General features: G+C 44.4%; 44 protein-coding genes, 1 other RNA gene and 1 pseudogene (1 of these 46 running past the window's edge). 16 read left to right on the top strand and 30 right to left on the bottom strand.

The annotated features are described in order from the left end of the window. A protein-coding gene (locus tag RTP55_RS02810) for an SIMPL domain-containing protein (protein WP_312384051.1) crosses the window boundary here: on the bottom strand, window positions 1–190 show its beginning. Its footprint begins 620 nt before the window's first position; only the first 190 of its 810 coding nucleotides appear in the window; the start codon lies at window positions 188–190; its stop codon lies off the left edge, out of view. 313 nt (window positions 191–503) lie between these two features. Here RTP55_RS02810 and ffs point away from each other — a divergent pair. Together ffs and RTP55_RS02800 are read left to right on the top strand one after the other, a co-directional pair. Continuing rightward, window positions 504–600, top strand: an RNA gene (ffs, locus tag RTP55_RS02805) — signal recognition particle sRNA small type. 712 nt (window positions 601–1,312) lie between these two features. After that, window positions 1,313–2,782, top strand: a pseudogene (locus RTP55_RS02800) (DEAD/DEAH box helicase); the annotation flags it as partial. 807 nt (window positions 2,783–3,589) lie between these two features. Here RTP55_RS02800 and RTP55_RS02795 read toward each other — a convergent pair. Continuing rightward, window positions 3,590–4,606: an alpha/beta hydrolase gene (locus tag RTP55_RS02795; RefSeq protein WP_312384050.1), complete on the bottom strand. Its 1,017-nt coding sequence runs from the start codon at window positions 4,604–4,606 to the stop codon at window positions 3,590–3,592. 475 nt (window positions 4,607–5,081) lie between these two features. Here RTP55_RS02795 and RTP55_RS02790 point away from each other — a divergent pair, with 475 nt between their 5' ends. After that, window positions 5,082–6,248, top strand: coding sequence for an MFS transporter (locus RTP55_RS02790; RefSeq protein ID WP_312384276.1), 1,167 nt, complete (start codon window positions 5,082–5,084; stop codon window positions 6,246–6,248). Between the two features lie 90 nt (window positions 6,249–6,338). Here the strand turns inward: RTP55_RS02790 and RTP55_RS02785 are convergent, their stop codons facing one another. The 6 genes from RTP55_RS02785 to RTP55_RS02760 form a co-directional block, all read right to left on the bottom strand. After that, window positions 6,339–7,832, bottom strand: coding sequence for an alanine/glycine:cation symporter family protein (locus RTP55_RS02785; protein ID WP_312384049.1), 1,494 nt, complete (start codon window positions 7,830–7,832; stop codon window positions 6,339–6,341). Between the two features lie 215 nt (window positions 7,833–8,047). Further along, complete coding sequence (locus RTP55_RS02780) at window positions 8,048–8,746, bottom strand: VIT1/CCC1 transporter family protein (protein ID WP_050325135.1); 699 nt, start codon at window positions 8,744–8,746, stop codon at window positions 8,048–8,050. A 170-nt stretch (window positions 8,747–8,916) separates the two neighbouring features. Continuing rightward, window positions 8,917–10,461, bottom strand: coding sequence for a DUF3482 domain-containing protein (locus RTP55_RS02775; protein WP_312384048.1), 1,545 nt, complete (start codon window positions 10,459–10,461; stop codon window positions 8,917–8,919). A 32-nt stretch (window positions 10,462–10,493) separates the two neighbouring features. Next, on the bottom strand, window positions 10,494–11,051 hold the full coding sequence (locus RTP55_RS02770) for a hypothetical protein (RefSeq protein ID WP_312384047.1): 558 nt from the start codon (window positions 11,049–11,051) through the stop codon (window positions 10,494–10,496). 2 nt (window positions 11,052–11,053) lie between these two features. Further along, entirely contained in the window at window positions 11,054–12,403 is a 1,350-nt protein-coding gene (locus tag RTP55_RS02765; protein ID WP_312384045.1) for a DUF2868 domain-containing protein, read from the bottom strand. Between the two features lies 1 nt (window position 12,404). Beyond that, window positions 12,405–13,310, bottom strand: a complete 906-nt coding sequence (locus RTP55_RS02760) for an ATP-binding protein (protein WP_312384044.1) — start codon at window positions 13,308–13,310, stop codon at window positions 12,405–12,407. A gap of 229 nt (window positions 13,311–13,539) precedes the next feature. On the opposite strand from RTP55_RS02760, the gene RTP55_RS02755 reads away from it, so the two are divergent. Further along, window positions 13,540–15,939, top strand: a complete 2,400-nt coding sequence (locus RTP55_RS02755; RefSeq protein WP_312384042.1) for a hypothetical protein — start codon at window positions 13,540–13,542, stop codon at window positions 15,937–15,939. Window positions 15,940–16,060: 121 nt separating this feature from the next. Here RTP55_RS02755 and RTP55_RS02750 read toward each other — a convergent pair whose 3' ends face one another. From RTP55_RS02750 to RTP55_RS02725, 6 genes are all read right to left on the bottom strand, one after another. Beyond that, the gene (locus RTP55_RS02750; RefSeq protein ID WP_312384040.1) at window positions 16,061–16,405 is read right to left on the bottom strand and encodes a YbeD family protein; all 345 of its coding nucleotides are present in this window, start codon (window positions 16,403–16,405) and stop codon (window positions 16,061–16,063) included. Window positions 16,406–16,633: 228 nt separating this feature from the next. After that, on the bottom strand, window positions 16,634–18,538 hold the full coding sequence (gene rpoD, locus RTP55_RS02745) for an RNA polymerase sigma factor RpoD (RefSeq protein ID WP_312384038.1): 1,905 nt from the start codon (window positions 18,536–18,538) through the stop codon (window positions 16,634–16,636). Window positions 18,539–18,809: 271 nt separating this feature from the next. Beyond that, the gene (locus RTP55_RS02740) at window positions 18,810–19,070 is read right to left on the bottom strand and encodes a 2Fe-2S iron-sulfur cluster-binding protein (RefSeq protein ID WP_312384036.1); all 261 of its coding nucleotides are present in this window, start codon (window positions 19,068–19,070) and stop codon (window positions 18,810–18,812) included. A gap of 40 nt (window positions 19,071–19,110) precedes the next feature. Continuing rightward, window positions 19,111–20,244 (bottom strand): class Ia ribonucleoside-diphosphate reductase subunit beta, encoded by a 1,134-nt coding sequence (nrdB, locus tag RTP55_RS02735; RefSeq protein WP_060994288.1) that lies wholly within the window; start codon window positions 20,242–20,244, stop codon window positions 19,111–19,113. A 318-nt stretch (window positions 20,245–20,562) separates the two neighbouring features. Further along, complete coding sequence (locus RTP55_RS02730) at window positions 20,563–21,156, bottom strand: Dps family protein (protein WP_409418194.1); 594 nt, start codon at window positions 21,154–21,156, stop codon at window positions 20,563–20,565. Window positions 21,157–21,429: 273 nt separating this feature from the next. Next, on the bottom strand, window positions 21,430–22,116 hold the full coding sequence (locus RTP55_RS02725; RefSeq protein ID WP_203172591.1) for a YcxB family protein: 687 nt from the start codon (window positions 22,114–22,116) through the stop codon (window positions 21,430–21,432). A 293-nt stretch (window positions 22,117–22,409) separates the two neighbouring features. Here RTP55_RS02725 and serS point away from each other — a divergent pair, with 293 nt between their 5' ends. Next, window positions 22,410–23,675, top strand: coding sequence for a serine--tRNA ligase (gene serS, locus RTP55_RS02720; protein ID WP_312384031.1), 1,266 nt, complete (start codon window positions 22,410–22,412; stop codon window positions 23,673–23,675). Between the two features lie 178 nt (window positions 23,676–23,853). On the opposite strand, the gene RTP55_RS02715 is transcribed toward serS, so the two are convergent. The 4 genes from RTP55_RS02715 to prpB all read right to left on the bottom strand — a co-directional run bounded on the left by RTP55_RS02715 (window position 23,854) and on the right by prpB (window position 30,273). After that, entirely contained in the window at window positions 23,854–25,344 is a 1,491-nt protein-coding gene (locus RTP55_RS02715) for an AAA family ATPase (RefSeq protein WP_312384030.1), read from the bottom strand. Window positions 25,345–25,425: 81 nt separating this feature from the next. Next, window positions 25,426–28,032 carry a Fe/S-dependent 2-methylisocitrate dehydratase AcnD gene (gene acnD, locus RTP55_RS02710; RefSeq protein ID WP_312384029.1) on the bottom strand — a complete coding sequence of 869 codons (2,607 nt, stop codon included), beginning with the start codon at window positions 28,030–28,032 and terminating at the stop codon, window positions 25,426–25,428. A gap of 98 nt (window positions 28,033–28,130) precedes the next feature. Further along, window positions 28,131–29,303 carry a bifunctional 2-methylcitrate synthase/citrate synthase gene (gene prpC, locus RTP55_RS02705; RefSeq protein ID WP_203172036.1) on the bottom strand — a complete coding sequence of 391 codons (1,173 nt, stop codon included), beginning with the start codon at window positions 29,301–29,303 and terminating at the stop codon, window positions 28,131–28,133. 76 nt (window positions 29,304–29,379) lie between these two features. Next, entirely contained in the window at window positions 29,380–30,273 is an 894-nt protein-coding gene (prpB, locus tag RTP55_RS02700; protein WP_007115716.1) for a methylisocitrate lyase, read from the bottom strand. A gap of 373 nt (window positions 30,274–30,646) precedes the next feature. Here prpB and RTP55_RS02695 point away from each other — a divergent pair, with 373 nt between their 5' ends. Then, on the top strand, window positions 30,647–31,003 hold the full coding sequence (locus tag RTP55_RS02695) for a hypothetical protein (RefSeq protein ID WP_312384024.1): 357 nt from the start codon (window positions 30,647–30,649) through the stop codon (window positions 31,001–31,003). A gap of 125 nt (window positions 31,004–31,128) precedes the next feature. Here RTP55_RS02695 and RTP55_RS02690 read toward each other — a convergent pair whose 3' ends face one another. The 3 genes from RTP55_RS02690 to metK form a co-directional block, all read right to left on the bottom strand. Continuing rightward, window positions 31,129–31,713 carry a hypothetical protein gene (locus RTP55_RS02690; protein WP_007115718.1) on the bottom strand — a complete coding sequence of 195 codons (585 nt, stop codon included), beginning with the start codon at window positions 31,711–31,713 and terminating at the stop codon, window positions 31,129–31,131. An 84-nt stretch (window positions 31,714–31,797) separates the two neighbouring features. After that, a complete protein-coding gene (locus tag RTP55_RS02685; protein ID WP_007115719.1) occupies window positions 31,798–32,112 on the bottom strand; it encodes a DUF3144 domain-containing protein in 315 nt (104 codons plus the stop codon). Window positions 32,113–32,200: 88 nt separating this feature from the next. Continuing rightward, window positions 32,201–33,367: a methionine adenosyltransferase gene (gene metK, locus RTP55_RS02680; RefSeq protein WP_007115720.1), complete on the bottom strand. Its 1,167-nt coding sequence runs from the start codon at window positions 33,365–33,367 to the stop codon at window positions 32,201–32,203. Between the two features lie 441 nt (window positions 33,368–33,808). On the opposite strand from metK, the gene uvrB reads away from it, so the two are divergent. From uvrB to nfsA, 8 genes are all read left to right on the top strand, one after another. Next, a complete protein-coding gene (uvrB, locus tag RTP55_RS02675) occupies window positions 33,809–35,926 on the top strand; it encodes an excinuclease ABC subunit UvrB (RefSeq protein ID WP_312384021.1) in 2,118 nt (705 codons plus the stop codon). Between the two features lie 8 nt (window positions 35,927–35,934). Then, window positions 35,935–38,157 carry an nSTAND3 domain-containing NTPase gene (locus RTP55_RS02670; RefSeq protein WP_065252826.1) on the top strand — a complete coding sequence of 741 codons (2,223 nt, stop codon included), beginning with the start codon at window positions 35,935–35,937 and terminating at the stop codon, window positions 38,155–38,157. Between the two features lie 74 nt (window positions 38,158–38,231). Continuing rightward, a complete protein-coding gene (pepN, locus tag RTP55_RS02665) occupies window positions 38,232–40,931 on the top strand; it encodes an aminopeptidase N (protein ID WP_409418406.1) in 2,700 nt (899 codons plus the stop codon). A gap of 55 nt (window positions 40,932–40,986) precedes the next feature. Further along, window positions 40,987–42,264, top strand: a complete 1,278-nt coding sequence (locus tag RTP55_RS02660; RefSeq protein ID WP_312384017.1) for a YbfB/YjiJ family MFS transporter — start codon at window positions 40,987–40,989, stop codon at window positions 42,262–42,264. Between the two features lie 21 nt (window positions 42,265–42,285). Beyond that, window positions 42,286–43,056 (top strand): nitroreductase family protein, encoded by a 771-nt coding sequence (locus RTP55_RS02655; protein WP_312384016.1) that lies wholly within the window; start codon window positions 42,286–42,288, stop codon window positions 43,054–43,056. Window positions 43,057–43,095: 39 nt separating this feature from the next. Beyond that, complete coding sequence (locus RTP55_RS02650) at window positions 43,096–44,451, top strand: solute carrier family 23 protein (RefSeq protein WP_312115044.1); 1,356 nt, start codon at window positions 43,096–43,098, stop codon at window positions 44,449–44,451. A gap of 108 nt (window positions 44,452–44,559) precedes the next feature. Continuing rightward, a complete protein-coding gene (locus RTP55_RS02645; protein ID WP_312384014.1) occupies window positions 44,560–45,423 on the top strand; it encodes an HpcH/HpaI aldolase/citrate lyase family protein in 864 nt (287 codons plus the stop codon). 70 nt (window positions 45,424–45,493) lie between these two features. Next, entirely contained in the window at window positions 45,494–46,270 is a 777-nt protein-coding gene (gene nfsA, locus RTP55_RS02640) for an oxygen-insensitive NADPH nitroreductase (RefSeq protein WP_312384012.1), read from the top strand. 133 nt (window positions 46,271–46,403) lie between these two features. On the opposite strand, the gene purB is transcribed toward nfsA, so the two are convergent. The 7 genes from purB to RTP55_RS02605 form a co-directional block, all read right to left on the bottom strand. Beyond that, window positions 46,404–47,786, bottom strand: coding sequence for an adenylosuccinate lyase (gene purB / locus RTP55_RS02635; RefSeq protein ID WP_312384010.1), 1,383 nt, complete (start codon window positions 47,784–47,786; stop codon window positions 46,404–46,406). A gap of 80 nt (window positions 47,787–47,866) precedes the next feature. After that, window positions 47,867–48,925, bottom strand: a complete 1,059-nt coding sequence (locus RTP55_RS02630; RefSeq protein WP_312384008.1) for a multidrug resistance efflux transporter family protein — start codon at window positions 48,923–48,925, stop codon at window positions 47,867–47,869. A 59-nt stretch (window positions 48,926–48,984) separates the two neighbouring features. Beyond that, complete coding sequence (queE, locus tag RTP55_RS02625; protein ID WP_312384006.1) at window positions 48,985–49,707, bottom strand: 7-carboxy-7-deazaguanine synthase QueE; 723 nt, start codon at window positions 49,705–49,707, stop codon at window positions 48,985–48,987. 72 nt (window positions 49,708–49,779) lie between these two features. Then, window positions 49,780–50,184, bottom strand: coding sequence for a carboxymuconolactone decarboxylase family protein (locus RTP55_RS02620; protein WP_312384004.1), 405 nt, complete (start codon window positions 50,182–50,184; stop codon window positions 49,780–49,782). Window positions 50,185–50,302: 118 nt separating this feature from the next. Then, window positions 50,303–51,124: a 2,3,4,5-tetrahydropyridine-2,6-dicarboxylate N-succinyltransferase gene (gene dapD / locus RTP55_RS02615; protein WP_065252815.1), complete on the bottom strand. Its 822-nt coding sequence runs from the start codon at window positions 51,122–51,124 to the stop codon at window positions 50,303–50,305. Window positions 51,125–51,295: 171 nt separating this feature from the next. After that, window positions 51,296–51,985, bottom strand: a complete 690-nt coding sequence (locus RTP55_RS02610; RefSeq protein ID WP_312384001.1) for an LrgB family protein — start codon at window positions 51,983–51,985, stop codon at window positions 51,296–51,298. 28 nt (window positions 51,986–52,013) lie between these two features. Then, the gene (locus tag RTP55_RS02605) at window positions 52,014–52,475 is read right to left on the bottom strand and encodes a CidA/LrgA family protein (RefSeq protein ID WP_312383999.1); all 462 of its coding nucleotides are present in this window, start codon (window positions 52,473–52,475) and stop codon (window positions 52,014–52,016) included. 132 nt (window positions 52,476–52,607) lie between these two features. Here RTP55_RS02605 and RTP55_RS02600 point away from each other — a divergent pair, with 132 nt between their 5' ends. Continuing rightward, complete coding sequence (locus RTP55_RS02600) at window positions 52,608–53,507, top strand: LysR family transcriptional regulator (RefSeq protein ID WP_312383997.1); 900 nt, start codon at window positions 52,608–52,610, stop codon at window positions 53,505–53,507. A 212-nt stretch (window positions 53,508–53,719) separates the two neighbouring features. Further along, the gene (gene cysK, locus RTP55_RS02595; RefSeq protein WP_312383994.1) at window positions 53,720–54,736 is read left to right on the top strand and encodes a cysteine synthase A; all 1,017 of its coding nucleotides are present in this window, start codon (window positions 53,720–53,722) and stop codon (window positions 54,734–54,736) included. Between the two features lie 194 nt (window positions 54,737–54,930). Here cysK and RTP55_RS02590 read toward each other — a convergent pair whose 3' ends face one another. Both RTP55_RS02590 and RTP55_RS02585 read right to left on the bottom strand, forming a co-directional pair. After that, window positions 54,931–56,301: an MATE family efflux transporter gene (locus tag RTP55_RS02590; protein WP_312383993.1), complete on the bottom strand. Its 1,371-nt coding sequence runs from the start codon at window positions 56,299–56,301 to the stop codon at window positions 54,931–54,933. Between the two features lie 209 nt (window positions 56,302–56,510). After that, window positions 56,511–57,551 (bottom strand): hypothetical protein, encoded by a 1,041-nt coding sequence (locus RTP55_RS02585; protein WP_312383992.1) that lies wholly within the window; start codon window positions 57,549–57,551, stop codon window positions 56,511–56,513. Window positions 57,552–57,671 lie beyond the last annotated feature (120 nt).

The following is a 57,671-nucleotide window of genomic DNA, read 5'->3' as shown; positions in this document are numbered from 1 at the left end:
AGTTTAAAGTATTGGTCATTGATGAGTTCGCAGGGGATGGGTTTACAGGGTAGGTAGCGGCTGAAACACTGGTAAAAGGTAATAGCGTCGCCATAGCAAGCAAGCTGGCTGCAATACCTTTGGTGATTGTATGATTGCCATGCGCTTTATGATTGGGATGGTTGGTAGTCGCGGTGCTTAAATGTGTCATAGTGTTTCCTATTGTTTTTTTCCTAGTTTTTTCTAGTACTTCTTTATATGGGTTGGCATGAATCTGTTGCTGATTAAAATACTGTATTAGCTTATTCAATATGTTGCTGAATGGGCATTATAAAATATTTTGTAACATTTGCAGTGGAAGAATTGTAGAAAAAGGGTAAGAAGTTCGACAAAAATTTACCCGAATGTTGCTTGGTGATGGGTTAGCGTGCGTAAAAGTGAAATAAATACAAAAATTTGGTGTATATGATAAAAAGAGTTTGCATTTGGTCGCCAAATTCTCTAGAATACCGCTTCGGTAACCCCATTGGTAGCTTCGCAACTAGCTGCTGTGAACCCCGCCAGGACCGGAAGGTAGCAACGGTAGCAGCCAGCCAGTGTGCCGAAGATGTGCTAGTGGGGTTATCACTTTTTTAAGTAGGTGTTTTTGATGCCTATTTCACTTGGTAAGTTTTTTAATTGCGAAAGAAAACTGACCAATAATGACTCATATACGCTACCTAAACGCTAAGAGCAACGTCAATTTTCCAATTAATCTAGCTTATCCATCTGCCTAATATCAAGCGCGCCATTGTAAGCGCTGATAATCTTCCGATGATAACCTAATATTTAGCATTGTATTTTTTTAAGCATTCTTGTGAATGCCGCGATACGAACTTTTTGATGGTTTTACTGTTTCAAAAGTTTTGATAAGTCTGACAGTAGGTTTTGTCACTATTTTTATAGTGAAAATAAGTCTTACAGACACGATTACAATGCTTTAAAGCGATTAACACGATATTTGTGATTAATGATAGCTGATAATTTTGCCTATTCATTTTGCTTATCCATTTTGAAAGTGCATTCAGCTTGAGGGCTTTTGCTTGTTGCGTGTTTTCAATCAAGGTTACCACCGACACTTTGATTAACTTATTTTTTAAGGACTTACATGACTGATTTTAATTTACCCACAGATTTTGCTGATAACTCAATCGATAATTTTTTTAGCAATAGCAATAGCAATAGCAATAGCAATAGCAATAGCAATAGCCAAGCCAACAGCAATGAGCCTACTGACAATACCCCAGTTAATGATACAGAAGCAACTGCGACAACGGATGTTGTAGCGACTGATATTGTAGCAACGGATGCGCCAACGTCTGATGATGCTAACCCTAGCGAAAATGGGTTTGCCGCATTGGGTCTTTCAGGCTCATTATTAAAAAGTATTGTCGCAACGGGTTATACCACACCAACACCTATCCAAGCGCGCGCGATTCCTGCGGCATTAGCGGGTCGTGATTTGCTATTATCCGCACAAACAGGTAGTGGTAAAACTGCCGCGTTTGTATTACCAATTTTGCATCAACTAAGCGAACTACAAGCCAAAGAAAAAGCGGCAGAAAAAACCGCAAGTGGCAAACGTGGTCGCCAACAGCCAAAAGTCGTACAAGCGTTGATTTTGACACCGACGCGTGAGCTGGCTAACCAAGTACAAGACAGCATCCGCAAATATGGCTCAGCCATGAAAGATTTATACAGTGTGCCACTTGTGGGTGGTGCGGCATACAGTGGTCAAATCCGTGCGCTGAAAAAAGGCGTACAAATCATCGTGGCGACGCCGGGTCGTTTGCTAGATCATATCAATGCGCAGCGTGTGAACCTATCTGATTTGACTATGTTGGTACTTGATGAAGCAGACCGTATGCTAGACATGGGTTTTGCCGATGATATCAATGCGATTTTGGAAGCCACACCCCCGCATCGCCAAACCATCATGTCATCTGCGACATGGGATGGTCCAGTCGGTAAAATCGCTGAAAGCTTTACCAAAGACCCAGAGCGTATCAACATCAAAGTTGAAACCGCACACATCGATGAAAAAGTGTACTTCTGTGACAACTTTGACCACAAAAATAAATTATTAGAGCAGCTGATCTGTGACCCAGAGCGTGGTCAAGCGATTATCTTTACCGCGACCAAACGCAGCAGTGAAGAAGTCGCTGAGCGCCTACAACAATGGGAACACAAAGCCTGTTATCTGCATGGTGACTTGCCACAAAGCAAGCGTAATCGTATCGTTTCAGATTTACGGAGTGGCAAATTTGACATCGTGGTAGCAACAGACGTGGCAGCACGTGGTCTTGATTTACCTAATATTACCCATGTATTTAACTATGATTTACCGCGCCAAGTGGAAGACTATGTGCATCGTATCGGTCGCTCAGGTCGTGCTGGTCGTACTGGTATTGCTATCAACCTATGTAGCCGCGATGACCGTCGTCAATTTGGCAATATTGCCCGTTACCTAAAACGTGATATCAATGAAGCGCAAGTTGAAGGTTTAGAACCGCGTTTTGTGGAAAAATTTGAAGGTCGTGGTAAGCCTAATGGTCGTGATGGTCGCGGTCGTGGTCGCAGCGGCAGTGATAGCCGTGGCGGTCGCTCACAACGTTTTGCTGGTTCAAGCGATAGACCTTCGAGCGAGCGTCGTTTTGCGGACAAGCCACGTTTTGACAACCAAGAACGCTATGGCAAATCAGCGAGCAACGATAGTTCGGCACGTTTTGAAAAACGCGAGCGTTTTGACAAAGGTCACCAAGGCAACAGCGATAGTCGTTTTGGGCGTGATGATGCGAGTGCGCCGCCTCGTCACCGCGATTCAGATAACCGTCATGGCAACAGTCAGGGCGATTTTCACCGCGCCGCTAAATCATCGGATAAACCAAATTTTGACCGTGATTCACGCCAAGGCAATCGTGAGCCTCGCCAAGGTGAGTATGCAGATCGTCGCCGCGATGATAACCGTAGCTTTAACAAAGATGGCTTTAAAGGCTATCAAGGTGATAAACCACGTTACAACACTGACCGTAACAGCAGTGAGCGTCATGGCGAGCGTCCTAACCGCTTTGAAAAAAATGACCGTTTTGGTGACAAACCTTTTGCCAAAAAAACCGAACGCTCTAGCGAGTTTCGTGGCGATGACCGCGCTCGCAAGCCACGTCCAATCGTAGAAGAAACCTTTGGTCAACCGCTTAAAAAACGTAGCGACAGACCATATCCGGCAAAAGATGGTCAACGTGCGGGCGATTCACGCTCAAATGGGTTTAAATCTGAGGGTTTCAGAAAATCAGACAAACCATTTGCCGGTAAATCATCAAGATCGGAAGGATTTAAGTCATCGTCTGACCGTTATGCTTCATCAAGCAAGCCATCCGCTAAACCGGCTGGTAAACAAGATGGTTGGGATGCGCCAAAACGTAGCCGCCGCAATAGCACAGGCAAACCGCTATAAGTTATAAGCAGTAAAAAAAAGCACCTAATTGGGTGCTTTTTTATTGGCTAGATTATTTTGGCTTGTCATCAGACTGGGCAAATTTTATCCGGCTGTGTAGGTGTTTGGGGCGTTTGGTTATTGGCAGAATTCGCCAACGGATTGATACAGTTGTTGGCATTGCTCAGGGCACAGATTTTCCATATTCAAAAATGCGTGCGGCATATCCGCAAAATGGACGAGTTGGGATGGCGCGCCTGCGTCTTTTAGTACGTCATGATAGCCGATATCTTCATCACGCAGCGGACAATAACCAGCCGTTACGTGCAGTGTCTTTGGGGCTTGATACGGCGAATGATGTAGTAGGGTGGCCATATCGGTCCAAAACGGTGAGCTCAGCTCACGGTCATCATACGCTGAAAAATAATTGTCAAAATACCAGCGGATTTTGCTAGATTCTAGTAAATAACCCGTGCCATTTTCCTCAATCGAAGGCTGTGACATGGTGTAATCTAGACTGGCATAAATCAAAATTTGATGGGTGATAGCCAAGTCTGTGCTCACACGGTTGGCAAGCCAATCTTGCACCAAGCTGGCAGTAATCGCACCGCCACCGCTATCACCCGCTATGATAAGCTTGCCGTTACAGGCATAACCGACTTGCTGTAGGGTCGCTGTTAAATACGTTAAAATCGAGTGGGCATCATCAATCGCGGCAGGGTAGCGGTTTTCTGGTGCAAGGCGATATTCGGGCGCTACTACCACGCAGCCTGTCGCTTCGGCCAATTTTTTATAGAGTTTATCATACACGGTGACGCTACCTGCCATGCCACCACCGCCATGAAAATACACCATTACCGGCACGTCAGCCGTTGCTTGTTCATTTGGCAGGGGGCAGTTGCTCGGTACAAATAGCCTAAGCGGTACGTTATAACCACGAAAATTGCTTGGCGTCACCAGCACCGTATCGATGATTTTTGCCATATTGGGTGCGTCAGTGACAAATGCGGTTGTCAAATTGGCTAACGCCTCACGTGCGTTGATGGCATTGGGCTGAACGCCTTGCGCTAACAGATACGGCACAATCACTTGATGCAGCTGTGTCAAATACGCTTGCATGGCAGCGGGCATTGGCTGTTTTAAATTCTTTGGCATAATTCAATCCTATTGATTTTAAGGTTAACTTCCACAATGTGCTAAATATTACTGCAATTTCGTCATGGCTGGGTAGTTATGTTTTGAAAAATACGGATGTTTTAGCAAACAGCCATGTGTTAAAAATATGATGCTCTAGGGTGCCAAATTTGGCATTGAAGGGCATTCCAATACCCCTCAATTCACGTGATTGGCTTGAAAATTACAGCTTAAGGTTAAACTTCTTTTAACAATAAATAGCCTGCTTTAGTGCTAGTATAGGCATTTCTTTCACGGGCACTACTTTGTAAAAAGGTCACCTATGACTTCTCAACCACAACATGCCACTGGGCATTTGGATTCTTCCAATCATTCCACTGACACTGATACTAATACTCACGCACTAATATCCAGTAACCTAACTAGCCGCAATCTATCCAATAGCCAACCGCAAAATCAACCGCCTTCTCAACAACTGAATGCCAAACCACCGACAATGCCACCTTCATTGATAGTCAAAATCATGATTGGCATGATTGGCGCGTTTGCATTTTTGCAGGTCTATTCGATTCAAGCGATTTTGCCGATTATGATGCAAGCGTTCTCAGCGACCGAAACGCAAGTGGGCATGACAGTTGGGGCGACAGTGATTGCCATTGCCATCATGTCACCTTTTATGGGGATGTTGTCTGATGCCGTGGGTCGTAAAAATATCATTGTGGCATCCATTGCCTTTATGGCAATACCCACGATGATGATTGGGCTATCTGACTCACTCTCTAGTATCGTTATTTGGCGATTTATGCAAGGGTTGGCGGTACCTGGCATTACAGTGGTGACGATTGCCTATGTCGGGGAAGAGTACGCCGGCAAAGAGATGGCAAAAATGATGTCCTACTATGTCTCAGGTACCGTATTTGGGGGATTTTTAGGGCGCTTTATCTTGGGGCATTTAGAAGAGCTTATCGGCTGGGAAAAAGGCTTTGTGTTCATGGGTGTGTTGACGGTGCTAGGCGCTGGTTTGGTGGCTTGGTTATTACCGCGCTCGCGTCATTTTCATGCCAACCCAAATTTTACATCGGCGCTGCACATGCTAAGTAAACATCTGCGCAACCGTTATGTGGTGACCGCAGGACTGCTTGGCGCGTGTGTATTGTTTTCATTAGTGGGCTGTTTTACCTATGTTAATTTGCACTTGGCAGATACACCCTACAATCTATCGAGTGCTGGGCTTGCTAACATTTTTGCGGTGTATTTGATTGGGGTGGTGGTCACACCGATTGCAAGTAGTTTAATTGCCAAATATGGCGCTGCGCGTATGGTGCGCGTGGCCGTGTTGATTTCGATGATAGGCGTGCTGATGACACTGGCTGCGCCTATCTCTTTGGTGATTGTGGCGCTTGCTGTGATGTCAACGGGGGTATTTATTACCCAATCGGCGACCATCACTTATATCGCGGTCAATGTCAAAGAAGGGCGGTCGCTGGCATCAGGTTTATATTATATGGCGTATTATATCGGTGGTAGTATCGGGGCGTGGGCGTGTGGTCTGGCATATGCACAAGGCAAATGGCTATATACAGTCTATACACTGCTGGCTGTACAAGTCATCGCCTTACTGATTGCGTTTTTTGGGTTAATTAAAATCCCAATCAAAAGATAATCATTCATCACAACAATAAACCCCAATCAATGGGGCTTATTTTTTTTAACGGTTATTAAGTGAAAGCATTAAAGCAGTCACATATTAAAATTAGGGTGCAAAGCGATCATGGTTGGGATGTTCACCGAATTTTTTACGGTACTTGGCTGAAATTTCATCCCAAACTGGCGCATTGTGTACGCCATTGGCGCGCGCATCATAGATAGGATCTTTGCCTTGTTTGACCTGTGCTTCATAATCGCGCAGTGCGGCAAATGCAGGTTTTTGCAAGAATAAGATACCAATGATATTTAGCCATGCCATCAAACCAACGCCCAAGTCACCCAGTGCCCATGCCAAGTCGGCGGTTTTTAAGCAGCTATAAATTACCACAAATAAAATCACTACTTTGAGTACAGGGATTGCCCAATTTAGTTTTACGGTACGAGTGAGATAACGGATATTGGTTTCTGCAATATAGTAGTAAGCCATTATGGTAGTGAAGGCAAAGAAGAATAGCGCAACCGCCACAAACACTGCGCCAAAACCTGGCATGATGTTTTCCATCGCAGTTTGCACGTAACCTGGACCTGCGGCAACGCCTTTAACCCCTTGATACAAGAAGGCTTCTTTGTTGGCGGGGTCTTGTACATTGTACATACCAGTAATGATTAGCATGAAACCTGTCGCCGAACAAACAAATAGCGTATCAACATACACTGAAAACGCTTGTACTAAGCCTTGTTTGGCTGGGTGTGACACCTCAGCGGCTGCCGATGGGTGAGGACCTGTACCTTGACCTGCTTCATTTGAGTAAACGCCACGTTTCACACCCCATTGGATGGCAAGACCCAACACAGCACCAAACGTCGAATCCATACCAAACGCAGAGCGGAAAATTAACGCTAGCACATCAGGTAATTGACCGATATGCATGATGATAATAACAATCGCCACGATGATATAGGCAAGTGCCATAAAAGGTACAATCAACTCAGCAGAGGAGGCAATACGCTTGACACCACCAAAGATGATAAAGCCAAGTAATGCCGCAATTACCGCGGCTGAAATACTAGGTGCGACACCCAGTGAATTGTTCATCGCTTCAGCAATCGAATTGGCCTGTACACCGGGTAACAATAAACCACAAGCGGCGATTGCCGATATCGCAAATAACACGGCGTACCATTTTTGCCCTAGTGCTTTTTCAAAATAATAGGCTGGACCACCGATAAAGAAGCCTTTATCATCACGTTCTTTATAAATCTGCGCAAGCGTTGATTCAACGAATGCGGTACTGGCACCCAAGAACGCTACCATCCACATCCAGAATAATGCACCAGGACCACCAAACGTAATCGCTGTTGCGACACCGGCAATATTGCCTGTACCCACACGACCTGCGAGTGACATAGCGAGTGCTTGGAATGAAGACACACCTTGTTCGCTGCTTTTGCCATCCATCAGCAATCGAATCATGCGACCAAAATGGCGCACTTGTAAAAAACGACCACGAATTGAAAAATATAAACCAACCAATAAACATAGATAGATTAATGCGGGACTCCATACCCAATCATTAATCGCATTGACAAAATCTTGCATTACCTTATCTCCCACTACCGTAGAAAGCTAAAATCCCATAGGATTTTTGACTATTTGCCAACTGTTTAATTTATAGAAACGATAACCTATCACCCAATAATAGTTTCTATAAACTTGCTGAATTATTACAGTTTCCTTATCTTATAAGAAAAAATTGGTTTTGCAAATGGTAATCCTAAAAATTGGCGATAAATAATGCGATAAAAAGTGATTGACTAACCTGTTTTTACCCCAAACATTTCACCGATAAGGTTAGTAGTAACCAACGCGATAACGCCCCAAATGACCACCCGCACAATGGCAGGGAAAATTTTGGCACCCCCCAAATACGCCGATAACCAGCCCAAAAATGCTAATCCTATCAAGGTCACTGTGCCCAAACCGCCGACCAAATATTGTTTTGGTAACAGCCAAATACATAGCACCGGTAGCAGCGCCCCTGTGATAAAGGATAAAGCCGATGCCACGGCTGCCTGTAGTGGATTAGCGGATGCGGTATCGGTAAGTCCAATTTCATCGCGTGCGTGCGCTTCTAGGGCATTGTGAGCAGTGAGTGCTACCGCAACATCATGTGCCATAGCAGGCGTTAAACCGCGCTGAACATAAATATGCGTCAGTTCTTTTAGCTCGCGGTCTGAATTGTGCTCAAGTTCATAGGCTTCTTTTGCCAAGTCGGCTTTTTCGGTATCCGCTTGCGAAGAGACGGAGACATATTCGCCCGCTGCCATACTAATTGCGCCAGCAATCAGCGATGCCACCCCTGTCAACAGCAAGGTGTGACTGTCCACTTGCGCTGCCGCAACCCCCATTAATAGACTAGCGGTGGAAATTAAACCATCGTTGGCGCCGAGCACGGTTGCGCGTAGCCAGTTGTTGCGATTACTAAAATGCGGTTCATGATGTGCTGAATACATGGTCTTGCCCTCAAAAACAAAAAATTGACATAGATTAAAAAAGATAGATGAAAAGGTAAACATAACAAAATTAACTTAATAAATTCTTATAGTGGGCTTAGCAAATAATAACCTTAACAAGGCTAGATAGTTTTCAGCCAGATTCTTTACCATGTTTTTACCCTAATAAATCAGCGTCTTAATTGACGTGATAGTTGCCAAGCTGCCTCATCGCGCAGCTCATGCGACTGCTTGGCAGATACAGTGGCTTGTCTATCTGTGTTGAGCGATGACCATTCGGGCTTACCACGCGCTTTTTTGAGCAAACTTGGCAATCTATCAACTGACCAAGGCGCGAGCGATTGGTTCGCCATGATGCTATCAGTCGCCGCATGACCACGATGGCGTAGCGCAGTCAGTAGGTCCATCGCTCGAGTCGCCAGTAAGGTCAGGGTAGCAGGGTCTATGTGCAGCCGTTTGACGCCACTGATTTTGTCGGCAATCGCGCTGGTATTTGACAGTAAGCCACCTGCCAAACCACCGAGCGCCGTACCCAGTCCCAGTGACGTGCCAAGGGTGGCGACATCAATACCCAGTCCAATCAGCGCGCCTGCCGCCGCACCGCCTGTGGTACGAATCCCATAACTGGCTAGTACGTCTTTATCAAACGGATCGCGGCGATATTCAGTCAGCTCAAGCGGTGTGGTGGTGACGGTATTGTCATAAAATTTATACAGGTTTAATAGTTCGTCTTGCATACTGCGTTCAGCTTGGCGTACTTTTTCTTGCATTTTTTGTAAGGTAGGCAGCGGATCATCCTCCTCGTGAATGGTTTCAACAAAGGCGGCAACGTTTAATAAAAAATGCGCAATGATAATATTGGCATCATCGTACAAATTATCCCAATCGGCTTTACGACGCTCAATCAGCTGTTTGATAATTTCAGGTTGTATTAGCATGGTTTCTAAGTTTTGCCACAGTTTGATTTCATCATCAAATTCAAACGCCACTGAGTCAAACCGCGTGGAAACATGTAAGTTGCGGCGCGCGAGCATCTGCTGCCACTCATTGATATTGCTATCTTGACCCTTAGTAAAGTTAAATACGGGCATGACGGGGATGGCTGACCATGACAGCACCGTCAACTCATCTTTATATTTGCCGAGCACAGGCTCCCGCGCATCAATCACATAGACAGCCATATCACTGGCAATCAGCTGACGAATGACCTTGGCTTCTTGGCTAAACTCGTCTTGCGCAGGTGCACTTGCCAAAAATTGCTGTAACCGCTCCACACCGTCACGGCGGGCAGCGGTGTTGTCTTCTAACCAATCAAGTAGCCCTGATGCATCTTCTAGACCGGGCGTGTCATACAGTGCCACCAAGCCTTGACCCGTTTGGCTGTCATTGATCATGGCTTTTTCCACATGACGGGTAGTGGCAGGCGCATTTTTGACTTCGCCAAAGTACATATCACGCAACAGGGTGCGTAGTAGCGAAGTTTTACCGGTATTGGTATGACCCACGATCGCCAATTTTAACGCTTCATTTTCGCCAATGCTGATTTTGCGGCTTGGATAGGGGTTTTGTTCAGCTTGGGCTAACGGATGATTGGTTGGCTGCGTAGCGATATCAGTGCTTGGATGGGTCGCGCTGTCAGTAGCCGTCGCTGGCAAATAATCTTTGGTTAAATCAATTGTCAATTTTTCTTGGGTGGTTATGTCTCTGTTATCCATTATTTTGTTAACCTTTATATATTCAGCGCGAGCTATTTTTGGCAAGTTCTTTTGGCAAGTTCTAGGGCATGGGTGACATGATTGAAGGCAGTTTGTGTGAGTGGATGTGCCAGCCAATCATCAAAACTATGGGCAACATCATCTGTGTTTTCGCTACTATCTTCTGCCAGTTGGTCGTAATAATCCAAATAGCCTTCCGCAGTTAAAATCACCCAACCATCACTCACTGCGGATTTCTCTTCCATGGCTGTCAGAGATAGATAAAACCCAAGCATATCAAGCATCAGCAAAATCGCGTCACTGGTGCTGTGTGGATAGCTATCGCCCATAGCAAACATGATGTCATCGAGCGCATTTAGCGCCTGTTCGATGCTATCGGGTTGCCAAGTCTGAGTATTTATGGCGTCAAACAGGGCTTGATAGTAGGGTTTTTCACTGTCGAGTTCATTGTCAAGCCAATCGGCTGGTAGATTTTGAACGAATTGACGCAGTAGATTTTGCACAAAAGCGCTTTGCGCTGCAAGCGTAAGCTGTGCAGTAGTTTGGGCAATGCTATTAATCACATCGGCATAGCTGATTGTGGCATTCATGGTTAATTTTCTCTTACTAGGGCAATCTGGCGTTCTGCCAACGCGGTTTCCCATTGTAGTTGACGGGCTTTGATGGTTTCAATTTCGCTCGGACTCGGCAGGTAGCCTTGATTGGTATCGAGCAGTTGTACAATCATGCCGCCTTTTGCCGCGCTTGCGATATTATCGAGTTTTCTCAAGGTGCCACGGTCGGGGAGTGCGAGATTAGAGATACCGACTAGCACTTGAACAGGGTTGATTTGAAGGTAGGCAATCAGTTTTTCCAAGTCATCCCGATCATCGATACGACCAAAGTCTTGCGCCGCCATGCCGACGGTTTTAGCATACCATTGCGGGTTGGCTTGCGGGTATTCGAGCAACACGGCAAGTTTATTGGCTAGGCTGATTTGCGCAGTGGGCGCGATAGGTTTTTGCTCAGCAGGGCTGTCATCGGGGTCAATCACTTTGCGCTGCCAAAAGTCGATAATTTTTTGATAGTACGGCTGTTTGATATCAAGCTTCATACGACTTGAGCGCACCATCACCAGACAACATAGCCATGCGAGCAAACGTGGCACGATACCGTACATCAGTAGGCTGCCAATTAATAACATCGCCCAGCGAAACGAAATCATCTGTGGCGTGGTTTCAGGATTCATCTGTGCGGTGATAATATCTTGTGCTGTTGGTGTAGGAAAGCCTACCCAGTTGGGGAGCCAAGCCATCAGCTTGACCACTTCCACCACGTTGCTGTCTTGTAGTAGGGTTGATTCCCATACAAAATTATAATTTTTCACCAATAATAATAGAATTAACGACACCAACATCCCCGACAGACTGGCTAACCAAAACTGGTGGCTGATACGACTGACGTACCATTTGGTGCCAGCGTGATTGAGCTGGTCTTGATATAGCTCGACCGCTGTTTGGGTGACAATATCTTTGCCACGCACTAGGGTTGCCGGGGTGAAAAAAGCACCAAAAAAACTGGGTTTGTTGCGCGGTGAGAACAGCATCCAGCCGAGCCAAACCAACAAAATAATGGTATTAAACCCTAATAAACTGGCTAGCACATAAAAAAAGTTCACCACCTGCGCTTGCATCAAGCCAAATAACGCGACAAAGCCCAAAATAAACCACAGCACAGTCAATCCCCAAATCACGCCATTGACGCGGGTGTCAATGATAGTGAGTAGCTGCGCAAGTTTACCGTCATTATCAATACGTGAGGCGCGGCGGCGCAATTTGCTCAGCGGTTCACCCGACTCATGTTGCAGTTTTTCCGTGATAAGGATAGGGTCGGCGGCAAAAATATGCTGTTTTTCTTCCAGCCTGCGCACCAGTTCGGTCAGTTGGTCTTGAGATGTGTACATGTTAATTTTCCAACCCTTTCATGCCAATAAAATACCGACTAAACTGATACGCCACGCGCCCAGAGCGTCCACCGCGTTCACTGGCAAAGCGCAAGGCAGCGGCTTTTGCTTGCTCATCAAAGGGTAAACTTGCTTGCGCCAAATAATGCGCACAAATATCCAAATACACAGGCTGGTTCATGGGATGAAACGACAGCCACAGCCCAAAGCGGTCAGACAACGACACGGTTTCATCAATCGTCTCATACGGATTGACTTCATCGGTTTGCCCATTATAAATGCTCACATTGTCTTTCATCAGTTGCGGTAGTAGATGACGGCGGTTACTGGTCGCATAGACGAGTAGCTTGTCTTGCTCGCTATCTAGCGCGCCATCGAGCACACTTTTGAGCGTACGATAATTCTCATCTTGCCCATTGAACGCTAAGTCATCACAGTACACCACATAATGACAGCCATGATTGGGCTGGGTTGTATGAAGGTCTCGTACCGCTTGGCGAATCGGCTCTAACATCACCAAATCATCTCGTGACACTTCGATAATACGAAGACCATCCGCTTTATATTGATTGAGCAATGCCCGAATGAGCGACGATTTACCTGCGCCACGTGTGCCTGTCATGAGTACATGATTGGCAGGTAAGCCTGCTAAATATTGGCGCGTGTTTTGCATCAGTTTATTTTTTTGCCCATCAATGCCAAGCAAATCATCCAACGTCAATCGCAAATCTACGGTTAAAGGCACCAATTCACCGCTGCCCGTGCGGCTATTGGATTGCCATCGGTAGGCAAGCACGCTTGGGTCAAGTTGTATGGGCTTGGGCAGCTGCGCCTGTAAAAATTGGGTGAGTAAGTGTTCTAAATTAGTGGGTAAACTAAGATTAGCGGGTAGATTAAGTTGCGACATACAAGGGTTCTTCTAAGTGGTTTTTAAGTGACTGGTTTTTAAGTGATTAGTTTTTAAATGAGTGGTTTTTAAGCAATTTTGCGGTATTTAATCCGTATGATAGCAAAACTCCGTTAGATTACCCATTATCTTTGTAAACACGGTAGCATAACACTGGCTTTTTGTTTACAAAAAAAATCAATTCAGTTATAAAGATAGGATTTATGATAAAATTTGTTAAGGAAGATCAATGAATGCGCAACAAGCCATCGCCTTTAGTATCAAGCCTCTCACTTTTGCCATCGTCTTGCTGGGGATTCATGGCTGTGCCACACAGCCTAGCGCGAGTCAGCCGCTGTCTCAACGTGTGTTGCAAGCCAACCAAAATTTGGTGAGTCGCCAAAGCTATGCTTATGACTATCGAGTCAATGTGGTGCGCCCACCGCTGCGTGGTGCACAAGCGCTACCTGCAAGCCCTAATCGTTTAAAACTTATCCAGCAGCTTAGCACAGCACAGCACCTTGATGCTCGCCAACAAGCCTTGGTCACAGAGGGGGTCAATCACCAAACCCGTGAACAAAGCGAAGTGGGGCAAGTGATGGATATTTTAACCAAGCGCTTTGAGTTTGCCTCCACAGGTGTGGTGGATCTTCGCAGAGGGCAAATGTCAATCGTGCCTGAATTTCGCTACGTGCAGAACAATGCGGGGGCGTTTATCAAAGTGCCACTAGCGGCTGATTTCGCGCGCTCAAAAGTATATGCTGACTTATCGGGACTCTCTGAGTTTGCTACCGACCCGCAATATGATGGACGCTACATTGAATATGACTATAGCAAACTGCTAAAAGATAAAAAGATAGATAAAAGAGCCTTATTCAAGGTATTTGAACAGATGTCACTGCTAAATGCCACCCTTGCCAAAGAAAGCGATTATCAGACATTGGCTTTGACTACTGAAGATAAAGCCAAAGGTGTGAGCCAGCGCATTGGCTACCGCATTGGCTACAATCAAATGCTAGCCGAGTATTTGCTGTTCTTCCACGTCAATGAGCGCTACCTAAAATCATTCATCAATCCAGCCGATTTTGCCAAAGATGATGAGCTAAAGCAGCTTGGCAGCCTTGCCGTTAGCCCAAGGTATCTGATGAAAAAAGCCTTTGACAGCCATGAGTTGGCAAGCGTTGAGGAAAAAGCGTATGAATCTGCCATGCGCCTGTATGAAGCCATTGACAAAATGCGCGCGCAATCAGATGACAGCGCTGCTGACCCAGCCAGTGCCGATGCTGCAGAGGCAATGGATAGTTTAGAGACTCAAACAGCCACTGACGAGTCAACCACTGATGAGTCGACCAGTGATGAATTGGGTCAAACTGCAAAAGCCTTAGCAGCCTTTGACAAATACCAATCAGACAAATTGGTCAGTGCTGCTGCACTGGCAAAAATCATCGACGCCAATCCGCAAGCCTTTAAAGCGCTGCAAGCTGAGATAAGCAAAGAGGCAAATAGCAGCTTTATCTCAATGGATGATGACATCCGTATCAGCTATGGACTCAACCGCCAAAATCAATTACTCAATATGGTGGCAATGAGTGATTTGCCAGCATTTGAAAAAACCACGCCGACTACCAATCAGCCCAAGACCCAAATGCGCACAGTGGTTAATTTTTATGATTATGGCAAAGCCCGCGTCAATCCTGATATCTTCAACAAGGCAATCACTTGGCAACAAGCATCAAAAAATAACAATCTATGGGCGGCGACAAAACAATCCAAAGTCTTTGACAGTGATAAGAATTTAGAAGCTTTGTCCTATAGTTTGCTCAAACAAAACAAAGGGTTTGTCGAGACCTTTGTCACCCTCTATACCTACCAGTTTGTGTTGCAAAAAGATGAAGCAAGCCTGAGCGAAATAGATATGGCGGCGCTAAACGCCGCTGCAACCAAACTTGCAAAAATACAGGCCGATAATTATGCAGTCATGAATACTGATAGCCGTCAGCAAGAAGCGGTTACAGACGTTGAAGCCTATGTCGATGAGGAACTTGCTGAACATATCGCAGGGATTGTTGATAAAACCTATCGCAATCAACAATACTTGCAACAGATTGCCAAACTTAAAGCGCAAGGCAAATCTGACGCCCAGATTTTTAGCCAGTTGTATCAAGCTATCAGCGACAAACCGAGCGATGTAGCCAGCGATGTAGAAAGTGCAGCGGCAGTAGATATTGTAGAGGAAAGCGAAGAACAACAAGCTTGTTCGCTGCTCTTGTACACAGATAAACTTGATAAAACATCACGCACCCGTCTTGCCAAAATCTGTGAAAAAATCGACAAAGCCACCGCCCAAGAACAGGCAGCGAGCCAGCAATCTAGCTACGCTGATACTGCATCACGCGACGCGGCTGCATCCGCACCCGTCCCCATGACGGCTGCCGATATTGCCAAGCAAACGCAGGCGCATGATAAGTTTAATCAATTACTGGGCGAAATCGCTATCGAAGACATGCAGACCCAAGCCAAGCATATCAGCCTATCTGACGAGGGGGATGATGAGTTAATTGAAAAACTCAAACCTCACTTTGAGGCAAGCTATGATTTTAATTATGATGCCTACAAAGCTGCCTATCAGTTGTTACTTTTGAGCCAATAATCGGGCAAACGAAGCATCAACTGCTGATAACCCATATAAAACAGATAAAAAAAGCGGGATAACTGATGTATCCCGCTTTTTTGTACGTCAATCAATCGTGCCATTTTTAATCATGACAGGTTTATAATACGGTACGAATACTTGCCGCTTCATCCAGCATTTTATATAAGTTATTGACTTGCTCGGCTTCTGTCAAATATACATTGGCACGTACGGAGTGGAAACGACCGGTACGCGATGGATTAATAGTCAAACTTGCCAAATCAAATTCAGGAAATAAGCTACCCAAAATTAATTTTACTTCATCGAGTAGTGTCTCTTTGTGACCTTCATGACCGATGATACTTAACGGATAGTCCATCGGAAAATTCCACAATTCTGGGTGCTGGATATCCGTAGGTTTCGCCGCTCGCGTACTACATGCAGCGGCTTCCAAGTTATTAAGCGTAATTGTTTTATCGTTCATGGCATCACCTAAGGTTGTATAAATTTCTTTAGGGTCTAAATGAGGGTAAAACCGATAATTTCAAGACGTTGGGGTTTGGCGTTGAAAAAAGCCCCATCCATAAACCTATCCATAACCCCATTTATAACCCAATTCATAAAAAGCCACATTTATAGAAAAATCACATTCATAAATCCTCCCATAAAAAAACCGAGAACATTGTCTCGGCTTTTTTGGATGGATATAACATTAATCATTCTCTAGAAATGAACGTAAATGTTCCGAGCGAGAAGGGTGGCGCAGTTTACGCAGCGCTTTGGCTTCAATCTGACGAATACGCTCACGGGTGACATCAAATTGTTTACCCACTTCTTCTAAGGTATGGTCGGTAGACATATCAATACCAAAACGCATTTTAAGCACTTTGGCTTCACGTTCGGTGAGGTTGGCTAACACTTCACGGGTAGCTTCTTTTAACCCTTGTGCCGTTGCTTCATCCACTGGGCTTGAGATGCTCGAATCCTCAATAAAATCACCCAAGTGACTGTCCTCATCGTCCCCAATTGGGGTTTCCATTGAGATAGGCTCTTTGGCGATTTTGAGTACTTTACGGACTTTGACTTCGTCCATCTCTAAGCGTTCGCCCAACTCCTCAGGGGTAGGCTCGCGTCCCATTTCTTGTAATAGCTGGCGCGATACACGGTTGATTTTATTGATGGTCTCAATCATGTGTACAGGGATGCGGATGGTACGGGCTTGGTCAGCAATCGAGCGGGTGATGGCTTGGCGAATCCACCAAGTGGCATAGGTCGAGAATTTATAACCACGGCGATATTCAAATTTATCTACCGCTTTCATCAAGCCAATGTTACCTTCTTGAATCAAGTCAAGGAACTGCAAACCGCGGTTGGTATATTTTTTAGCAATCGAAATAACCAGACGTAAGTTCGCCTCGACCATTTCTTTTTTGGCGCGGCGGGCTTTGGCTTCACCCACAGACATGTTACGTGCGACCACTTTCATTTGGTCGATGTTCATGCCAAGATTTTGCTCATGCTGCTGGATACGACCTTGATACTGTAATACTTCATCAAGTACCCGCTCTAACGTGTCGGCAAAGGCAGGTTTGCCTGCGATACGGTTAGGGAGCCAGTCAAGGTTGGTTTCATTATGCGGAAAGGTTTTGCGAAACTCATCTTTTGGCATTTTACCGCGGCGAATCACCAGTTTCATGATGTGACGTTCGTTTTTACGCACGTCTTCATACACCTCGCGCATCATATCCATGATATTGTCAGAGACGCGGCTATTGAGCTTAAATAGCATAAAGCAGTTGGCAAGCTCATTCATCGCCGCTTTGACCACTTCGCTATCACGGTCATGGGTGGCTAATAAATCTTTGACCTTGGTGAACAATTGCTCTAATTCTTCAAAGCGCAGACGCACTTCTTCAGGGTCAAGACCGCTGGCTTCTTCGGTATCGGCATCTTCACTGACGTCGCCATCGGCTTCTTCGATTTCATCGGCGTTTTCGGCTTCATCGTCGAGCTCATCCTCGGCTTTTTCGTCTTTGACTTTAGGTTTGATAATCGGTAACGCGATTTCTACCTCTTCGTCATCGGCAAGCGGGATGACATCAGCGGCTTCAGGGTCAAGAAAACCGGTAATAATATCCGAGACTTTCTTTTCACCTTCAAAGGTTTGGTGGTATTCATTAATGAGCATAGCCACGGTACCTGGCCAAAAGGTCATGGCATGTTGTACATCTCGAATACCATCTTCGATACGCTTAGCAATCGCAATCTCACCTTCACGGGTGAGTAGGTCAACCGTACCCATCTCACGCATATACATACGCACAGGGTCAGTGGTGCGACCTGGCTCAGATTCTACTGAGGCAAGTACCGCGGCGGCTTCATCGACAGCAATTTCGTCATCATCCGCATCATCGCTAAGCATAATGTCGTCTTCATCAGGCGCGGTCTCAAAAATCTTGATGCCAACGTCTGTGAGCATTTGAATAATATCATCAATCTGGTCACTTTCAGTTACCGATTCGGGGAGTTGGTCATTAATCTCAGCATAGGTGAGATAACCTTGCTCTTTACCTAATTGAATCAGCGTGGCTAATTGAGAAGTTGAATGTTCGCTCATGAGGGCTCGCTTTGATATTGGTTAAAAAAATAAATAATGTAATAGCACGACAAATAAGCTAATGACTGTATTTCTTCATTTTTATCAAGGGATACACCCTGCAAATGACAGTCGAGGACTAAATAAAGATTTAGTATGATTAAAAAGCGGTAGTCAACCTATTATTATAACGGATTATATGAGGTTCGCGGGGAGAAAATTAAAGGCAAAGCGGGTAAGTTTTCGCTTTATGCGGCATTTCGCGCAGTTTTTGGCGGGTTATTTTGGTAAATCAATCGATATCAAGCTCGATTGCCCCTCTGACTTGACAACAGCAGGGTAGGATTTCGTCATCGTCTAACATCACAAGCGGCGGGTGAATATAGTCGATACGGGTGTCATGGTGGCGACGGCGGTATTTGAGCTTACAAGTACCGCAATAACCTTCAAGGCATTGATGATTGGCAGAGATTTTTGAGCGAAGCATGCCTTGTAGCAGCGTCTCAGCGTCATGCAAATAAAACTGCGTGTTGTTGGTAAAAATCCATGCCATAATCGATTATATTGCCTAAATAAAATAAGCGTATGACGAATTACAATTCAAAATCATCAAACGCATCATCACTCAGCTCTGCGTCAATTTGACCGACTAAGTAAGAGGTGATTTCTGACTCTTGGGGCGCGACTTGCACGTTGTCTGAGGACAGCCAAGCATTAATCCATGGAATTGGGTTGTTTTTAATCGCCGCAAAAATAGGGGGTAAGCCAATCGCATCCATACGTAGGTTGGTAATGTACTCAACGTATTGCACCAAGATATTTTCATTCAAGCCAATCATTGAGCCATCTTTAAACAAATATTTTGCCCAAGCTTTTTCTTGTTCAGCCGCGTCTTTGAAAATTTCAATGGCTTGCTGTTGGCAATCTTGGGCGATTTCTACCATGTCAGGGTCATCTTTGCCCGATTGCATCAAATTAATCATATGCTGGGTGCCGTTTAGATGAAGCGCTTCGTCACGGGCAATCATTTTGATGATTTTGGCATTACCTTCCATCAGTTTGCGCTCAGCAAAGGCAAATGAACAAGCAAACGACACATAAAAACGAATCGCTTCTAGCACATTGATAGCCACCAAGCATAGGTACAATTTGGTTTTAAGCAGGCGTAAATTGACCTCGACGGGCTTGCCATCGATGACATGACGACCTTCACCGTATAGGTTATATAGCTGAGACAGTTGATACAGCTCGTCATAAAACTTGGCAATCCCTGTCGCGCGCTCTAGGATAAAAGGATTGTCAACGATATCGTCGAATACTTTGCTTGGGTCATTGACCACGTTACGAATAATGTGGGTATAGCTGCGAGAATGGATGGTCTCAGAAAATGACCATGTTTCAATCCAGGTTTCTAATTCAGGAATCGATACCAGCGGCAGTAGCACGGCATTGGGGCTACGACCTTGAATCGAATCAAGCAAGGTTTGGTACTTTAGGTTGCTTAAGAAGATATGCTGTTCATGCACTGACAAGTTGCTAAAATCCAAGCGGTCTTTGGAAACGTCAATTTCTTCTGGACGCCAAAAAAACGACAATTGCTTTTCAATCAACTGCTCGAAAACAGGGAATTTTTGTTGGTCGTAACGTGCCACATTGACAGGCTGACCAAAAAACATCGGCTCAAGCAATGGGTCATTTTTGGTTTGGCAAAAGATGGAATATGACATAGCGGTGAATCTTCTTCAATCAAAGTTCAAGACAAGTGGCGTAGCAGTATCAGTTAACAAGTAAATCAGCTAACAAATGCATCAACTGGCTAGTATGCTTGGCTATTATAGATAACAACATATAGAAATTGCAATCCACCCAAGGACTTGATTTCTAAGGATAAAATTTATAACATATTGAAATATATAACTATTTGTATATCAAAAAAATAACTAATTAAATTTATTGACATTTGAAAATCTATATATTGTGTTTTTATTTTACCACGCAATAAAAAAGACGACTATTAAAGCCGTCTTTTTGGTCAGATGGGACGATTAGCCAAGATAGGCATTGTACATCCACACCAATTTTTCTTGTTCTTGCACGTACGCAGTCAATTGGTCGGCAGTGCCTTGATCGTCATCTTCATCCGCTAAGTCAATGATTTCGCGTTCTTTAGCGATGGTCATAGTCAGACCCGTTAAAATACCTTTCACACATGCCACACCGTCAGAGACGTTTTTGTCTTCTTTGATGCTTGAGATTTTTAAGAAATCGCTATAAGCATGTAGTGGTGTACCTTGTAAGGTCAAAATGCGTTCAGCAATTTCATCAATCTGGACTTGCAGCGCAGTATATAACTCTTCAAACTTCACATGGAGGGTAAAGAAATCTGAGCCACGCACGTTCCAGTGATAGCCACGCACATTGGTATAGAACACATGATAGTTGGCTAATAAGGTATTTAATTGCTCAACAATGGCGCTCATGTCTGCAGCGGCTAAGCTGATATCACGTGTTTTACTTGAGGCAGATTTGGAAGCAGTAGATTTGGAGGGAGTCACTTTTTCACCTGATTTATCGGTATTGTCTAATTGTTCTGAGTCTTGTTTGGTTGCTGATTGTTTTGTAGTGGCTTGTTTTGCCATGTTGTTATCTCCTAAAATGATGATTTTTATTTGTTTAGGACTTAATTGTAAGCCTAAACAATCTGTTATTAAAATTAATCGTTTTTATCAGTACGTTTAATTTTATCAATTAAAATGTACGGTATTACCCTAAAAATAATATCAAACATTTCGCACAGCTGTGTGCAAATTTGGTAAATAGTTTTGCTTGCCGCCATAAAAAAACTGCAGTTTTTTGGCTGCAGTTTTTGTGGTCATCGATAATTAGTTGCTGTGTTAGTCTTAATCGTTGTCTTAATTGTTTTCTGGGAAATATTTATCAGTCGGTTTGTCGGTTAAATCAAAACCTTGTTTTCCGATGTTTTGCTGTAAATGATGACGTAAGGTATCAATCGGGAATTTTTGATTAGCAAGGCGTTTGGGGACGATTTGGCTGCCTTGTTGGCTTTCCCCCGTTTTTGGATTTTTGACATCAAACATCATAAAAATATAATCAGGCGTTTCTTGCCAGTTGGTGACACTATCCCATTTGATGACTGCTTGCTGCATACCGCTGCTACGCACCAAAGGCTGATTGTAGCCGCGTGGCATGGCGGGCATGTTGGGTGCAGGCATGGACATTACTACCCCGTGCTGCTGTACGCCAAGCTTGATTTGTTGCATCTCTGGCGGCATGCTTTGGCTTGCCATTTGTTTTTCAAATTCTCGTTTGACATACCATTTTAGACCGTAGGTACGCGCCAGCAAATAAATTACCACACCCACGAGCATCAACCAAAAAACAATGGTGGAATAACCGTGCACAAAAATCAGACCTAAAATCGCTAGCACCACAATGACTGCCAAAATTGCCCAAGTTTTTGGGGTGATTTTGGTCAAAGTTTGGTTGTTGGCATCAAACAGCTGCAGCTGTGCTTGACGAAACTCGTCCTCGGTCAGATTCAAATCCACAGGTTGTAGGGTGTAAGGGTACAGCGCCATAAACAATTCACTCACTATCAAACGATAGTTACAAAACGATAAAAGAAGGCTTATCTTACCCAACCTTGACCCAAAAATAAACCTAACAACGCACTTTTTGATAAATTTTTGTTTTACCCCCAATGCGGCAAGGGGCGAACGCCGATAAGCGCATACCGATAAATTGTCAATTTGCCGTGTATTTCTAGTCGCTACCGTGAAAAATCGCTGCAATCTTGGTATCATACACGCTAATATCAACAGCCATTTTGCTGCTTTAACTCAAATTTGAACAATTTAAGGAACTTATCGCCATGATCGACCCAAAATTACTGCGTACAGAACTAGACACGGTCGCCGAAAAACTTGCCAAACGCGGCTATGAGCTTGATAAAGCATTTTGGCAGCAAGTCGAAGAACAGCGCAAATCCATTCAAGTCAAAACCGAAGAACTACAAGCCAAAAAAAATGCGGGCGCCAAACAAGTCGGCTTGATGAAACGCAATGGCGAAAATACTGACGCCTTAATGGCAGAAATGGCGACCATCAGTAGCGAGATGAAACAAGCGGAAGACGCGCTCAAAGCCTTGCAAGATAAAATTCAGGCGGCAGCTTTAACCATCCCAAACTTGCCTGATGACAGCGTGCCGGCAGGTAAGGATGAAAACGACAATGTCGAAATGCGTCGATGGGGTGAGCCGCGCCAATTTGATTTTGAGGTCAAAGACCATAGCGACTTGGGCGAAGACTTGGGGCTACTTGACTTTGAAATGGCAGCCAAACTGACTGGCTCACGGTTTAGCGTGCTAAAAGGTCAACTCGCCAAACTCAACCGCGCCTTGATTGCCTTTATGCTTACTACCCATACCGACAAATACGGCTATACTGAAATGTATGTGCCGTATATGGTCAATGCCGACAGCCTGCTTGGTACAGGGCAGCTACCAAAGTTTGAAGAAGACCTATTTAAGCTGCGCGGTGAAAAAGAGTATTACCTAATCCCTACGTCAGAGGTACCGCTTACCAACAGTGTGCGTGACAAAATCCTAGACCCCGAATCTCTGCCCATCAAAGTGACTGCCCATACCCCCTGTTTTCGTAGTGAAGCGGGCAGTGCAGGGCGTGATACCCGCGGCTTGATTCGTCAGCACCAGTTTGAAAAAGTGGAAATGGTGCAAATCGTCCATCCTGAGACTTCAATGCAAGCCTTAGAGGACATGACAGGACAAGCGGAATATATCTTGCAGCAGCTTGGTTTGCCGTATCGGGTGATTGTGCTGTGTGGCGGTGATATGGGCTTTGGCGCGGTCAAAACCTATGATATCGAGGTGTGGCTACCGTCTCAGACTACCTACCGTGAAATCTCTAGCTGCTCAAACTGTGGCGACTTCCAAGCGCGCCGTATGCAAGCGCGTGTCAAAGACGGCAAAAAAACTGAGCTGGTGCATACGTTAAATGGCTCAGGTCTTGCGGTGGGTCGTACCTTGCTTGCCATCATGGAAAATTACCAAAATGCGGATGGTACGATTACGGTGCCTGAAGTGCTGCGTCCGTATATGGGCGTTGATGTGATTGGTTAGTGCTGACAGTGAAAAATAGCCAGTTGATTGACTGGCTATTTTTTTAAGCGATTTAATTTATCGATATTCAGACTGCGTATTTATAGACAGTTTTCGACTTATTCCCGCCTTGCATATGAATGGCTTTGATTGGTATTTGTGGGGCGCATAGGGCTGTGATTAAATTACGATAATGTCCTTATTTTGGACTTTCATTTTCTTCTTGATTTGTTTGAGCGCAATTAAGTAGGTTATTCCTTAATTCAAGGGTGTAATCTTCCCAAATATCCTGCTGACTAAACTTAGATATTATTTTTACAATCTCAGTAATATCATTCGGTAATAAATTATGATTATCTTTAAAAGTATTATTTCTTTTCTGTCTTTCCAAAATAATTTTTTCAGGGCTATTATCTTCTGTTTTAATTATGGTATCAGAAATAACCTTTTCTGGACTTTCTCTATTCGGTGAATTAAATTGTATGATTTTTTCCAAAACAGTTTGTCTGTTTGCTTGTGCGAAACTTTCATTACCAGTTATTAATTTTTTTATTTTTTCCATTCTTTCGCTTTCTAAAGTACATTGGTCACCATCCAATATGAATAAACATTTCTTAAAAATATCTTCTTTAGATAAAAATAGTCCACAAGCTACAGTAAAAGCATTCTCTATTGCACCAAAAGTTAAAATTTTAGTATTTTGATGTAAATTATTTTTTATTAAAAACTCTTTCACAATGGCTTCAGCTATATTATCTTCTACATATATAATATTTTCAATTACTTCATTTCCAGTTAGCTCTAAGTACATATCAGATGTAATGTCATCAAGGCAAGCTGTATTATCTCCAAGTCTATTCGTGATATATTTTACATCAATTTTATCTTTTAGATTCACAAAATTGACGATGTCTTCTCTATGAGAAGTAAATATGACTTGTAACTTCTTTTCATTAGATATTATTGATATTCTTTCCAATAGTCTTTTAAGTGCAAGGGTATGTAAAGTTAAATCTAACTCATCTATTAAAATTAAAGAATTGTCACCTGCAGAATGTACAACTCTTAGTATTTCAATGATTTTATTTTCACCAGCACCCATAAAAATACTAGGGTAAGACATATCTGATATTTCTGCTAATTTATACTTTTTCTTATTTGTAAAAGATATTTTTGTATAATTCCTATTCATAACATAACTAATATCTTTTATTACTTTTGCTTTTAATTCTGAGTCTTTATCTTGCTCTATTTTTATTTGACTAGTTTTTGTTTCAATTTCAATTTGAGGTACGCAAATATTTATACCTAGAAAATAAATTTCTCTTCTGGGTCTATCTTCATACCTTGTCCAGCGTTCTCCTTTCTTGTACAGTCTACTTTTTTGAGTGTCATTTTCGGTGTAAAAAACTGTTAATTCACTGCCATTCCATTGACCTAAACTTGTTGGAGGAAAAAAATCTGGAAATCTATATTGCTCACCTATGTAATAACCATTTCGTGCTGTTTTTTTTTGAAAAACGCATGCTAGAGAATACAGAATAGTCGATTTGCCACAACCATTCTCTCCAAAAATCGCAGTAATTCTTTTATTTTCAGAAAAAGAAATAGATAAATTTTTTATATTTTTCAATAAAGTAATTTCAATTTTTTCTAGAAAATTTACTGAGTTTTCTTGAGTTAGTGACATATTTTTCCTAAAGAATCTACGGAGCTAGAATAACTATAGCATAAAGTTATCCTAGCTTTACTTATATAGTTTAAAAATAATTTAAGCCACTTCACCTTTTAGGAAGTCTTGCGCGAATTTTTGTAACACGCCCCCAGCATTGTAAGTATCCACTTCCGCTTGGGTATCAAGACGGCACGTCACAGGCACTTCAAGCGGCTGAGAGCCTTCTTTATTAATCACCAGCGTCAAATCACAACGTGGCGAGATGTCACCAATCACATCATACGTCTCAGTCCCATCTAGCCCTAGCGTGATACGCGTCGTCCCAGCTTTAAATTCAAGCGGCAGCACGCCCATACCGATAAGGTTGGTACGGTGAATCCGCTCAAAACCTTCCGCCACAATCGCTTCTACCCCAGCTAGGCGCACACCTTTGGCAGCCCAGTCACGGCTAGAGCCTTGACCATAATCCGCGCCTGCGATGATGATGAGTGGCTGCTTACGGTTCATGTAGGTCTCAATCGCTTCCCACATCCGCATCACTTGACCTTCAGGCTCAACGCGAGCCAGTGAGCCTTGTTTGGTACTGCCATCGTCATTTTTCACCATTTCATTAAACAGTTTTGGATTGGCAAAAGTCGCACGTTGCGCGGTTAAATGGTCGCCGCGGTGGGTGGCATAGCTGTTAAAGTCTTCTTCGGGTAAGCCCATTTTTGCCAAGTATTCGCCTGCCGCCGAGCTTGCCAAAATCGCATTGGACGGTGACAAGTGGTCGGTGGTGATATTGTCAGGCAAGATGGCAAGTGGACGCATACCTTTTAGCGTGCGTTCACCCGCTAGCGCGCCTTCCCAGTAGGGTGGACGGCGGATATAGGTTGACTGTGGGCGCCAGTTATACAGTGGGCTGTCGGCTTTTTCGCTACGGTCAAGGTTGAACATCGGGATATAGATTTGACGGAATTGCTCAGGTTTAACGTGTTTTGCCACAATCGCGTCAATCTCTTCATCCGATGGCCAAATGTCAATCAGGCGAATCTCTTTACCATTGACCACGCCAAGCACGTCTTTTTCGATGTCAAAACGAATCGTCCCTGCAATCGCATACGCGACGACTAACGGCGGGCTTGCCAAGAAGGCTTGTTTGGCATACGGATGGATACGTCCATCAAAGTTGCGGTTGCCTGACAACACCGCAGTGGCATACAAGTCACGGTCGATGATTTCTTGCTGAATCGCGGGATCTAACGCACCCGACATACCGTTACAAGTGGTACAGGCAAATGCCACGATACCAAAGCCGAGTTTTTCCAGTTCTGGCAATAGGTTAGCGTCTTGCAAGTACAGTTCAGCCACTTTTGAGCCCGGGGCGAATGATGATTTCACCCAAGGTTTACGGGTCAAACCAAGTTCGTTGGCTTTTTTGGCAAGTAATGCCGCTGCCACCACATTACGAGGATTTGAGGTATTGGTACACGAGGTAATAGCCGCGATAATCACCGCACCATCAGGCATTAAGCCATCCTCTGACTCAGGCACGGCTTCACCTTCGGCATGGGCAATGCCTTTGGCAGAAAGCTCAGAAGTCGATACACGCGCATGGGGATTTGAAGGACCTGCCATGTTACGGGTCACGAGTGACAAATCAAACTCAAGTACACGCTCATAGTCGGCATTGACGAGATCAGATGACCAAAGCCCTGCAGTTTTGGCATAGTTTTCCACCAGTTCGACTTGTTTGTCTTCACGCCCTGTGAGGCGTAAATAGTCGATGGTTTGCCCATCAATATAAAATAACCCTGCGGTTGCACCATATTCTGGGGTCATGTTGGCGATGGTGGCACGGTCACCGATGGATAGGCTGTCTGCGCCTTCACCGAAGAATTCCACATAGGCACCGACCACGCGCTCTTTACGCAAAAACTCAGTGAGTGCAAGTACGATATCGGTGGCGGTGATGCCTGCTTGGCGTTTGCCTTTGAGGTGTACGCCCACGATATCAGGCAGGCGCATCATTGATGGATGACCAAGCATAACGGTTTCCGCTTCAAGACCACCAACACCCACAGAGATAACGCCCAATGCGTCAACGTGTGGCGTGTGGCTATCAGTACCCACACAAGTATCTGGGTAAGCAACACCGTTTTGCACTTGAACAACAGGTGACATTTTTTCCAAGTTGATTTGGTGCATGATGCCGTTACCGGCTGGAATCACGTCCACGTTTTCAAACGCAGTTTTGGTCCAGTTGATAAAGTGGAAACGGTCAGCGTTACGACGGTCTTCAATCGCACGGTTTTTTTCGAATGCGTCTGGGTCATAACCACCGCACTCTACGGCTAATGAGTGGTCAACGATAAGCTGAGTTTGAACCACTGGGTTGACTTTTGATGGGTCGCCACCTTGTTCGGCAATCGCATCACGTAGACCGGCCAAGTCCACAAGGGCAGTTTGACCTAAGATGTCGTGACACACCACACGCGCAGGGTACCAAGGAAAGTCTAACGTACGCTCGCGGTTGATGAGCTGTTTAAGCGCAGCGGTCAATTCATTTGAATCAGTGACTTTACGCACCAATTGCTCAGCTAAAATACGCGAGGTGTAGGGAAGTTTATCATACGCGTCTGGGGTGATGTCGTTCACCGCTTGGCGGGTATCGAAGTATTCTAAATCAGAATTGGGTAAGGGTTTGCGGTATTGGCTTGTCATTTGGCTTAACCTTAAAATTAATAATCCATTAGAAAAAAAGCCCTTCAAATCAATGGGTGAGCTGACCTGAAAGGCTTTTTATACGATTAAAACGCTAATTATTGACGCTCATCCAGCGGTACAAATTTTTGGTCATCAGGTCCTGTATAATTGGCACTTGGACGGATGATTTTGCCATCGGCACGTTGCTCAAGCACATGCGCTGACCAGCCTGCGGTACGCGCAATCACAAATAATGGGGTAAACATCGCCGTTGGTACGCCAAGCTTGTGATAACTCACTGCCGAGAACCAATCCAGATTTGGGAACATTTTTTTGTTATCCCACATCACGCTTTCTAGGCGTTCTGCCACATCAAATAGGGTCATGTCGCCAGTCTCTTTGGATAAGTTACGAGCCACTTCTTTGATGACCACGTTGCGTGGGTCGCTCACGGTGTAGACAGGGTGACCAAAGCCAATGATGACTTCTTTTTTCTCAAGACGTTCAAGGATGTCTTTTTCTGCGTCGTCGGCATTGCGGTAGCGTTTTTGGATGTCATACGCCACTTCATTGGCGCCGCCATGTTTTGGACCTTTTAACGCACCGATTGCGCCGCTAATGGCGGAGTACATATCCGAGCCAGTGCCCGTAATCACACGGCTGGTAAAGGTTGATGCATTGAACTCATGCTCAGCGTACAAAATAAGCGAGATGTGCATGGCTTTGATATGCGATTCACTGGGGGCTTCACCCTGTAGTAGCTCAAGGAAGTGACCGCCAATGCTGTCTTGGTCGCTCTCAAGGCTGATGACTTTGCCATTGTGGCTGTAGTGATACCAGTACAACAGCATAGAACCCAATGAGGCGATAAGCTTGTCGGCGATATCACGGGCTTCTGAGGTAGGTTGGCTTTCACGCTCAGGCAAGGTGCAGCCCAGTGCCGATACGCCAGTACGCATCACATCCATCGGGTGAGCGTGGGCAGGCAAGGCTTCTAACACCGCCAGTACATTGACGGGCAAGTTACGCAGGGTTTTAAGTTTTTTCTTGTACGCCGCTAGCTCATGACGGTTTGGCAAATGACCGTGAATCAGTAGGTGCGCCACTTCTTCAAACTCGCTGTCTTTTGCCAAATCCAAAATATCATAACCACGATAGCTTAAGTCATTGCCTGTACGACCTACGGTACATAGGGCAGTGTTACCGGCGGGTACGCCTGATAGGGCAACGCTCTTTTTGGGTTTTGGCTTGTTGTCAGTCGCGTCTGTCACTGGGGTGTCTTTTGACATGGTAAAACTCCTTTTTAGCTTTATTAAATGTTTAGCCTTAAGCATTCAGCCTTAAGTGTTGAGCATAGTTCGCCAATTATTTTTTTGATTTAAATAATGCGTCTAATTTTTGCTCATATGAGTGGTAATTTAAGAAATCATACAGTTCCATGCGGGTTTGCATGGTGTCGACCACGGAGGTTTGTACGCCTTCATCTTTTAAGGCTTGGTAGACATTGAGGGCGGCTTTGTTCATCGCACGGAACGCGGATAATGGGTAAAGTACCATGTCAACGCCCACGTCAAATAGCTCTTTGGTGCTGTAAAGGTCGGTTTGCCCAAACTCAGTCATATTGGCAAGCACGGGAATGTTTAACACGTCGGTAAATTTGCGGTACATGGCGATATCGGTCAATGCCTCAGCAAAAATCATGTCCGCGCCTGCTTCTTGAAACGCCACCGCACGTTCAACCGCAGCATCCAAACCTTCCACTGACAGCGCATCGGTTCGTGCCATCACCACAAAATCTGGGTCAACTTTGGCATCCAGCGCAGCTTTTAGGCGGTCAACCATCTCGCTGGTTGAGACGATTTCTTTGTTGGGGCGATGACCACAGCGTTTTTGCGCCACTTGGTCTTCGATATGGACCGCGGCAACGCCTGCTTTTTCCATCTGTTTGATGGTTTGGGCAATGTTAAATGCGCCGCCCCAACCCGTGTCGATGTCAACCAATAATGGCGTGTCAACCGCATTGGTGATACGGGTGGCATCGGTCAATACATCGTTAAGGCTCGTCATACCAAGGTCAGGCAAACCGAATGAGGCGTTAGCAACACCGCCACCTGAGAGATAAATTGCTTTATGACCGACCTGACTTGCCATCATGGCAGTGTAGGCATTGATAGTGCCAACGATTTGAAGGGGACGACCTTCGGCTTTTTCAGACTCGATGGCGTCACGGAATTTGCGACCTGCAGAGATAGGTGCCATGTTGCTTCCTTTTTACATGATTGAAGGGGAAAATAGCAAAGTTAGTGTTAATCAGCCCTGCTTTAGGTTTAGGGCAGGTTATTTGCTGCTTTGCTTTAGTATACCCACCAGTATACGCACAAAAAAACTAACTGTCAGTACGACATTTTTAAAAAATAAGTTAAGTAAAAATAATAGTATTCGAGAAATGAATAGTAAACTTCTATTTTTACATAATTAGTCGCTCTAACTTTTAAAACATGAATATTTTGCCCAAAATGTCGATGGTTTGTTTACATTTATTTACAATAAACAGGCGCCTGTTGCTACATTCTTCTAAAATAAGTTTAGCAAACTAGGCATGATATACGGATTAAAATTTGAGGAATTACTTATGGCACAATCAACGTTACCGAGTCATATTAAGCAACTGGTCGATAAAAAAAACTACGTCATCGCCATTAAAACCCACGCCCAAGAGCAGGGGATTAGCTTAGACGAGGCAAAACAACAAATTGATGCGTATGAAAGCCAAGCGTTAGCGGCAAACAGTCAAACGCCGCCTACTGCACCTCTTGCGCCATCAGCAGAGACTAAAGAGCAAGGCTTTAGCACATTGACACAAGGGCTTGACAATCATCTTAAACAAGAGAATATCAAAGTGCCATTAATTCCACGTTGGGTGTGGCGAGTGAGTGTGATTATATTGGTCATGGTGCTGATAGGCGTGCTATTATCGCGTTTATTCTAAGTTTATTAGCACGCTTATCTTCTGAGTTATGCTAGGTATTGATGGGTTGAAGCAGCTTATTAGGCTGAACTCATTAGGCTGAACTTTGCATTTTTGCCTGCCTCATCTTGGGTTGTTAAATTGGGTTATTCGGTGGTGGTTTGCTGTTCGGTGATCACCATTTTTTTTTGTTTGACAGTTTTGATAAGGTTGAATTTTTTGGTTTTATCATTCCATACATTCACGTAATAGGTGACATGGCGTTTGGCGGTGTTGCTGTTTTCAATAGGCGCTTGCTCACAAGTACGAGTAATCAACAAACGGCTATTGGGGTAAAAACGCACTCGTTCATCTTCATCGCTATCATCGACTGACCAACAGCCAAAGTCATACGCGGTTTCCTCGTTAATGGGTAGCGGATATACACGTCCCGTGCGTTTATCTGCCATTGCCCCATTAATACACCCTGTGCCACAGCCCCACATTGCCACCACAAAGTTGCCCCCAAAACCTATCTCAGCTTGTTGATAGGCTTCAGTAATCCGAGTTTTAAACAACTTTGCAATGGGGTCGCTTTTATAGTTAAGTTTGGCAGGTTTGCCTATATATAGTGTGGCAGGGTAATTTTCAAAGCGATAGCCTGCCACGGTTTCGGCATGGCTGGATAAGGTGGATAGACCAAGTAATGAAAGAACAGGAAGAAGGGTAGTAAGGGCGATTTTGACGGACATAGCAATCTTTTTAGTGGGATGTTAATTTTTAATCTATCCAACTATCGCCCTAAAATCAACGAAAATTTGTTGATAAAATGGTTTTTATTGTTTGCCGATTTGCATATATTTTTGGAAGTTTTCGGCATAGTCATCGATATTATCCGACAGCATACGCTCAAAATTCTTGGTGAAATGTTCGATAATATCTTGTTTTTCTTTGGCGTAGTCACTGCCTTTGACGAATCCCGTTGCCGCTGTCCATGCGCTAAAACGCGCGACCGCATACAGCATGGAGGCATTGATTTTACCTGCGTGTATATCATCGGTGCGAAGGGTATTGGCAAGCTGGATAAACTCATCAGCGCGCTCATAAAACGCATTCATTTCTTCGGTGATTTGGTTGGTGTTTTCGCTCATAATTTTTCTCTACAATTTTCTACCATCAATTAAACGTTAAAAAGGTGCGTAAAACGCACCCTAAAAATCTTGTATTTCGTCAATAAAATTATAAACCTGCGTCTGCTCTAAGTAGTGCTGCGCGGTCAGTACGCTCCCAAGTAAAAGCGGTTTCAGTGCCTTGGCGGCCAAAGTGACCATAGCTCGCCGTTTGCTCATACATGGGTTGGAGTAGGTTAAGCATACGCGTGATACCATAGGGACGTAAATCAAAATGCTGGCGAATAAAGTCGACAATCTTGTCATCGCTGATTTTGCCCGTGCCAAACGTGTTGACAGAAATAGAGGTTGGCTCCGCTACCCCAATGGCATAACTTACTTGAATTTCACAGCGCTCCGCCAGTCCTGCCGCTACGATATTTTTGGCAACATACCGCCCTGCATAGGCTGCACTGCGGTCAACTTTTGACGGATCTTTACCTGAGAACGCACCGCCGCCGTGACGCGCCATGCCGCCATACGTGTCGACGATAATTTTACGACCCGTCAAACCTGCATCCCCCACAGGACCACCAATCACAAATAACCCGGTTGGGTTGATATGATACTTCGTGTCCTTGTGCAGCATGGCAGCTGGGATGACAGGCTTGATGATTTCTTCCATCACCGCTTCATGCAAGTCTTTTTGCGAGATACTTGGATCGTGTTGGGTTGATAGTACCAGCGCATCAATAAACGCAGGTTTATCGCCATCATAGCGTACCGTGACTTGCGCTTTGGCATCGGGACGCAGCCAAGCTAATGTGCCGTCTTTACGCAATTGCGCTTGCTTTTCCATCAAACGATGGGAAAACTGAATAGGGGCGGGCATCAACACATCCGTCTCATGGGTGGCATAACCAAACATCAAACCTTGGTCACCAGCACCTTGCTCTTCAGGGCGCGAGCGGTCAACGCCTTGAGCGATTTCGGGGGATTGTTTGCCAAGCATATTGATAACGGCACAGGTGGCGCCATCAAAGCCCAACTCTGAGCTATTGTAGCCAACGCGCAGGACGGTATCACGCACGATTTTTTCGAAATCGACATTGGCGGTGGTAGAAATTTCACCCGCCAGCACCACGCCACCTGTTTTGGTCAAGGTTTCGCACGCCACACGCGCATGAATGTCTTGCTCAAGGATGGCGTCAAGGATAGCATCAGAGATTTGGTCAGCAAGTTTGTCTGGGTGACCTTCACTGACGGATTCAGAGGTAAATAGTTGATATTCACGCATTTAATTTTCTCATTACATCAAGGGTGATAGAAAATTAATCGCTTTGCAAACCTATCTCTATTTTACATTTTAAAACGAGAACAAAGCAAAAATAGAAAGTCACGGACTGCGATACAGCACGAGCAAGTTTGCAAAATGATTAACGAAAAAATGATTAATATGACTAATAGCAAAATGACTCATACAAGTCACTGCCGCTAAAGTGGAAAAAGTCAGGGGATATTATAAGGGATTTTGCCAAATTAACCTAATGCTTTTAAATGCCTAACTGGAATAGGCTAATGGGGTAATTTTAACAAGTTTGATGATAGGTGGTTTGTTAATGGGTGGTCTTTTTTGATAAACCCAATCACTGATACAATATTTCGCGTTATTTTGCTTTAACTTCTCACCCATCAACCCCATTATTTACCCATCTGTGACTACGATAAAGACAATAAAATGCGACCACCTCAATCTTCCCGCTCCGAACGTGAACTTAGCCAACTTGCCCGCCAAATCCAAGATGACGCCCAAATTACCGGTGTCAATGCCAGTGGCACCCAAATCTCAAGTAAACCCTTTGAGATGGTGACCGAATTTGAACCCTCAGGCGACCAACCGCAAGCGATTGCCAAATTGGTTGATGGCATTGAGCGCGGCATGCACGGTCAGCTGCTCTTGGGGGTGACAGGCTCAGGTAAAACCTACACCATGGCAAAAGTAATTGCCCAATGCCAGCGTCCCACTATTATCATGGCACACAACAAAACTCTTGCTGCCCAGCTATATGGCGAGTTTAAGGCGTTCTTTCCTCACAATGCTGTGGAGTATTTTGTCAGTTATTACGACTACTATCAGCCTGAAGCCTATGTGCCTGCCAGCGATACTTTTATCGAAAAAGACAGCGCCATTAACGACCATATCGACCAAATGCGACTGTCCGCCACGCGTGCGCTACTCGAACGTCGTGATGCCATTATCATTGCATCGGTGTCTTGTATTTATGGTCTCGGTGACCCAGAAAGCTACCTAAAAATGCTTCTTCACATCGTAGTGGGTGACAAAATCGACCGCACTGCCATGCTCAAACGCTTGGTGGAGCTGCAATATACGCGTAACGAGCTTGACTTTGGGCGAGGTACTTACCGTTTGCGTGGCGAAGTGCTGGATATATACCCGGCTGAGTCTGAACAGCTTGCGGTGCGTATCAGTATGTTTGATGACGAAGTGGAAAAAATCACTTGGTTTGACCCGTTGACAGGCAAGAACGTGCGCAGTGTGCCACGCATTACCATCTATCCAAAATCTCACTACGTCACCCCACGAGACAAGTTAGAAAGAGCCAGTGGCACTATTAAAGCCGAGCTTGAACAACGCCTTGAGTATTTTCGAGCGCATGACAAACTGATTGAAGCCCAGCGTATCAAAGAACGCACCACTTATGATTTGGAAATGATTCAACAGCTTGGCTACTGTAACGGCATTGAGAACTATTCGCGCCATTTATCGGGACGTCCTGCGGGTGAAGCACCGCCGACGTTGTTTGACTATATTCCGCCCGACGCCTTGCTATTTATTGATGAAAGCCATGTAACCGTGCCACAAGTCGGCGCGATGTACAAAGGCGATAGAAGTCGTAAAGAAACTCTGGTCAATTATGGCTTTCGCCTGCCATCTGCGATGGATAACCGCCCGCTGATGTTTGAAGAATGGGAGCGTATTACCCCAAGTACAGTGTATGTGTCGGCGACCCCGGCGCAGTACGAGCTTGAGCACAGCGAGCAAATCGTAGAGCAAGTGGTGCGTCCGACAGGTCTAGTTGATCCACAGCTTGAGATTCGCCCTGTCTTGACCCAAGTTGATGATGTGCTATCAGAAATCAACATTCGTAAAGCCAAAGATGAGCGAGTGCTGATTACCACGCTCACCAAACGCATGGCAGAAGATTTGACCGGTTATCTAAAAGAGTACAACATCAAAGTCGCTTATTTGCACTCGGATATTGACACGGTGGAGCGGATGAAAATCATCCACGAACTGCGGACAGGCGTGCATGATGTGCTGGTTGGTATCAACCTGTTGCGTGAGGGGTTGGATATGCCTGAGGTGAGCTTGGTGGCGATTTTTGATGCGGATAAAGAAGGCTTTTTACGCTCGGAGCGTTCGCTCATTCAGACCATCGGTCGTGCCGCGCGCCATGTCAATGGTAAGGCGATTTTATACGCTGACAGCATTACCCCAAGTATGCAAAAGGCGATGGAAGAAACCGAGCGTCGCCGTGCCAAACAGATGGCGTATAACGAAGAACATGGCATCACGCCGACATCCGCTCGCCGTCAGATTACCGATAAAATCGACACCGGCGAGGCAGAAGCCCCGAATGATAACCAAGCGATTGCGGTCACCCATGCGTTCCCCGATGTGGATATTTCGATTTTGCGTTCGCCTGATTTGCTTGCCAAAGAGATTGCACGGTTAGAAAAAGAGATGAAAGCCTTGTCGCGTGATTTGAAGTTTGAGGAAGCGGCAAAGGTAAGGGATAAAGTCATGAGTTTAAGGGAATTTGTGTTGCAATAGGATGTTAAATGAATAACTATAATTTTGATGTTTTCTCACCTACAGAATTTGAAAATTTTTCTCGAGATTTACTTCAGAAACACTTGGGTATTTATTTTCAAACGTTTGTAGATGGCAGAGATAATGGTATTGATTTACTTTCTAACAAAACTCAAACTATCATTCAATCTAAAAGATATACAAAAAATTTTTCTCAATTAATGAGCAGTTTAAAGAGTGAAAAAATTAAAGTTGATGAGTTAAAACCAAAAAGATATATTTTAACCACATCAGTTGGATTGACTCCCAAAAACAAGGACGAGATAGCCAAATTACTTTCTCCATTTATATTATCAACTGATGACATTTATGGTAAAGATGATTTAAATAACTTACTAAATCTGTATAAAAATATTGAACTACAATATTTTAAACTTTGGATTAATAGCACTAACGTACTTAATAAGTTTATTCATTCAAAGATTTTTAATCAAACTAATTTTCAAAGAGAAGAAATAATTGAACAGTCAAAATTTTATGTAGAAAATCAAAGTTTAGAAGATAGTATTAATATTTTGAATGATAATAAATGTTTAATAATTTCAGGGTTGCCAGGGGTAGGTAAAACTACCTTAGCAAATAACATCATTTTGAGAATTTTAGACCAAATAGAATTAGATGAATTTTATTATATAAGTTCTTCAATCGATGAGGTTTATAATGTTTTTGTTCCAGATAAGAAACAATTATTTTATTTTGATGATTTTTTAGGAAGCAATTTTCTTATAGATAATCTTGAAAGGAATGAAGATAAAAGAATTATAAAACTTATAGAACGTATTCAGAGAGAGAAAAATAAGTTTATTATTTTTACTACTCGTGAATATATTCTAAAACAGGCTATTATCAAATATATGGCTTTAAAGTCCCTAAATGAAGAGTATGGTAAATACATTTTGGATTTAGCTAGCTATACAGAGGAGGTAAAAGCTAAAATACTATATAACCACTTATTCTTCAAAGAGGCTGATGAGAGTTTTTTATTGAAGTTCCTTAAATTTAGGTCTTATAGAAAAGTAGTTAATCACCGAAATTATTCTCCTAGACTTGTTGAAGCATTTGTAAAAGAAATTGCATTAAATAATTATCAAAGTATAGAAGATGAAGATGATTTTAATGACAGGATTATTTCACTATTTGATAACCCCTTCAATATTTGGGAAGAATCATTCAAAAACCATCTTAGTGAGAATGATAGAATAATTCTCACTATAATTTTTTCACTAAATTTTATTAATCCCACACCATTAAGAATAGTAAAAGAGGTTTTTTTTGATGAATTTAAATCAACAAGTATGCTTGATTTTGACAGGTCAATTGAAACTCTAGAGAAGTGCTTTATTACTACAACATTGCTCTATTCAAAAGATAATTTAGAAAATCATATTATTTTGCATAATCCTTCAATTGGGGATTTTCTAATCAATTATTTTATAAAAGACAGTCAGTATTTAATCAATGTATTAGAAAAGGCAAAATATATTGAACAATTTCTTTTTGCCAATAAATACAAGAATACGAGTATAAAAAAATTTTTTGAACCAAAGATTGTTGGCTATATTATTAGAAGTTTAGAAAATGAAGAAATACCATTTTTTCTTTCAAAAGATATTGCCCATGTATGTGAAAGATTAACTTTAATACCAATATCAAATGATGCCTTGAATGAAGTTTTGTTAGCAATTCAACCTAGATTAAATGCTTACATTCAAAAAAAGAATACATTTACGGAAAGCGATATTAATGGAATATTTACCTGTTGGGGGAATCATTCTAAATTTCAAATAGAAGATGAAGACTTTATTGAATTGTTTAAAAAAATTTTAGCTAGTAAGTATGATTTAGGCATATTAGTAGCAATGCACAAGTTGAAATGCTTGAATGGAGAGTTATTTGAAGAAATAACTAATCTCTATAAAGTTTCAGAATTAGTAAGTGATGAGATTAATTGTTTAGTTGAGAATTCGTCAAGAGATAGTATAGAAGACGATATATCCTTTTTGCGTGAAATCAATGAAATTGAGCTTTATGGCTTAAATTTTGATGAAGATATTAAAACCCTTGAAGAACGTTTATCTGATTGGGAATGGGAAAATGAAAGTTTAGAAGATATAGAATACACAAAAGAGGATAATAACCAAAAAGATGAATTTAACATAGATGAATTATTTCAACGAATGATTGAAAAATGATTAAATAACAAACTACTTATAATAAGAATTAAGTTTGAATTTCCTTTTTTTATATTTTTTAATAGAGAGCAAAAATGACCAACGTTACCGAAACCAACCAAACCGAAAACCCCCAGCTATTAAACACCGAAATGCCTGATGTACCCACCAATATACCCACACCAGACCCCAGTTTGAATAGCCACCAATTAAATAGTCACCAACCGCAAAAAATCTACCTAAAAGACTACACGCCGCCTGTCTTTAGCGTCAATCACATTGACTTAAAAATTGAGTTGTTTGATGGCGCTGATAAAAAGCATGCAACCGTGACCGCCAATCTTGACATGACAAGAAACACGGCAGGCGATTTGGTGCTCTTTGGACGAGAATTACAAATTGAATCAATTAGCTTAAACGGCAAAACCTTAAGCAAAAGCGACTACCAACTAGACCAAGAAAGCCTAACGATTGTTAACGCGCCAGACACTTGTCAGATTACCACCGTCGTCACCATCGTGCCGCAAACCAATACCAGTCTTGAAGGTTTATACCAAGCAGGGGAAGGGGCGGACAAAATGTTCTGTACCCAGTGTGAGCCAGAAGGGTTTCGTAAAATTACCTTTTATCCAGACCGTCCCGATGTGCTTGCCACCTTCACCACACGCATTGAAGCCGATAAAGCTTACCCAACGCTGCTTGCCAATGGTAATTTAATCGACCAAGGCGAGCTTGCGGGCGACCGTCATTTTGCGGTGTGGCAAGACCCCACCAAAAAACCGAGTTATCTATTCGCTTGCGTGATTGCAGATTTGGACGTATTGACCGATCAGTATGTCACCAGTGAAGGGCGTGAGGTGCTGCTTGAGTTATACGCCAAGCATGAAAACATCGAGCAGTGCCATGTCGGCATGCAAGCGTTAAAAGACTCAATGAAATGGGATGAAGACAATTACGGACGGGCGTATGATCTTGACCGCTATATGATTGTGGCGGTTAGCCAGTTTAATATGGGCGCGATGGAAAACAAAGGATTAAATATCTTTAACACCGCTTGCGTCCTATCTAGCCCAGAGACCACCACCGATCGCCGCAACTTTAATGTCAAAGCGGTAATTGCCCATGAATACTTCCATAACTGGACGGGCAACCGTATCACCTGCCGTGACTGGTTTCAGCTGTGCCTAAAAGAAGGCTTTACCGTATTTCGTGACCAGTCTTTTTCCGAAAGTCTGCATTCCCCTGCGGTACAGCGGATTGATGATGTGGCAACATTGCGAGCGGCGCAGTTTCCTGAAGATGCCAGCCCATTGGCGCATCCACCACGCCCTGACCATTTTGTCGAGATTAATAATTTCTACACCGCCACAGTGTACGAGAAAGGCGCAGAAATCGTGCGCATGATTGCCAATACGCTTGGCAAAGAAAAATTCCGTCAAGGCACGGATGAATATTTCCGCCGTTACGATGGGCAAGCGGTGACGGTTGAAGACTTGTTATCTGCACTGAGCGTTGCAGATCCAAGTATTGAAAAATTTATTGATTGGTATACCCAGCCAGGTACGCCGACGTTATCAGGGCATTTTGAAAAAACAGCTGACAAGCTTATCTTGACGCTAAGCCAACACACGCGCCCAGTGGCAGGCTATCCTGCACCAAAACCTTTGCCGATTCCTATCAAAATGGCGATTTTTAACCGTGCCACTGGACAACTGGTAAAAGAAGATTTGGTGTTACTGCGCGATGACAGTCAAACGTTTAACTTTGACGGTTTGTTTACCACAGCGGATTTTGACCCTGTGGTGTCATTGCTTCGTGATTTTTCCGCGCCTGTTCAGCTTAATTTTGAGTATAGCAATGATGATTTGGCGTTTTTGATGCAGTATGAGACTAATGGCTTTAACCGTTGGCAAGCGGCACAGTTGTTGGTCAATCGTATTTTATTGCAAAATGCCGATACCGATGCCTATATCACGGCATTAAAAGCAAGTCTGCCAGCGCTATCAGAAACCGATCCCATGCTAGCGGCGCGGTTACTAGATATGCCAAGCGAGCGAGAGCTGGGCAGTGCGATTCAGACCGACTATGACCCTAGCCAAGTTCGTGCCCGTCATCAAGCGGTTAAAAAAGCCGTGGCGGTAGAGCTTAAAGACATTTGGCAAAGTGCGTATGCCAAACTGCCGATTACCACGTATGAAGATACAGCCGAAGCCATGGGCGTGCGAGCATGGCGAAATGTGGGGCTGGATATGGCGTTATTGGCGGGCGTGAGTGATGCCAAACATTGGGCAATTATCCAGTACCAACAAGCGTCTTGTATGACTGAGCGTTTAGGCGCGTTAAATGCGGCGGTGGCGCATGGTTTGCCCCAAAAAGCTGAATGGCTTGCCGATTTTTATCAACGCTTTCATCATGATGCATTGGTGATGGATTTATGGTTTGGTGTCCAAGCCAATGACAGCCAGGCGAGTGTTGCCGATATTTTTGCGTTAACCTCACACCAAGACTTTGATATCAATACCCCAAACCGGGTGCGGGCGGTGCTCGGCGGATTGCTCGCGCAGCCCACCAAAATTTGGACACAGCAGGGCGTTGAGCAGTATTTGAGTATGATGCAAGATTTGGATAAACGTAACCCACTGTTGGCGTCACGTTTGATTCAAGGTTTATCAAATTGGAATGCCTTGGTAGCAGACAAAAAGTCAATGGTTAACGACGCTTTGATATTAAGCCAAGCTAATATGTCATCCAAAAATGTGAAGGAAACCTTGCAAAGTATGCTCAATAATCTTTAAAATGCAAGCTTAAACGCTGACAAGCCGTGTCAATAAAATCAAGGGGTAATGCAAAATGTCACAATCTGACCGACAACAGATTATATTTTGCTTTATCCTAGCGAGTACCGCGCTTGCGGTGGCGATGGGAATCGGGCGATTTGCTTTTACACCGATTTTGCCTTTGATGATACAAGAAGGCACGGTGCATCTTGCGCAAACGGCGTGGTTATCAAGTAGCAACTATATTGGCTATTTGGTCGGGGCGCTGTCACTGCTTAAAAGTAAGCGACATCCGCTTTTTGTCATATTAGGTCTCAGCTTGGTGACACTCACCACTTGGCTGGCTTCGCTAAGCAGCTTTGGCTGGTTACTGGTGTTACGTTTTTTGGCGGGTGTGGCAAGCGCTTGGGTGCTGGTATCTATCAGTGCGTTTGCAATCAATTGGTTAAAATCAAGACAGGTAGTCACTAGCGGCTTGATTTATACGGGTGTCGGTATCGGTATCACCCTCACAGGATTGATTTGTAGCTATTTTATTTTTCAATCAGCGACGGCGACTATCGCGGCCCAGTCATCATTCAGTCCATTATCGAGTCGATTATGGCAGTATCTAGGCGTGATTGCGCTGCTCGCCACCTTGGTTGTCACCTTTTTGCTGGCGAAAATCAACTCGCAGTTTGCCTCAACAGCTGCTGCCTCAATAGCCGTTGCCAAAGCCCACACTACCAAAGCCAGCCATACCAAAGCCACAAATACCAATCCTACCGCTAGCATAACACCGGCCAAGCTAAAATTAGCGAATGTATTAACCGCCTACGGTTTGTTTGGGTTTGGCTATATTTTACCTGCGACTTTTTTGCCACAAATCGCCAAGCAATGGTTATCAGGGCAAAGTTATTTGCTGATTTGGCCATTTTTTGGGTTGGCGGCGGCTTTGTCGGTGGTGTTATCGCAGGGGTTACAACGCCGTTATAACAACTTTTCTTTGCTCGGTGTTTGGCGAGTGTCACAAATCATCATGGCGGTTGGTACGTTATTGCCTGCGCTTTGGCAGTCGTTGGCAGGTTTGATGTTGTCAGCGCTGATGGTGGGCGGCACTTTTATGGTGGTGACGATGGCAGGGCTGCAAGTGGCAGCAAGCCAAGTCACGCACTACCCTAAATACAACTTAAGTGCGCTGATGACCGCAAGTTTTGCATTTGGGCAGCTTATCGGACCCTTAACCGCGCTAGTTGCAACAGGCAAAAATATTTGGCTTGCGTTGTTACCCGTCTCAGCTATTGTTTTGCTTATTGGGGTGGCGCTACTTTGGCGACCGTATCAACATCAACAATCATCAAATCATGTTTAAATCACTTCTAACGGGGCAACCATGAATAACCAAGCTACGAGTAATCAAACTGTGAGCAATCAAACCATTGAACTTTTACAAAATCATCGGGTGTATCGAGAATTTGACAGTAGCGCCACTGTGCCAGATTCGCAATTAAATGACATTATCAAATGCGCCCAGCAAGCGCCCAGTTGGCAAAACGGACAGCACTACAGCATTATCAACATCAGTGATAAGGCGTTACGTCAAAAAATCGTCGATTTGCAACCGCGCAACCCACAGATTGCCCAATGTAGCGTGTTTTTGGTATTTGTGATGGATGGTTATCGCTCTTATTTGAGCAGTGAAGCGTATGATGGCAGCTTTGAGGGGTTTAAGGATAGTGATACATTGATTACGCTCGCTACCGATACGGCATTAGCAGCACAAAATGCCACGGTAGCGGCAGAGAGTTTGGGTTATGCCACCTGTCCGATTGGCGGTTTGCGTATGATTGCCAATGACTTAATCGAACTGCTTCAGCTACCAAAATATACCTATCCAATTTTTGGCTTATGTATCGGTAAACCTAGCGTAGAAATGCGCCTAAAACCGCGTTTACCAAAATCTGCAGTGTATTTTGACAATCAGTATCAAGTTGACGCGTTACCACAAACGCTCGCCGATTATGAGCAAACCATTTTGGCGTTTAATGAAGCGCGTGAGCGTAAGCCATACCGTCAAAAATTTGCCGATTACTACAGTCAACCGTATGTCGCTGCTGCAGAAGATTGGCTCAAAGCGCAGGGTTTTTTGACAAAACAAAAATAACGTGTAAAATTCGCGCAGTTGACAGATGAGAGCAAAATTATGGCAAATTCGCAAAGACAACCAACCCATCAAAATACCGGCAATGATAGCGGCTGGTTCCCAAAATGGCAGCCTTACGATGGGCATTTAGATCATCATCCTGTGCGTATCCACGAGTATTTACCTGCTGATAAAAGTCTGTTACTTGGGCTGCAACATGCGTTTGCGATGTTTGGGGCAACTGTGCTTGCGCCGCTATTGATGGGATTTGATGCCAACCTTGCGATTTTGATGGCGGGGCTCAGTACGGTGCTGTTTTTCTTTTTGACGGGTGGGCGAGTACCCAGTTATTTAGGGTCAAGTTTTGCGTTTATCGCGCCCGTGATTACCGCGACGGCTTATACAGGTTCAGGCTTTAACGGTAATTTATCCGTGGCGCTTGGTGGTATTTTTGTCTGTGGTATTTTTTATGGCATGGTCGGATTACTGGTGATGAAAACAGGGGTTGGCTGGATTGAGAAACTCATGCCGCCTGTGGTAACCGGTGCGATTGTGATGATTATCGGGCTAAATTTGGCGCCAGTGACTATCAAAGGCGTGTCGGGGAACCAGTTTGATAGTTGGGTTGCGTTGATGACGGTGCTGTGTATCAGTGCGGTCGCTGTGTTTAGCCGCGGTATGCTACGTCGTTTGTTGCTACTGATTGGTTTGGTATTGGCATATATGGCATATTTTGTGCTCACCAATGTGCTTGGGTATGGCAAGCCGATTGATTTTACCCCAGTTGCCCAAGCAGCTTGGGTGGGATTACCCAATTTTTATCATCCGACGTTTGATATCAACGCAATAATTTTGATTGCCCCGGTTGCCTTTATTTTAATCGCCGAAAATTTAGGCCATATCAAAGCGGTAGAAGCCATGACAGGACAAGCGGTATCGCCCTATATGGGACGGGCTTTTTTCGCCGATGGTCTATGTACGGCGATGTCATCGAGCATGGGCGGTACAGGCGTGACAACCTATGCGGAAAATATCGGCGTGATGGCAGTGACCAAAGTATATTCGACCACGGTTTTTGTGGTGGCAGGCTTGATTGCTGTGCTACTGGGGCTATCACCAAAATTTGGCGCGCTTATCCATACTATCCCAGCGCCGTTATTGGGCGGTGCCTCCATCGTGGTTTTTGGGCTTATCACGGTAGCAGGGGTCAAAATTTGGCTGGATAATCACATCGATTTTAGCAAAAATGCTAATTTAATCATTGCTGCGGTGACCGTCATTATGGGTGCTGGGGATTTTAGCTTACATATTGGACAATTTAATTTGGGTGGTATCGGTACTGCGACAGTGGTCGCCATCGTGTTAAATTTACTGTTTAGCCGCAGTGAAAAAGCCAAATTGACGGTTTTAAAATAACTTAAAAAACGCGCTACTTTGGGTAGGGCGTTGTTGCTGGATAAGCTGTTTGATAAGTTGTTTGCCAAAAAGAATATGTCACCAAAAATGGACGAAAAAGGATGTCGCATGAGCGAAAACAATGTAGCAAAACCCAAGGGATTGAGCGCAACCAGTTATTTGTTTGTACCCGCCATCAATATTGAGCGGGTGGAAAAAGCCTTTGCCCGTGGCGCAGATACGGTGATAATTGACTTGGAAGATGCGGTCAGTGATAGTGTCAAAATGGAGTCGCGTGACAATGTGGTCAATTATCTAAGCGGCGCTGATGCCCAGCCTGTTTGGGTGCGTATCAATGCCGCAAGTAGCAACCACCAAGCAGGCGATATTGATTTGCTCAAATCTTTGCCAGCATCTGCAATGAACAACGTGATTGGGGTAGTGCTACCCAAAGTCGAGCACGCCATAGAGATTGACCGTGTCCGTCATGCGCTCGCCAAACCCATGATTGCCTTGATTGAGACACCCAAAGGCATGGCAAATATACCCGACATCGCCGCTGCGGCAGGATTGACTGCGCTCAGTTTTGGCTTTTTGGATATCTGTGAAAAATTGGGCGTGCGCGCAGACAGCGAGGCAGGGCAGATGGTTGCCAACCAAATCCGTTATCAGCTAAGCTTGCATAGTGCCATCAATGCGCTCACCCCACCGATTGAATGCGTATACCCGCCTTTTAATGACGATGACGGTTTAACCCAGCGGGTAAATGGGTGGCGCGATTTGGGTTTTTCAGGGATGCTGTGTATTCATCCAAACCAAGTCGCCATTGTCAATGCACTGGCTAGACCCAGCCAAGCACAGCTTGCCTTTGCCAAAAAAGTGGCTGACCATTATGCACAGACAGGGCTTGCGGCATTTGCCATGGATGGACAAATGGTCGATACTCCGGTGATTGTGCAAGCCCAAAAGCTGATTGAAAAATACCAACCCTAAGGCTAATCAAACCCTAACCCAACTTATAACAACACAAACCATAACAAGGCAAATCATAACAAGGTAAATTATGACAACACATAGTGAGCATAGCGACAGTAAACCCACCCTAGAGACGATACTCAATCATCGTTCAATTCGCAAATTCACCAATCAGCCAATAGATGCAGCGACGTTTGAGCAGCTTATCGAAGCGGGGATGGCAGGCTCATCATCGGGATTTTTGCAGTCAGCAAGCATCATTCGGGTGACAGATGCAACGCAGCGCTATGACATACGCCGTATTTGCGCCGATGCCCAGCAAGCCAAAGACGGAGAAAAATACGGTCATCCCTATGTGGAGCAGTGTGCCGAGCTGCTAATTTTTTGTATGGACAACCACCGCCACCAAACCCTTGTACCCAATGCGCAAATTGATTGGACTGAAGTCACCATTGTTGGGGCGGTTGATGCAGCCATTATGGCGCAAAATCTGCTACTAGCGGCTGAGAGCATGGGATTGGGTGGTGTGTATTTGGGCAGTATCCGCAATGATATCAGACGGATGGGCGACATACTCAAACTGCCACAAGGCGTGGTGCCGCTATTTGGCATGGCATTGGGTTATCCTGACCAAAATCCTGCCATGCGTCCACGTTTGCCAAAGGCATTGGTGGTTTCCACCAACCAATATCAACCCGCTGACAAATCCGCATTAGACCAGTATAACCAAACCGTTGCCGATTATTATACGACGCGTGGTCAAGCAGGGTCAGATTGGGTGCACACCATTGAAAGTTATTTGGATAAACCCGTCCGTCCCGAGGTGCTGCCTTATCTGAATCAACAAGGCTATGCCAAAAAATAACCCAAAGCTCAATCAACAAATTTATCTAAAAAAATTTATGTAAAAAAAATTCTGTAAAAAAAATTCTGTAAAAAAATTCTGATAAAAAAGGACGCCTAAGCGTCCTTTTTGATTTTTGATGAGCGAAAAAGTCTTATTTTAATAAATTTTTCAAGTTTTTGGCTTGCTCAGCTGCATTACCTGTATAAGTGGCAGGGGTCAAATCAGCCAAGCGTTGACGCTCATCTTCTGGCACCGCTGTCAGTTCATCGCCATTGACAAAGTTGACCATCATCTCACGTGTCATGGCTTGACCGCGGGTCAAGGCTTTTAGTTTCTCATAGGGTTTTTCAACATTGTAGCGACGCATCACGGTTTGGATTGGCTCCGCCAACACTTCTTGTGCAAGTTCTAGGTCTTCATTGAGACGATTGGCGTTAAGCTCTAATTTGCCAATACCTTTTAAGCAGGCGTCAAAGGCAATCAGACTTTGAGCAAAACCCACCCCCATATTGCGAAGGACTGTCGAGTCGGTCAAGTCGCGCTGCATACGAGAAATCGGCAATTTTTCACCCAAATGCGCGAGCATGGCATTGGCAATACCTAGATTACCTTCTGAGTTTTCAAAGTCAATTGGGTTGACTTTGTGTGGCATGGTGGATGAGCCCACTTCGCCATCTTTGAGCTTTTGTTTGAAATAACCCAAGGAGATATACGTCCATACATCGCGGTTAAAATCAATCAAAATGGTATTGTAACGGCGCAGCGCGTCAAACAATTCGGCGATATAGTCATGTGGCTCAATTTGGGTGGTATAGGGATTAAAGGTCAACCCAAGACTGGTAACAAAGTGTTCGGCATTTTTTGCCCAGTCAATTTGTGGATAAGCTGACAGGTGCGCGTTGTAGTTGCCCACTGCACCATTGATTTTACCTAGCAATTCTACGTTATTAAATTGCTTGAGTTGGCGATGCAGACGGTATGCCACATTTGCCATTTCTTTACCCAAAGTCGTTGGGCTTGCGGTTTGCCCATGCGTGCGTGACAGCATGGGTTGGTCGGCATGGATTTCTGCGAGCGCTGCAATCTCATCAATGATTTTTTGCATCGATTGCGCCAGTACGTCGCGACCCGATTTTAACATCAACGCGTGTGATAAGTTATTGATGTCTTCAGAGGTACAGGCAAAATGGATAAATTCACCCGCGTCTTTTAGCGCATCGATGTCGGCAATTTTTTCTTTTAAAAAGTATTCAACGGCTTTGACATCATGGTTGGTGGTGCGTTCGATGTCTTTGATACGCATCGCGTCTGCTTCGCTAAAATTGGCTACAATCGCGTCCAAGCGCTCATTGGTCGCTGCCGAAAAAGGCTGAATTTCATGAATATCTGCATGATTGGCAAGGGTCTGCAACCAGCGCACTTCCACCGTCACACGGGCATGAATCAAGCCAAATTCTGACAGGTAAGGACGTAAACTATCCACTTTACTGGCATAGCGACCATCAATAGGTGAAAGAGCGGTCAAAGTATTCATCAAATAATCCTAATCGGTTAAATAAAGGGTTAAAATAAAAGTGCCTGCATTATAGCAAACTATCACAACGTGGACTACCGCTAGCGTTGCTTGGCAAACAGCACAAGCCCAATAATCACCAACGCAATCCCCACAAAACTTAAGCCTGACGGCATCGGCGTGTGCAGCAGCAACATGCCGCCTAACAACGCAAAAATAATTTCACTGCCTTGTGTGGCATCGACGGCGGCCAGTTGTTGTGGCTGTTTGGCAAGACTACGGGCATGTAAAAAAGTGGTCGTACCGAGCACACCTGCCATCAAGGCAACCAAAAAACTAATGGTCATTTGTGAGACACTGGGCGCGGGCGGTTGTACCATGATGCCTAATACCAACCACATTGGCAATGACCCTAGCGACATCAGCCAGACTTTATGCAGGGGATTTGATAGCAGCGGGGAAGTCACTTGCGGCACTTTTTGTAGCAATTTGCTCTTTGCCAATTCGCTCGTTAGCTTGCTCGTTGCCAATTTGCGCGTTTCATTGCTCGTTGCCTTGCTCATTTCATGAGTATGATGGGTAGAATCCCTTTTGGGTTGTCCTGCTTGCCAAATTAATTGATTACCTAACGGAAAACAAAAACTGGCAATAAAGGCAGGTAGCGCACCAAATAGCAACAAAGCATGCCAATCAGTGCCTTGGCTCGTGCTATGCCTTAACCCTTCACCGACATTGGCAAGTACCACACCGATAAATACAATCACCGAATAGACAATGACTTTTTTTTGAAATGATTGCCCAAAAAAACTCAGCACCACCAAGCTTGCTACGACAGTGAATAAATAGGTTGCGGCTATCACCCATCCTTCCGCATAATCTGCCGCAAATGCCAACAGTCCATACGTGCCAAGTCCAATCCCGCCCGTCACACACCAAAACTGCCAATGACTGGCAAATAGTTTACATAGTTCTAGTAGCTTGGACGGATTGAGTTTGTTTTGCAGCAAAATAAAAACCGATAACAACAGCCACATAAAAAAACAGCGAAAACTTGCTGACCAAAACCAATGTCCGCCTTGTACACTCATCAATTGATACAGTACAAACGACGTGCTAAAAAAAGCCGACGCAATCAGCCCCCAAACAATCATTTTTCCCATTGGCTTGATATTTCCCTAAGTTGTGTTCTAACGATTTGGCAGTGGCTAGTTGACAGCGGCTATTTGCCTTTGGCATCTGCCCAAATGATTTTATGCAGTTGCAGTTGAAAACGCACCGGCAGCGCGTCGGCAAGTATCCATTCTGCCAATTCAGCGGCAAGGGTAGGTACATTGGCTTGACGTTCTTCCACATTAAACATCGGAGAAAACCATACCGTTGCGACTTTTTTATCCAGTTGGTAGTCTGCGAGGATTTGTTTTGACCAGTCATAATCGTCGCGATTCATAATGACAAATTTGATTTGGTCATGGGCAGTTAAGTAGGGAAGGTTTTGCCACAGATTTTTATCGGCTTCTTGAGAGCTTGGGGTTTTGATATCCATGACTTTAGATACCGCCGTTGGCACCTCTGCCACGGACAGCGCGCCCGACGTTTCAAGCGAAATCTCGTAGCCATGCGCCAATAGCAAGTTCATCAACGCGATTGCATTGGGCTGGGCTAAAGGTTCGCCACCTGTCAAACAAATACGCTGGCACGGAAAACTCTGACACACTGCCAAAATCCCTGCCAAACTCATGCGCTCGCCGCCGACAAAGGCATATTCGGTATCACAATACACGCAGCGCAGCGGGCAGCCCGTCAAGCGAATAAAAATCGTCGGCAATCCTGCGGTCAAGGCTTCACCTTGCAGCGAGTAAAAAATCTCAGTGACTTTAAGTCCTGCTTCGGGGTCAGTGGTGGGAATGGCGGTATTGCGGATGGGTAGCGTTGAATTTGGCATAAATGTGATTAACTAATAAAAATTAGCGTTTATTTTATCAAATTTATGCCAATAAATCTTTGTGTTCAGCGGTTAAAGCAATTTCATTTCGGTTAACACGTCCACTGCAGCACGATAGGCTTCTTGAGCCGCTGGTGCGCCGCAGTAAGGTAGACTATGCAGTAGCACTTCTTGAATTTCTGCCACGCTTGCACCGTTATTAATCGCCCCGCGAATATGCCCTTTTAGTTCTGTTGGGGATTTTTGCGCGATTAAAAAGGCAAGGGTGACTAGCGAGCGGGTTTTACGGTCTATTCCTTTCCCATGACTGCCGTCGCGTTGCCATGTTGAGCCCCAGGCGTGTTCATTGATCCAGTCTTGTAGTGGCGCAGTAAATTCGGTAACTTGTGACATGGCACGTTCCACATGCGCTTCGCCCATGACTTGTTTGCGTACTGCAATGCCGTTGTCATACAGGGTGTTTTGTTGTGATGACATACTGTTTCCTTTAATAAAGGCTATAAAGATGAGCGCTATAAAATTTGATGAAGGCTATAAAAAAAGCAAACCATGGCTGATTTGCTTTAAATAATTTACTGTTATCTTGACTAAAAATCTAGTCCATTCTGAGCAAATCATTAATAGATGTTTTGCTACGCGTTTGTGCGTCTACTTTTTTCACGATTACCGCACAGTACAAGCTATGCGAGCCGTCTTTGCTTGGTAGGCTACCTGATACCACAACTGACCCTGCAGGAATACGGCCGTAACTGATTTCGCCTGTTTCCCGGTCTAGGATTTTGGTTGATTGACCGATATACACGCCCATCGAAATCACCGAGCCTTCCTCAACAATCACACCTTCAACGATTTCTGAGCGCGCACCGATAAAGCAGTTGTCTTCAATGATGGTTGGGTTGGCTTGTAGCGGCTCAAGGACGCCGCCAATGCCGACACCGCCTGATAGATGCACGTTTTTACCGATTTGGGCGCATGACCCCACCGTAGCCCACGTATCGACCATCGTGCCTTCATCGACATAGGCGCCGATATTGACATAAGATGGCATTAAGATAGCGCCTTTGGCAATGTATGAGCCTTTACGCGCGACAGCAGGTGGCACCACGCGCACGCCCGCTTTGGCAAATTGTTCATCGCCCCAGTCTGAAAATTTGGTTTCGACTTTATCAAAGAACTGCAGGTCACGACCGCCATTCATGATGCGGTTGTCGTTCAGACGAAAGGATAATAATACCGCTTTTTTGACCCATTGGTTGACGATCCATTCACCGTCTTTTTTTTCTGCGACGCGCAAGGTGCCCGCATCGAGCTGAGCGAGCACATCATTGACGGCAGCACGCACATCGTCGGTGGCGTCATTGGGGTTGAAGTTGGCACGGTTTTCAAACGCATCTTCAATAATCTGTTGTAATGACATAATTTTTTCCTACAATCCAAAAAAAGGTAGGTCATTGTCGCTAATTTTATTTTGTTTGGCAAATATTAATACGTCATTTTGGCAAGTTTTCATGAGTAGATAGCTTTAAGGTATTGTAAAATCACAGCAAGTATTAACAGGCATGTGTTAAATAGCTTAAAAAAGCATGGGTTAAATAGCTGTCATTAAATGAATCAGCGCAGGACCAAAAAATACCATAAATAACCCTGCCAATACCATCGTCAGACTGGCAATCACGCCTTCGCTTTCGTGGCGCTGACTGGCTCTTGCAGTACCAAAACCATGTGACGCATTACCCAATGCCACGCCGTGGGCAAGATGGAAACGGATTTTTGACCATGCCAGTACCATATCGCCAATCACCATGCCGACCACCCCAGTAATTAAAGTAAATAGCGACACGAGCGCCGCTGAACCATGAATCTGCTGCGCCAAATCAATCGCAAATGGGGTAGAAATTGACCGTGCCATCAAACTGTAGGTGAGTGTGGCATCAAATTTAAACACGCGAGCAAACACCATGATGCTAGCAATACCCACCAACATGCCCACCACAATCGACACCGCAAGCACGGCAGCATAGCGGTAAATCAATTGACGATACTGATAAATCGGTATGGCAAATGCCACGGTGGCAGGGCCTAACAACTCAACAATCCAAGCGGTATCGGCAAAATAGGTTTGGTAAGAAATCCCAAGCACAATCATCAAAATAATCGTTACCGTCGCCACTGTGATGGCAGGATTGAGCCAAAATTTTGGGAAACGGGCATAGACCCGCTTTGCTAAAACATACGCCAAGATAGTCCAGATTAAACAGCCGATAGAGATAATATTCATAGTAAATTACGATTGGTATGATTAATGATTAATGATGGGCATGGTGCGTGCGGCGATACAACGCGCGCTTAACACGATTGCCTAGCATAAAAGTGATGGCAGAGCTCAGCATCACCAGTGCCGTACTCACGACAATGGTAATCATCAGCTGCCAACCTTTAGCAAAAAATAACTGCTGATATTGGGTAATCGACATCATCAGCGGAATAAATAACAGCACCAACTCACCCAAGATAAACTTCGCGCCGATATTGACCCAGTTGGGTTTAATTACCCCAGTTAATAGCAATCCCAGCATCAAAAACAGCCCCACAATGCCAGATGACATAGGGAGGCTGAATAATTTTTTTAGGATGTCAGCTGAGCCCCATACCACACCAATGAAGGTGATTTGCAGTAAAATTTTGACCAGTGGCTTTTGTAACATAGGGTCTATTTTTTGGGGTAACAGTTTATGACGTAATAGCTGCTGAAAAGTCGAAAGATTCATAGCGCGTTTCATGGTAAACAAGTCATCAACAATTGAGATATCTAGTATAAAAAAACCATTAACAAAAAATATGAATAATATTTTTAAAATTATGCGTAAAATCTATAAAGCTATTTTGGGCACTGCAAAAACATGATGACCTTAAAACAACTTCAATGCTTTATCACGGTGGTGAAAACTGGCGGCTTTTCTCATGCTGCCGATACATTGAGTTTGACGCAGCCAACCGTCACCAAAGCCATTTCTAATTTGGAAGATACGCTAGGGGTGGCGCTTTTTGATAAGCAACTGATGAGCCGCAAGCGGGATATTGCGCTGACCGAAATTGGCGCATTGGTGTATGAGCAGGCGCAGACGGTGCTGCAACATGTCGGCTACCTTGAGCAGACGGTGACACAATATCAGCACATGGATCGCGGGCAGCTGCGGCTAGGGTTGTCACCACTCGGGGGTGAGTTGTTGAGCGATGCGATTTTTGAGTTTTATCAAACCCATCGCCATATTGAGCTGTCGTTGCTAGAAGATGGCGCAGAGTCGTTAAAACAAGCCTTGCTCGATGATACGCTTGATGTGTGTACCTTGATGCAACCGATTGAAGATAGCTTTGATTGTATCCCAGTGTGCGATTATCCCATTATGATGGTGGCACACCGGCAGCATATGGGCCATACCATCAAACAAGTGACTTTAAAATCTTTAAAAAATGCGTCGTTGATGTTATTTGCGTCTCATTCGTCATTCACCTCAATGATTGTCGAAGAGTGCCAAAAACTCGGCTTTGAGCCCAATATTATTTGCCACACCAACCAATGGCAACTATTGACGACATTGTTGAAAAAAAACATGGGGGTGACGCTACTGCCCAAATATTATACCGATAAACTCGATGACAAACAGCTGGTTTGCCTGCCGCTTGTCCAGCCTAATTTGACTTGGCAAATGGTGATGGCATGGCGAAAACACCGACCACTGACCCCAGCCATGCAAGCTTGGCTAAACATAGTACAGCGCCAAGCTAATAATAAAGTTTAATGGGAAAGTTTAATAGGAGAGTTTAATCGACAGGCTATCAACATTTGATAAACCTTTTGATAGCACTGTGTTACAGCTTTGTGTTACAGCCTTGTATTATAGACCCGGGTGTTAACGCTTTTTGATATATGGAATTTACCAAATGATGTTAGACACCGCAAAATCACTGCCGTAAAATCATTCAACAATACCTCAAAAAAAAGGGAATACCTATGCTACAACAACCTGACGACCACTACGCCGCACCCGCCAACCTTGGCACAGCGGTATATGCCAACAATGCTGATGCGATTGGTAACACGCCGCTGGTACGTCTTAATCATATCATGCCACAGGGGGTGACCGTGCTTGCCAAAATCGAAAGCCGTAACCCGGCGTTTTCGGTCAAATGCCGAATCGGTGCAGGCATGGTGCAAGCCGCTGAGCAAGCAGGGTTATTAAAGCCGGGTATGCAAATCATCGAGCCGACCAGCGGTAACACGGGGATTGCGCTGGCGTTTGTGGCAGCAGCCAAAGGGTATAAAATCACGCTGACCATGCCAGCTTCAATGAGTATGGAGCGCCGTAAAGTGCTGGCCGCCTTGGGCGCACACTTGGTGCTCACTGAGCCTTCGTTAGGTATGAGAGGGGCGGTGGAAGCTGCGCAAGAAATCCATGATAACCATCCTGGCGAATACTTTTTGCCGCAACAGTTTGATAACCCTGCCAACCCAGACACCCATGTCAAAACCACCGCACCTGAGATTTTTAATGCCACCGCGGGTAAGGTCGATGCGCTAGTGGCAGGCGTGGGTACAGGCGGGACGATTTCGGGTATCGCCCGGTATTTTAAACAAATCAAACATCAGCCGCTTTATACCGTCGCGGTTGAGCCTGCGGAATCACCGATTATTACCCAGACGCGTGAAGGTAAACCCATCACCCCAGGTCCGCATAAAATCCAAGGGATTGGCGCCAACTTTATCCCAAAAAATCTTGCGCTTGATTTACTTGATGAAGTCATCACAGTAACTGGCGATGATGCGATTGCATGGGCAAGACGGGCGATGACCCAAGAAGGTATTTTATGTGGTATCTCTTGTGGTGCAGCGCTGCAAGCGGCTCATCAACTAGCAAGCCGCCCTGAGATGCAAGGCAAAACCATTGTGGTTATTCTGCCAGACAGTGGTGAGCGTTATTTAACCAGTGTGCTATTTGATGGTATCTTCACTGGCGAAAACTTTAATTAACAAGCTTTCATGAACGATAAAAAGGGCGTTAGTTCGCCCTTTTTTACTTTATTTTTAATTTAAAATCGCTATAAAAATCATCGGTTGAATAAACCAAACATGGTCATCAACCCATGACCTATAAAAAATAACCTACAATAAATAGCCTAAGCGACTTTTTAATCATTGTCGATTGTTTTTCTTTTTAGGTTATTCTATAGCCAAGCCACTTTTAAGCGTTTTTGCTGACGTAATAAACGCGTCCCTAACAGCAGTGACGCCAATCCCAGCGCTGCAACCAGCGCGATCCAAAACCCTTTAGCCCCCATATCGGTATGGCGTACCAAATAGGTACCTAGCGGAATCGCCACCACCCAATAGCAAAACAAGGTGATGAACATCGGTACTGTGGTATCTTGCATACCGCGCAAAATCCCCGCAAAATTGACCTGCCAGGCATCAAACAACTGATACACGGTGGCAAACCATAACAACAGCGCGGCTTGCTGAATCACTTGGGGATTTTCACTAAAAAAAGTTGGCAGCGTTTGCCGAAAAATGGCAGTTAACAGCATGCTAATCACCGCAAATGACGTGGCTACGGCAATGCCGATGAGCTTGATGCGTTTAAGCTCTCGGTAATCTTTGGCGCCATAGCGATTTGACACCATGATGGTGAGCGCCATCGCGACTGAAAACGGGAACATGAATAACTGCGATGAAATCGTCAACGCGACCTGATGGCTTGCCACCGCGATTTCACCCAGTGGGCTGATGATAATGGAAGCTAGACTAAACGCGCTCACTTCAAAAAAAATCGACATACCAATGGGAATACCAATCGATAATTGCTGACGCACCTGAGCAAAATCCATGCCGGCAAAATTGGCAAAAAAGCGCTGGTTGGCAAAATCTGACTGGGGGCTTAAAGTCAAATAGCTTACCAACATCAATAAATTTATCCATAACGCAATGCCAGAGGCAAAACCACAGCCTGCGCCGCCCATGGCAGGAATCAGCACAGTTTCACCGAGGGTGACGCCATGAATAAACGCATAGCTAAGCGGCACATTTAAAATCAAACCAATGAGGCTAATCACCATGACCACGGTGGGATGTTTTAAGCTTTCGGTGTAGCAGCGCAGCGAGGTGTATAAACAGACTGCAGGAAACCCAAAAGAGATACCAAACAAGAATTTTTGCGCGATATGCTGAATATCCTTCGGTACCTTCATCCAATCAAACAAATAATGCAGCTGATTAACCGCCACAAACCCTATAATACCGATGATAAGCGCCAGCCACAGCGATTGTTGGGTGATAAACGGCACTTTTTTTAGTTGCTGCTGACCAATCGCTTCCCCAATCAATGGCGTGGTGGCAAGCAAAATACCAACCGCTAGCAAAAACGTGGGCATCCAAATACCCGCGCCGATTGCCACGCCTGATAAATCTAGCGCAGAGACTTGCCCAGCAAGTAAGGTATCGACTAAGGCGAGCCCTGACTGGCAAATCTGGGTGATTAAAATAGGTAAGGTCAAGACAAATAATTGTTTTAAGTCTTGACGAGCAATAGCTGACAGCATGTAATGACCAAATATTCGTTGAAAATTCAATAAAGGCGGCAGTTTAACAGATTTTGCGGCATGATTTTTTATTGTTTAATTTATTGTTTAACAGGTCAGCAAATTAACAGGTCAAAAAAGTTAGCGTTTGATTGTGATAGCGTCAACATAAAAAAGCTTTTATCAAATTGTGGCAATATTTGATAAAGGCTTTTTTACAATAATAGCTTTTAAAGCGCTTTAATCATGGCTTGATAGCCTGTCAGTTTATTGGTGGCATCAAAGGTCTGTACCACAAACGCATAATTGGCTTTGGTGGCATCCACAAAGGGGGTGAAAGTAGTGCCGTAGGTTAATTGGTTAGTACGTACAAAACCCATACCGCGGTCAGTGGCTTTATCCAGGTTTATTTGGGTGACAAGGGTGCGAGCGGTGTTGGCAGGCGCAGTCCAATTGAGGTTTAGGGTACTACCTGTCCCCGTGAGGTTAACGCCTAAATTGCCGATAGTAGCGGTGAGTGGCAATACTTTAAAATCGCCATCGCCGCCTAAGGTATAGTTGACATCACAGCCGTCTTTATTGTCAGATAATTGTTTTCCAAAATCGACGCCCACCTGATAACTATATTGACCATCCCAATAATCGCGCTTGCTATCATAATCGCCATTAAATGGCATGCCCGCCACAGAGGTTTTTAATTCGTCAAACTGTAAAAATTTAAGAACCGTATTATCAAATTTTGCTGCTGGGTCGAGTGTGCCAGACAGTACACCACCCATCTTTTGGTCAGTTTTAATAGAAATTTTTTCTGTGGTTAAGGTGTTTGGGTCTTGGCAAGTTTTTTGTTGATAGCTCATTTGACCATACACCGAGGCGGCATAATCATTGCCAATATCAAAATACACCACACCCAGGTCGCTATCATTGGGCTCGTTGTCGTTGTCTTCTACAAAATAGCCAACGTACAATCCCCCTTTACCGCCTTCTGGGGTGATTTTGTCCAAAAAATTATCTAAGCTGTCTTCCGGCAAAAAGATACTTTGTAAAATCTCTGCCATGCTTTTTTCTTTATTGGTTAATTTATCCTCGACTTTTTTGTAAGCAGTACGGACATCCGTTGCAATGTTTTTATAACTATCATTGGCATCGTTTAGGGCATTGTCGACAGTCTCACTACCTGAGCCGCCACACGCAGATAGGGCGATGGTGAGCGCAGTTAGCATGCCTATTTTATAAGACGCTTTTTTATAAGGCGCTTGGGTATATGACATGATGACAGTCCTTCCTTGATAATAGATGAAATAGCAATAACAAATAGCGATAAATTATTAAATAAAACCCCACTCTCAACTTGAAATAAGCAACTCAAACTGAAGTGGGGGGTTACCTAA

It is taken from the genome of Moraxella sp. CTOTU47579 (assembly GCF_032004885.1).
In the GTDB taxonomy this organism is placed as follows: domain Bacteria; phylum Pseudomonadota; class Gammaproteobacteria; order Pseudomonadales; family Moraxellaceae; genus Faucicola; species Faucicola tetraodonis.
Note: the sequence above shows the minus strand (reverse complement) of the source record. Positions and strands in the feature narration are given on the sequence as shown.

Bases quoted from the DNA above. Each gene is read 5' to 3' on its own strand.
- nrdB (WP_060994288.1), bottom strand. From the start codon at position 20,244: ATGTCATATTCCATCTTTTGCCAAACCAAAAATGACCCATTGCTTGAG.
- RTP55_RS02655 (WP_312384016.1), top strand. From the start codon at position 42,286: ATGAATAACCAAGCTACGAGTAATCAAACTGTGAGCAATCAAACCATT.
- RTP55_RS02695 (WP_312384024.1), top strand. From the start codon at position 30,647: ATGGCACAATCAACGTTACCGAGTCATATTAAGCAACTGGTCGATAAA.
- RTP55_RS02660 (WP_312384017.1), top strand. From the start codon at position 40,987: ATGTCACAATCTGACCGACAACAGATTATATTTTGCTTTATCCTAGCG.
- RTP55_RS02790 (WP_312384276.1), top strand. From the start codon at position 5,082: ATGCCACCTTCATTGATAGTCAAAATCATGATTGGCATGATTGGCGCG.
- queE (WP_312384006.1), bottom strand. From the start codon at position 49,707: ATGCCAAATTCAACGCTACCCATCCGCAATACCGCCATTCCCACCACT.
- RTP55_RS02780 (WP_050325135.1), bottom strand. From the start codon at position 8,746: ATGTATTCAGCACATCATGAACCGCATTTTAGTAATCGCAACAACTGG.
- RTP55_RS02760 (WP_312384044.1), bottom strand. From the start codon at position 13,310: ATGTCGCAACTTAATCTACCCGCTAATCTTAGTTTACCCACTAATTTA.
- prpC (WP_203172036.1), bottom strand. From the start codon at position 29,303: ATGTCAAAAGACACCCCAGTGACAGACGCGACTGACAACAAGCCAAAA.
- cysK (WP_312383994.1), top strand. From the start codon at position 53,720: ATGCTACAACAACCTGACGACCACTACGCCGCACCCGCCAACCTTGGC.
- RTP55_RS02725 (WP_203172591.1), bottom strand. From the start codon at position 22,116: ATGGCGCTGTACCCTTACACCCTACAACCTGTGGATTTGAATCTGACC.
- RTP55_RS02750 (WP_312384040.1), bottom strand. From the start codon at position 16,405: ATGAACGATAAAACAATTACGCTTAATAACTTGGAAGCCGCTGCATGT.
- nfsA (WP_312384012.1), top strand. From the start codon at position 45,494: ATGACAACACATAGTGAGCATAGCGACAGTAAACCCACCCTAGAGACG.
- RTP55_RS02740 (WP_312384036.1), bottom strand. From the start codon at position 19,070: ATGGCATGGATTTTTACCAACAACACGCAGTTTTATTTGCATGACGCT.
- pepN (WP_409418406.1), top strand. From the start codon at position 38,232: ATGACCAACGTTACCGAAACCAACCAAACCGAAAACCCCCAGCTATTA.
- rpoD (WP_312384038.1), bottom strand. From the start codon at position 18,538: ATGAGCGAACATTCAACTTCTCAATTAGCCACGCTGATTCAATTAGGT.
- RTP55_RS02630 (WP_312384008.1), bottom strand. From the start codon at position 48,925: ATGGGAAAAATGATTGTTTGGGGGCTGATTGCGTCGGCTTTTTTTAGC.
- RTP55_RS02650 (WP_312115044.1), top strand. From the start codon at position 43,096: ATGGCAAATTCGCAAAGACAACCAACCCATCAAAATACCGGCAATGAT.
- RTP55_RS02690 (WP_007115718.1), bottom strand. From the start codon at position 31,713: ATGTCCGTCAAAATCGCCCTTACTACCCTTCTTCCTGTTCTTTCATTA.
- RTP55_RS02775 (WP_312384048.1), bottom strand. From the start codon at position 10,461: ATGGATAACAGAGACATAACCACCCAAGAAAAATTGACAATTGATTTA.
- RTP55_RS02715 (WP_312384030.1), bottom strand. From the start codon at position 25,344: ATGTCACTAACTCAAGAAAACTCAGTAAATTTTCTAGAAAAAATTGAA.
- RTP55_RS02600 (WP_312383997.1), top strand. From the start codon at position 52,608: ATGATGACCTTAAAACAACTTCAATGCTTTATCACGGTGGTGAAAACT.
- RTP55_RS02605 (WP_312383999.1), bottom strand. From the start codon at position 52,475: ATGAATCTTTCGACTTTTCAGCAGCTATTACGTCATAAACTGTTACCC.
- metK (WP_007115720.1), bottom strand. From the start codon at position 33,367: ATGCGTGAATATCAACTATTTACCTCTGAATCCGTCAGTGAAGGTCAC.
- prpB (WP_007115716.1), bottom strand. From the start codon at position 30,273: ATGGCACCTATCTCTGCAGGTCGCAAATTCCGTGACGCCATCGAGTCT.
- acnD (WP_312384029.1), bottom strand. From the start codon at position 28,032: ATGACAAGCCAATACCGCAAACCCTTACCCAATTCTGATTTAGAATAC.
- uvrB (WP_312384021.1), top strand. From the start codon at position 33,809: ATGCGACCACCTCAATCTTCCCGCTCCGAACGTGAACTTAGCCAACTT.
- RTP55_RS02770 (WP_312384047.1), bottom strand. From the start codon at position 11,051: ATGAATGCCACAATCAGCTATGCCGATGTGATTAATAGCATTGCCCAA.
- RTP55_RS02590 (WP_312383993.1), bottom strand. From the start codon at position 56,301: ATGCTGTCAGCTATTGCTCGTCAAGACTTAAAACAATTATTTGTCTTG.
- RTP55_RS02610 (WP_312384001.1), bottom strand. From the start codon at position 51,985: ATGAATATTATCTCTATCGGCTGTTTAATCTGGACTATCTTGGCGTAT.
- RTP55_RS02645 (WP_312384014.1), top strand. From the start codon at position 44,560: ATGAGCGAAAACAATGTAGCAAAACCCAAGGGATTGAGCGCAACCAGT.
- dapD (WP_065252815.1), bottom strand. From the start codon at position 51,124: ATGTCATTACAACAGATTATTGAAGATGCGTTTGAAAACCGTGCCAAC.
- RTP55_RS02795 (WP_312384050.1), bottom strand. From the start codon at position 4,606: ATGCCAAAGAATTTAAAACAGCCAATGCCCGCTGCCATGCAAGCGTAT.
- RTP55_RS02755 (WP_312384042.1), top strand. From the start codon at position 13,540: ATGAATGCGCAACAAGCCATCGCCTTTAGTATCAAGCCTCTCACTTTT.
- RTP55_RS02620 (WP_312384004.1), bottom strand. From the start codon at position 50,184: ATGTCATCACAACAAAACACCCTGTATGACAACGGCATTGCAGTACGC.
- RTP55_RS02730 (WP_409418194.1), bottom strand. From the start codon at position 21,156: ATGGCAAAACAAGCCACTACAAAACAATCAGCAACCAAACAAGACTCA.
- serS (WP_312384031.1), top strand. From the start codon at position 22,410: ATGATCGACCCAAAATTACTGCGTACAGAACTAGACACGGTCGCCGAA.
- RTP55_RS02685 (WP_007115719.1), bottom strand. From the start codon at position 32,112: ATGAGCGAAAACACCAACCAAATCACCGAAGAAATGAATGCGTTTTAT.
- RTP55_RS02670 (WP_065252826.1), top strand. From the start codon at position 35,935: ATGAATAACTATAATTTTGATGTTTTCTCACCTACAGAATTTGAAAAT.
- purB (WP_312384010.1), bottom strand. From the start codon at position 47,786: ATGAATACTTTGACCGCTCTTTCACCTATTGATGGTCGCTATGCCAGT.
- RTP55_RS02585 (WP_312383992.1), bottom strand. From the start codon at position 57,551: ATGTCATATACCCAAGCGCCTTATAAAAAAGCGTCTTATAAAATAGGC.
- RTP55_RS02765 (WP_312384045.1), bottom strand. From the start codon at position 12,403: ATGTACACATCTCAAGACCAACTGACCGAACTGGTGCGCAGGCTGGAA.
- RTP55_RS02785 (WP_312384049.1), bottom strand. From the start codon at position 7,832: ATGCAAGATTTTGTCAATGCGATTAATGATTGGGTATGGAGTCCCGCA.